Here is a 54067-nt window from a genome sequence, read left to right as displayed (position 1 = left end):
GTTTTGAAGTTTAGCTTGATGACATTGCCACTGGCCCCCCACGTCTATCTACTAATTGTAAAAGCAAGTTCTCTAGATTAATGGTATAATGAATATAACATTTTTTTAAGATCCGGAGGTTGGAACGATTGTCTCCATTAAACAGACAGCAGCTAGATCAAATACGTGACGGACGCAAGGAGCAGATAAAGCAAGCGGCGCTTAAAATGTTTGCCCGCAGAGGGTATACAGGAACGAAAACGAGCATGATTGCGAAGGAAGCTGGCATTAGCGAAGGACTAATTTACCGTTATTTCAATTCTAAAGAGGAACTTTTTACAACGCTCATCCAAGAATTGATGGAAGAAGCAAGGAGGGAACTCGAGTATGTTCGATACTTACCGGGAACTCCCTTTGAACAAATTAGAAACTTAACGAAAAACATGCTTGATAAGAACAATATGTATGCCTTTATGTTAATGGAACGTACTCGCAAGGCTGATGATGTTCCAGAAAAGGTCAAACAGATCTTTGAACAAGTTTCAACAAATGTTTTGATCGATCCGATAGTTCCTATCTTCGTTAAAGGGCAGGAATCAGGTGAATTTTCTCCAGGTGAACCCAGAAGGATGTTGTCATGGTATTTTACCATCATCAACAGTCTTCTTATTCAAGATGAGGTTGATGAAGAGTATGGGTTACCAGATGTAGATGTGTTAATACGTATTTTAACAAAGTAATTTCCGAAGAAGATTTTGATATACAATTTCATACCTTCGTTCTTCCATAATCGGGCGCGTTTATTTAGGAACCCGACTTTTCGTATAGGGGGAATTTAGACTGGGTGATTCGAGTACAGAACTAATGGAGGGGTTTCAGTGATCTATTTAATTACTGGACCGATGGCAAGTGGTAAATCTACTGTTGCTGAATTGCAAAAAAATTCAACAAGTCAGTACACTTACGTGGGGATATCTTTCGTAAAATGATCGTTTCTGGCCAAAAAGAAATGAACGAAAATCCTAGTGTAGAAGCCGAAAATCAGCTAGATTTGCGCTATCAACTAACAGCAGAGGTTGCAAAAGGTAACAGTAAAGCCGGTTTTACTGTTATTGTGCAAGATAATTACTATGGTGAAAAACTTCCGTATTTTCTTGAATTAATGGCTCCTGAGAAAGTGGAACCTATTGTTTTAACTCCTAATGCTGATGTTATCCGAGAAAGAGAGTGTTATCCGAGAAAGAGAGCTTAATAGAGACAAGGCCGGATATATCGGCTTTGACGTTGATAGTTTACGAAAAGAGTTTTTAAAAACTACTCCGCATATCGGATTATGGATTGATAATAGTGTAGAATAGCCGCATGAAACAGTTGATCACATTATGAATGAGTTAGGAATTGAATCAAACTAAAAATTCGCATAGGTAAATAATGTCTTATGGCATGAAAAAGAACGAATCGTTGCCGTCCCCCATTAGAAGCTACTCAGTTATTCCGTTAAAGGGCGCAATTCTTGTACAAGGAATTGTGTCTTTTAGTATTATAAAACTTGATTTGCACTTCGATGAGTATACTACGAAATCGTATTAGCTCATTCTGACCATCTTGGGACTAGCGCTACGTTAGACTCTATAATTTTAATTAAAAAGAAAAATATGGTAAAATAGTTTTATAATGTATAAGGAGGCATAATTTTTTGACTAATTCAATTAAAAATGTGGAAAAGGATTTTTTAGATTATGTAAAAAAAATGGGGTCTTATAATGAGGCTTTAGCATTAATCTACTGGGATTTAAGAACAGGGGCGCCTAAAAAAGGATTAGATCAACGAACAGAAGTGATAGGCGTATTATCATCTGAACTGTTTAATATGTCAACATCACCAGAAATAGCAGCATACATATCCCAATTAACGGTTGAGAAAATACAGCATGAATTGTCAGAAATAACAATAAAAACGATTCAAGAAATAAAAAAAGAATATGAACGCAATAAAAAAATTCCTCCTGAAGAATTTAAAGAATATGTGATGCTTCAGTCAAAAGCAGAAAGCGTATGGGAAGAAGCGAAAGAAAAGTCAGATTTTTCATTATTCCAGCCATATTTAGAAAAATTAGTTGCTATGACCAAAAAATTCATTGGATATTGGGGATACGAGGGGAATAAATATAATACGCTGCTGGATACGTATGAACCAGGCATGACGGTGGAAATATTAGATAAGGTATTTTCAGAGCTGCGAAATAAAATTGTCCCGTTAGTACAAAAAATTTCTCAATCCCATCATAAACCAGATACTTCCTTTTTATTTGAAAAGTTTGCAAAAGAGAAACAGCGTGGTTTCAGTTTAGAAATTTTGAAACAAATTGGTTATGACTTTGATGCTGGAAGATTAGATGAAACAGTACATCCTTTTGCTACAGGAATAAATCCAGGAGATGTCCGAATCACCACAAAATATGTGGAATCAGACTTTCGAGTAGCTGTGTTTGGAACAATCCATGAGGTAGGTCACGCTTTATATGAACAAAATATTTCGAAAGAACTAGTTGGAACGCCGTTATGCACTGGAACATCCATGGGTATTCACGAGTCACAATCTTTGTTTTATGAAAACTTTGTAGGCAGGAATTTTTCCTTTTGGAAACAAAATATGGAACTTTTAAAGTCATATAGTAGTGGTCAGTTTGAACAAATTTCAACTGAGGATTTTTATCGAGCAATAAATGAATCCAAGCCTTCTTTAATCAGAATTGAAGCCGATGAATTGACCTATCCTTTACATATCATTATTCGCTATGAATTAGAAAAAGCACTTTTTAACGATGAAATAGAAGTAAAAGATTTACCTTCATTATGGAATGAAAAATATCAGTCATATTTAGGAGTAACTCCTTCCAATGATGGAGAGGGCGTATTGCAGGATGTTCATTGGGCAGGTGGAAGCTTTGGTTATTTCCCTTCCTATGCTTTAGGATATATGTATGCTGCTCAACTTAAAAATACGTTATTAAAAGATATTCCTGAGTTTGATGAGTTATTGGAAAAGGGAGAATTAACTCTAATTAAGGAGTGGCTGAATGAAAAGATACACCAATACGGCAAAGCAAAAAAGCCGCTTGAAATTTTAAACGATGTAACTGGTGAAGGATTAAATCCCAATTATTTAGTGGAGTATTTATCGAATAAATACAGTGATGTTTATAAGCTTTCATAACAGAGAATAGTAAATCAGATGTACGATTAAGAATATGGCTGATGGAGCACAGCAAGCAAAAGTAGTAAAAAGCAATGCACAAGCGATTTCGTCTATGAAACGCTTGTGCATTTTTATTAACAACTATGATATTCTAGCAGAAATCGATCCGTTTTATCCAAAGTATGATGAAAGGAAAAACCGAGATCTTTAGCAGGAAGTATGTATAAGACAAGGGATCTTCAAGGACAAAAAGAGATAGAAACTGAAGAAAATCTTAGATAGTGGTTTGCAGGAAGCAAACGAACTCAACTTAGCATGATGTAGGACTTTTCCATAATATCTCCTGTTCTTGGCCCATAAGTTTCCATTTAACCGTTAAAACTGCTCTCCTTATTTACCATAGTTTATAACCGCTGCTGCCAGGCGGTGCGTGTTGAATCATGGAATACAAAGGAATGGCATAAGCAATGATTATGACAAATATAGCAATAGAAATCCAAAGCTTCCAGTTTTCCAGTAGAAGAAGAGGTTTATGCTGCTCCGCAACATCTGGTTTTGCGACAGGAAATTCTTCTATTCCTTTTGGAGCAAAGAAAGCTAAAGAGATGACTAAATATAAGGCAATTAATAAACTAATAAACAAAATACTTCCGCCAATAGCTTGTCCTATCTGATAGAACATCCAATCAGAAGCCTGTTTTGCACCGCCATAATCGGTATATGCAGTTCTTCTTGGTGCACCTAATAGCCCCGCAATATGCATGCTGCCTGACATCATTGTCATTCCGCCAGCCCATGTAGCTCCTTGTATGATGGCAATTTTATTTAATTTTTTTGTTAATGTTCGCCCTGTCAAGTGTGGTATAAGAAAATAGGATATGCCAAAAAACGTTAATGTTACTGTTGTAGAAATGGTTAAATGAAAATGTCCAGTAATCCATAAAGTGTTATGAACAACAGCATTCATCTGGCTGGAGGCATTTATAATGCCGCCTGCTCCTCCAGGAATAAAAGCAATCATACCAATAAATGGGACCAAAAATCTAGCATCCTTCCAAGGTAATTTTTTTAACCAAGAAAATAAGCCAGTATTTTGATAACTTCTACCGAATGCTTCGAATGTGGCAAACATCGAAAAAGCAGTCATAAAAGAAGGAATGATCACAACAAATGTTAAAATAACTTGGAAAAACTTCCATCCCTGTCCAATTCCCGGTTCCATCAACTGATGATGAAATCCGACAGGAATGGAAAAAATTAAAAATAATAAAAAAGAAAATCGTGCTAATGAATCAGAATATAGTTTCCATCCTATAATCTTAGGGATGATAACATACCATGACATATAGGCAGTTAATAACCAAAAATAAACAAGCGGATGGCCAAAATACCAAAATAATGTTCTGCTTATGACAACATTAACAGTTGAATGCCACCCTAAAGACCATGGAATTAATTGAAAAACAATGGTACCAGCAACTCCAAGGGAAGCAATAATCCATATAAGAGTATTGACAACAGCCATAAATGTTAAAAGAGGGCTTAAGCGCCCTTTATTTGCTTTTTTCCAGGCAGCATAGCGGCAAATAATGGCGATTCCTTCCAACCAGCTTCCGAATATAATAAATGCAAGGCCTGCATAAAAAATCCAATGTGCCTGAAGCGGTGCATAAAACGTATATAAAACGGTTGCTTTATTTAGTAAAATCATGAATACAGCCATTATAGTGCCTAAAACCATGATTATGTAGCCAAGCCATGCGATCCTCCTCATGGAAGAAGAAAAGCAGCCTGCAGTTCTTGATACTGCGGCCAGCATAAATCCAAAAATAAAAAAGGTAGTAAAAACAAGTGCTAAAAGAACACCATGAACAGTTAACACTTGATAATAGCTTATATTAAATGGGAGAATCAATTTTCCCGTTTTAATAAATACTTGTAAAAGACCTGCAAATCCTCCAAGGCCCAACGCTAAATAGGCAATAAATAAATGTGATTTAATGAGTAAACCGTCTTCCGAACATATTATTTTTTTATTTTGCATATTCTACCACCTGAATCGTACCCGACATAAAATGATGTCCATTCCCGCAATATTCATTGCATAAAACAAGAAATTCTCCTGCCTTCTTAAATACTGTTACATATCCTGATACAAGACCAGGTTCGAGCATTAAGTTAATAGTGGTACCCACTACTTCAAACCCATGAATAACATCCTTAGAAGTGGCGATAATTTTTATTTTTGCACCTTCGGGAACTTTAATGGTTGAAGGAGTAAATTGGAAGGAGGAAGCAACCAGAACAAGTTCATATTCCCAATCCCTGCCTGATACCTTATATAATCCCGGTTTATTAAATGGTTTGGTTCGGTCCACCTTTTTAGGGTTAATCACTGTAGTTGCCGTAGAAGTATGCATATGATTAGAGTGCATGCTTTGAAAAGCAAGTACAAGTAAAAAAAGAACCAATGTTAAACTACCAATAAAAAGAATGATTTTTTCTAACTTATGTAGCTTCAAATTCTGTTCCTCCTAGATTTATCCCACTCTTAACGGGCAGTAAAACCCCCATTGATGGAAGGTTCACTTTATGAGCGAAGTAAAAAAATAGAATAAATGCAGACCCACATCCCAATAAGGATGATGATTAAAAAAATAAGCAAAATAAATGTGCCGAGAAGGGATGAAGCTGGGTAAACAGTTTTTTTGTTGTTTTTAAACACAACTTTAAGCACCTCAATATCTAGAATATAGTTGAACATAAAATATATCTTCAAAAAAACTTAATCCTATGGAATCTTACTACCTTACTTGTAGCAAAATATAAGCCTTGTTTCTAGGATAATCGCGATTATTCACATATTTGTCATTATTAAAAGTGTTATAGATTATGATAGCACGTTTTTCCGTTTAACTAATATTCTATTATAAGTTGACTAAAAAGTGGATGTGAATAAAATGGAGAAATTTTATTGTGAACATTGTCGTATTATTTATAAGGAGCCAACTATTTGTCCTGTTTGTGAGGGAAAAGTTGAAAAGAAAATAAAAATTGAAGTGCAAAGCCAGGATTCAAAAAAAAAGTTATGAATTTTGATTAGTATGAAATATGCAGTCTCTCCAATATTAGGACTCCACTTTATCATGGAGAGGCTGACATAAGGAAACTTTGTCTACCAATGTTTTTTTAGCTTTCCAACATTAATATAATGGTTAATTCACCAACAGTATGAAGGGATATAGGTAACCGGAGTGCTTTAGTAAAACCATACATCTTCGTTTCTCCGACAAGAACGGTTGGTGGAGTTATGTCCATTTCTATCCCGTTTTTGGATACAAATGTAGAAAGGTTACCGGCAATCATATTTCCAAGCTCACCAGAAAAAGATTCTAACATATCGCCTTCAAGTGCCATCCCAAACATAGCTTCTCCAAGTTTGCCAAAAACCTGTTCATTTCCATCTATAATAATTCTGCCGCGAAAATCCCCTGTTAGTCCTATTAATACACCGAGAGACTGCTGTGTAAAAGGTGCAGGAATAAGAACTGGTTTATCAATGGAAATGTCAAAAGGGAGAACACCTTTAACAGATTCAATAGTCCCATTTAATATTTCTGTTGCACTTTTTGTTAATGTCACCAAACATTCCCCCAAATAATCAATTAACATCATCTTATCATACTTTTAGACCGGTTGGATAAGCAAAATTAAAAAATAATAAAAATGATATAGTACCTTATTCCTTTGTTTTGCAAGCTTGAATAGTTTTAAATACCTAATGGGAATAAAATTATATTTTTGCTGAAAGTTAATGGGGCTTTAAAAAACGGCATTTAAAATCCCTCTTTTTAGATCCTTTATGCTTATTGGTAATTATTAATAGTGAATTATTTATGTGAAAACTTTATACTAATATTGCACAGCAACTCCTTCAAAACATTTAGGGATGTCCTTTACTACAGGACAATCCTTTTTTTAAATGTGGAATAGAAAAAATTTTCGAAAAATTTACGTAACGTATTGAAAATGATTATCGTTAATGATAAACTGTAATTGAATTTGAAAATTATTCTCATTAACAGAGGAAAGAAGGTGTAACGAATGGTAGCTATTTCAATCGGAGCAACGGTAGTAGGTTATTTATTTGTTATGAAGCATGTTTTAAATAATGTTAGCAAAACAGCAGATCAAAAATAATCATAATGTACATAAATATAAAATTTATTTGATAAAATCCGATATACATATTGGATTTTTTTTATTGCACATAAAGTGGATTCTTTATAATTTTATCACGTTTAATAGATTTTACTTTAATGGACGAAGAAAAATAGGTAAAATATAGGTATCTTGAATAAAAGGAGTTTCTTATGCTGCCGTCAACCTCTTCAGTAAAAACCCTGAACCGTTTAGCAAAGTTTCATTACTTTTTTTTGGGAAAAAAGGATTTTATCAATGCCGAAAAAATGAAAGCGTTATTAAAGAAGACATATTACGAAGAATTTACACTTACTTTCTGTGGACACTATTCAGCAGGTAAATCAAGTTTAATTAATCATTTATTAAAAACAGATACATTGCCATCCAGCCCTATACCAACTACTGCAAATATCATTCGCCTGCGAAAGGGCGAAAAGCTTGCAAGAATTCATACTCCATTCGGTAATACGATATTGTATGAGAATGTTGATAATATAAAAGAATTGCAGAACTTATGCAAAAACAATAAAGATGTAAAAGAAATGGAAATAAGTCTTCCAACCATAAAACTCCCATATTCTGTGATAGTAATAGATACACCTGGAATAGACAGCACTGATCAAGCTCATTTTTTATCAGCTGATTCCAGCATTCATTTATCTGATATTATTTTTTATGTGGTTGATTATAATCATGTTCAATCCGAAGTCAATGTTGCTTTCTTAAAAAAATTGAAGGAAAATGGAAAAGATTTTATCCTTATCATTAATCAAATGGATAAGCATAAGGAAGAAGAACTGTCGCTGCTTGCATTTAAACAAAGTGTTAAAGCTAGTTTTTCTTCTTTTGGAATTAAACCAGCTCATCTATTTTTTATCAGTGTAAAAGAAAAAGACCTGCCTTTTAATGAATTGCAAGAATTGCAGACTTATATAGAAGCAACCATAAAGAAGAAAGATCATCTTCTTCCAGTGACTACTGAGCAATCTTTTTCTAAAATTCAAAAGGATCATCTCCAGTTTATGAATGAAAAAAGAAAAGAGCAATTAGCAAAAGTAAATGAAATCTTAAAAAACGGTGGAAACAAAGAGTGGAAGGTTTTAGAACAAGAAAAGCAAATTTTCCAATCCGAAGTAGACTCCATTTGGAATGTTTTTTTTCAACAAACAGATAGTTGGGAAAATAGTATTGCTTCCTTAATAAAAAATGCCTATTTAATGCCTTATCAAAACAGAGAGCTTGCAAAAGACTACGTAGCTTCTGAACAAAAAGATTTTAAAATCGGTTTTTTTTCCACTAAACAGAAAGTTGAAAAGGAAAAAGAAAAGCGGTTGGATGACTTTAGTAAACAACTGATGAAGTATACGCAGCTGCAAATTATTTCACCGCTTATTCAGTTTTTTGAAAAAAACAAAGCAAAAAATGAAGGCGTTAATATGATGGTGATGGAAAAGATTGAAAACTATCCAATGCCAATAAATAGGAACAACTTGCATCAATTTGTAAATAAGCATGCCATTTTGTCTGAAAATTATGTTCTTCACTTTTGTGGAGAAGTCGAAAATTATATAAAATCAAAAGTGAAAATAGAAGCTTTCAGGTGGATGGAGATAATGAAACAGGAGCATCAACACCAAACAGAACAAAAATTGTCAGAAACAAAAAAAGCACTTCGAAAAAGTACTTTATTAGTGGAGGCAAAGCAAAAGCAGCAGCAAATCATGTCTGATTGGCAGGAATGGAAAAAGCAGCTCGCCGATATATCAATCGATAAAGACGATCATTCAATAGACTTTTTATCGTTGATAGAAGAAAAAGCTGCACAAGAACGAGTAATTCCACCACTATGTATTGATAAGACAATGGAGACAGATCAAGTGGAAATAGTAGGAATATCAGCTGATGAGAAACACTTTATTTCAGAGAACGACATAGAGAAAATATTAGTGGATTTAAATAACTTAAGCGATTTAATCAAAGAACTTTCAGGGTTTAAGCAGATTGCATCAAAAATGCTTAAAAAGATAAACAGCATTCGAACAAAGGAGTATAAAATTTGTTTATTTGGAGCTTTTAGTGCAGGAAAATCTTCTTTTGCAAATGCATTAATAAATTATCCTTTACTTCCTGTTTCTCCTAATCCGACGACTTCTACAGTAAATCGAATTGTACCAATTGATATAAACAATCCGCATGGTACAGTGAAAGTATATTGGAAAACGGAAGAGGAAATAAGGATGGAGTTAAAGGAGCATTTACAACTCTATCAAGCAGAAGCAGATTCATTATCATCCAGCATTTCGATTATCCAAAACATCATTCAGATGCAAAAGGAGGATTTTTCTTCCAACCATCATTATTTACAGGCTTTCCTGAGTGGATATGAAGAAAATGCTTCTTTTCTTGGGACAACAACAGTTTCTAATACAAGGATGTTGGCTAATTATGTGGCAGCTGAAAAAAACGCTTGTTTTATTAAGAGCATTGATGTGTTTTTTGATTGTGATTTAACGAGGAAAGGTATTACGCTGATTGATACGCCTGGAGGAGATTCAATTAACAGCAGACATACTGCAGTAAGCTTCGATTATATAAAAGAAGCGGATTGCATCCTTTATCTTTCGTATTATCATCACTCTTTTTCAAAAGCAGATGAGGAATTCTTATCACAATTAGGAAGATTGAAAGAAGCGATGGAAACGGATAAAATGTTTTTCATCGTAAACGCAATGGATTTAGCAGAGTCCGATGCAGAACTGATAGAAGTAATGCAATATTTGGAGCAGCAGCTTCAGAAATATGGAATTCGTTATCCGCGAATATCGCCTGTTTCGAGTTTATATTACAAAAACAATGATTATAGAACGTATCTGGATCAATTGAAGGGAAAACTAGCTGCTTTTATTCAAAAAGAATGGATGAATATTACGCTTGTGTCCTTACAGAATGATGGAATAGAAGCAATCTCATTATTAAAAAAATGGCTGCATGCTTCTAAAAATAACAAACAAGAAAAAGAAAAAGAAATGAAGCGTTTGCTGGCTGAAAAACAAGTTGTTTTGTCTAATTTCCAAAAGGAAGAATCCGTCTATTTGCAAAAAAAGATGAACAAAGAAATAGAAGAACAGCTGTTTTATCTGCAGCAGCGTGTATTTTTCCGAATTAATGATTTGGTGAAGGAAGCCTTTCATCCTAGCATTCTGGCAGGGAAAAATATTAAAAAGGAACGATTCATAGCACTGCAGGTTTTTTTACAGCAAATAAGCTTCGAATTTGAGCAGGAGCTGCGGGCAGCAAGTCTTCGTTTGGAAATATTCTATAACAAATTCAGGCACACTGTATATACGGAGATAAAACAGAAAATAGCTTCTGATAATGGAGATATTATTTTATCCTGGGATGAAGGCAGGAGGATTAAGGTATCCTTTCACGCTCCATTTCGTACGTTGGATCAAACGGTTTTTAAATCAGCGCTCCACTTTTATAAAAATCCGAGAAGTTTTTTTGAACAGAATGATCGGAAATTTTTAACGGAAGAACTCATAAAAACCTTAAAGCATTACAGCAAGGAATTTATTCAAAAAGAAACAACAAGACTGCAAAGCTATTTTATTGAAAACTGGAAAATGCATTATAAAGAGGATAATGACCAGTTTATTTTGCAGGCTGAAGAATATTACGAAGGCAAGCAAGCTTTGCTGGTGGATTCAGAAAATATTCATTTAATAGAAACAATTTTAGCAAAAGTAGATCAAGCAGGTTTTTTACAAGGAAATGGGTAAAAGACAGCGAATATATTAGGGAAGGAAAGAAAGGGTGATTATATTGAACTTTGTGGTAGACCCAGAATGGCTGTTGAATAACTATAAGAAAAAAGATGTTAGAGTGCTGGACTGTCGTTTTAATTTAGCAGATCCTGAGGAAGGGAGTAGGCTTTTTGAGAAAAATCATATTCCGCAAAGCATCTATTTTGATTTAGAAGAGGATATGTCTTCTCCAGTTAAAAAGCATGGAGGTAGACATCCATTGCCAGATATTCAAGAATTAAAAACCAAATTTGAAGAAGCAGGAATAGATGGAAATACAAAGGTTGTAGCATATGATAACGGAGAAGGTGCATATGCTGCCAGAATGTGGTGGCTGTTAACATATTTAGGGCATAAGCAGGTATATGTTCTAAACGGAGGCTATAAAGGATGGCTAGAGAAAAAATATCCCACAACTGCAGAAAAAGCAGTTTTTAATCGGTCGATTTTCCCTGTTCATGTAGATAAAGCAATTATGGCTGACTATAAAGAAATCTATGAGATTGTTCAGTCTGATGAAACGCAAACCGTGTTAATTGATTCAAGAGAATATAAACGCTATATTGGTGAAATCGAACCGATAGATAAAAAGTGCGGACATATTCCAGGTGCAATAAATAAAGTATGGACAGAGGGGACGGATAATGGCTATTATCTATCAGAAGGAGAACAGAAAAAGCGATTCAGCGATTTAGATTCACAATGTTCCTATATTGTTTATTGCGGATCAGGGGTAACTGCAGCTCCTAATTTTTTGGCTTTAAAGATGGCGGGTTTTGAAAAAGTAAAGCTGTATCCTGGAAGTTTTAGTGATTGGATTTCTTATGAAGATAATAAAGTGGAAACAAAGAAATAGAGATTAGCAGGTAAAGTGATATTTTGGAAACAAAAGCCTGCCAATTTAAAACGTTCATCAATCTGTTATAATAGACCTTTAGAAAAAAGGAGAGATGAATAAATTGAATCAAAAAAACACCCCTTCCCTTATGCTGGTTGATGGAATGGCCTTGTTATTCCGAGCATTTTTTGCGACAGCAGTTACCGGGCAATTTATGATAAACAGCAAAGGAACACCTACTAATGCAATCTACGGTTTTGTGAAGCATTTTTTTACTGCGATGGAACAATTTAAGCCGACGCATGTAGCGGTTTGCTGGGATATGGGAAGCACTACCTTTAGAACAGAATTGTATCCTCATTATAAAGCGAATCGATCAGAAGCGCCTGTAGAACTGCTTCCTCAATTTGATTTAGTAAAAGAAGTGGTTGAAAGTTTTCAAATTCCCAATATTGGCATAGTTGGGTTTGAAGCAGACGATTGTATAGGAACCATTGCAAAAAAGATGAAAGGAAAAGCAAAAGTAACCATTTTGACAGGAGATCAGGATATTTTACAGCTGTTGGATGATCATATATCTGTTGCCTTATTAAAAAAGGGCTATGGCAATTATCTCGTTCATACACCTGAATCTTTCTTTGAAGAAAAAGGAATAAACCCAGGTCAAATGATTGATTTAAAAGCATTAATGGGAGATCCTAGCGATAATTATCCAGGGGTCAAAGGCATTGGAGAAAAAACAGCATTAAAACTCTTACAAGAACATTTGGATATCAATGGCATCCTAGCCAATATTTCTAAACTAACCAAAAGCCAGCGCTTAAAAATTGAAACAGAATTAGAAATGCTCCATTTAAGCAGAGTTTTAGCGGAAATAAAATGCGATGTTCCAGTGGAATGTTTATTGGAAGACAGTTTATGGAATATTAATCCAGAGTTGGCCATTAATAAATTTATTGAGCTAGAATTCAAACATTTTCATCATTATGTTCAAAAAAAAGAAGAAAGTACTTTATTTTAAAGTGAACCTAACCATCAGTGGGGTTTTCTTTATCCCCCACTGATGGAAAGCTTGCGGTCCACAGGAAGTGGCGACCTTAGTCTGTGTACCTCCTCGGACCTTTACGGGCAGTTTCCCCCACCTAGCTTCTTCGATTCCTCAGCATCTTGAGGTGGGAGAGCTTACTGCACGTTAAGAGTGGGATAAAAGGGCAATTCTTTCTGGGAAGTCAAAGCCTGCAGAAACAAAAAACTTCTCTTCTGCTTGGCTTTGCAGGAAAGGAAGGCTCTTTTTATCATTTCCCGACAGAAGACTTCCACCTCAAGGAATGTAAAGGGAAAAGCCTAATGAGTAGGTAGGAGATTAATATCTGCTGGCGTTAGCCAAAACTTTTCTAATCGGCCAGTTTGTACGGCGATAAACAAGACGCTTGCGCTTTTCTATTTTGTATTTTTTTTCTTTGCTGCGTTTTCTAATTTGCTTTTTGGATTGGCTGTTTTGTCATCATCTTGGCCAAATCCTTGTGGATTTACTCCTCCTGCAGCGATGCCTTTATTCGTATGATTTTTTAAACTCATGATTTTCTTCCTCTCTTTTTTAATAGAAATTTGGAAATAAAAACTTACAGATAGTATTAGCATTTTCGCATAAATTAACCGCTGTTTATGGAAAATATCGTTGAGGTGAGAAAATGAATAAGGGTGTAATTGTTGCGTTGACAAGTATTGCAGCAGCTCAAGGAATGAAAATCCCTCTTTATTTTATGAAAACAGGGAAATGGAAACCTGGGTTGTTTTTTCAAACTGGTGGAATGCCAAGTTCTCATTCAGCAGGCGTATCGTCCTTGACGACATTTATTGCATTTAAAAAGGGAATTCCAACGATTGATTTTGCCTTATCACTCGTTTATGGATTAATAGTCATGTATGATGCACAAGGAATAAGAAGACAAACAGGAGAATTAACCTTGAAAGTGAATGATCTAGGGGAATTAGTCGATAAAATTAGCAATGAGGAGAAGGTTCCTTTTGAAGAGAAACAGCCAAAAAAATTAAAAGAAATGCTGGGGCATCAGCCATTGGAAGTAGTCGGCGGCGCCATTCTTGGGATAATGATTGGTTATATTGGCCATTTAAGCTCAAAAAAGGATAGAAAATGGATGAAAAATAAAGTAACATTATGGTAAGAAGGAAGAAGAGAGGATTTGGCGTTATTTGAAAACATTAGAAGAGTATTTGCTGTTTTTACAAAGCAAAGGCTTTTTGTTCGGGGAAGATTCTGTAGGTTTTATTTATTTTGGAAAAGCTTTAACGAATGCAACAGATGAAATAAGCATGGCAGCAATAGAATGCACATTGAAAATTCAAAAACGTTTTGATGGAAGTTTTTATGTGTCTTTACTTGAAATGTTTGTCCATAATAAAATTAGGACGAAAAAGCAAGCAATTCACTATATAAAACACAACAAGCTATTCCCATTGTAGAACATCTGCTTATGTTCTACAATGGGAGTTTTTTGTTGATGAGAGAAAAATGGCAAGTTGAAAGAAGACACCCTGCGCTTTTTTATGATGCAGACTTTATTTTAGGCTATGTTAAACGATAATGTTGATTGTGGAAGGAAATTTGCGAGACTTCTGCGGAAAAACGGGCTGGAAAGACCCCGCAAGACGGATACGAGCGAGGAGTTTTGCCAGTTCGTCCGCGGAAAGTGAGTAAATTTCCTGACCATTTATAAATCAACAATGAAATTTAACAGAGCCTTATTACCTGTTAATATTATTTGCAAGGCAAAACTGATTACACATATAAGCACGTAAAAATCCCCTTTTTGAAAAGACAATGTATCAACAACGGTTAATAGATACAAACCTACTGCAGCGAACAAGACACCTATTATACTTTTGATGGATAATTTATTTTTGAAAAAAATAAAAAGGAATAACGGGACTAGAACAACACTTAAGCCTGTAATAAACCCTGCCTTTGAACTAGTTGTGTAAAGTAAACCGATCGTCTGGCTTGCATATCCTAAAATCAGTAAAAAACCAAGAATAAATCCTGCTTTTAAACAAGAAAAATTTAATGATTTTATTTCGCTAGATTGAAAAACAACAAGCCATAGAAATAAGAATAGGGCAGTGATAAAAAAACGGATCGCATTAAATGCATGTGGTTCTAAAAAGAATACAGCATTCTGTACGATAACAAATGTAGACCCCAAAATAAAAGCAACGGATAATAACAGCAAATCAGAGCGTTTTAATGTAAAGTTCATTTACTTAACAGCCTCTATCTGCAGTGTTTTGTCTAATTGCTATACGGGCAAGTTCATCTGCTGTTTTATTATTGCTGCTCGGGATCCATTTCATAAAAAATAAATCTAGTTTTTTTGTTAATAATAAAGCTTGTTCAAGTAATGGAGCATACTGTTTATTTTTTACAAATTGTTTTTCTACTGCTTGATTAACTAGTTGGGAATCTGTACGAAAGCTCACAGTTTGATAATTTTTTTCTACGCAAATTTCTAATGCTTTAATAAGGGCATGGTATTCCGCTTCGTGATTGCTCATATTTCCAAGAGGGATAGAGTATTTTTCCGCACTGCCATGGCCTTTTATAAAGATGCCTGCACCGCTGGGACCGGGGTTGCCTGCACTTGCACCATCAATGTATACTTCAATCATAATATTAAACCTCCCATTTAAAAACTATTGAATATGCAGATAATAAGTTTCAGGATGAATGTTCTAATTCGAATAGAATTGCATGAACACTTATACAAAGCTTATAGGAAGCATACGTTATAAACAGACTATACACTTCATAATATAAATACATCTTGTTTTCCACCATAGGAATGAAGTTGTTGTTTATACTTGACTTATTATAACGTGAATAAGGAAGGTTTGTACGAAAAAAAATTTCATATATTGGAAAATAGATATTAAATAAAAGGGGCATAAAAAATGAAGTATAAACTCGAATGGAAATATGTATTAAATAAAGAAAATGAAACGTATTTTACTTCTGATTGGATGACAGCTAATATTGCGATTATAATAGGTGAAGATATTGAAAAAAGCAAAAAGGGAAAAGACCTTTTATTTTATGATGAAAAAGGAACAGCATGGAATTTGAAAGAATTAAAAAAATTATCGGAAATCATAGAAGAAGAACCACATGATTTTTTAATTTATTTTGATGGCGGCTATAATAAAGAAGAAGAACTTGCAGGCATTGGGGTTGTGTTATTTTTTCATCAAGGAAAAAAGAAATTTAGGATTCGAGCCAATGAATTATTTCATGAGATGAAAACAAATAATGAAGCAGAATACGCTGCATTTTATCATTCTTTAAATTTACTGGAAGAATTAAATGCACATGGTGTTACATGTGAATTTAGAGGCGACTCACAAGTAGTCTTGCAGCAGCTTGCTGGAGAATGGCCATGTTATGAAGAAGAATTAAATAAATGGCTGGATCGTATAGAAGAGAAAATCAAAGCATTAAATTTACACAGTATTTACACTTCCATTGGAAGAAATGATAATAAAGAAGCGGATAAATTAGCAACACAGGCGTTGCAGGGAAAAAGAATATACAGTAAAATGCAAATTATTTGACGGTATAAAAAATGGATTCCATAACAGGTGGGCAACTGCCTTTTATTTGCTTTTCATGAAAGTAGAATAAAAAAGAGCGGAGATGAAAAATTGGAAAGAAAAAGATGGATTCATGAAGTTGAAGAATTAATGAATGATTATTGCAAAGACTGTTTTTTGCATCAACATCATAAAATGGACAAAGGAAAAAGGTATGCCCACCGCTTTTGTATATCACAATGTACGGTTGGACAGAGAATAAAAAAATATGGGGATAAAATATTAGGGGATGAAGAAGAAAATAAATAGAGCTGACGCTAAGGTCAGCTCTAGGAACATATTATTATAAAATAATATTTTCAGATTATAGTTTTACAACGTTAGCAGCTTGAGGTCCACGGTTTCCTTCAACGATTTCAAAAGAAACTTCTTGTCCTTCTTCTAATGATTTGAATCCATCTCCTTGAATAGCAGTGAAATGTACAAATACATCGTCTCCGCCTTCAACTTCGATAAATCCAAACCCTTTTTCGTTATTAAACCATTTTACTTTACCGTTTTGCATATTAAATTTCCTCCTAAGCCTTTCAAGACACGCTCATGTGCCTATAAAATAAATATTCTCATAGAACAAAATAATCATAGAAAATAATTTTTCAGAATTTTGTTAAATGATGTCTATAATATACACGATTGACCCTTTACAGTCAAGGTTTCTGGGCAGTATTTCCGAAAAGTTTCACCTGTTTTTTACAATTATATCCGTGTAAATATTTTTGTGGTAAGCGTATACATTTTATTTGCTGTTTCCATAAATAAGAAAAGATTTTTATTTGTACTCTATTTAGTATTTTGCAATCATGAAAGATATAGTGTCCTCATAATTATGTAGTAGTAAATGCAAAAAATAATGATGTAAAAAACGAAATGCTATATACAAAGAATAATAGACATAATATAGATAAAGTGTTAAATGTACATACATCAGGCTCAGTGGAAACGTTTGTATTTCGAGAGGTGAAGCCAAAAGGAGGATCTGTAAGCAATAGATTTGTCAGAAAGAAGTTTATTGTCGCAGTTAGTTATTTCTCCTCTTTTACATGGTACTGAGCATTTGAATATGGAGAACAATTAGAAAAGCGAGCGTGTGCAGACTGTTATGAAGGAATAGAATTTTTAAATGCGAATAAGAAGGTGGATAAATGTATCGATTTTCTATAGAAAATGAAAATTGGATCTTAAGATTTTCACCAAATATTGTACTGGAAGATGAAAGAAAACAGGCCATAGTAAAAACTATTTTGCAAATGGGAAAAGAACTGCCCACTTTTTCACACGGCAAATCATTCGTGATAATGAATAAATCGATTGGATTGATTGTTTTTAATGTTGAGAAGATTCCATCCTTCATCTTAACTGTTTCCAATATTATTGAACGGGACAGCTGGTTTGAGCTGACGGAGAATAAGATAAAAAAATATTTTTCTTAAACAAATTAATAGGTTAAATATGGAAAAACAGTGTAGGATTATGTATAAAATGGACGGTTTTCGTTATAATTTCTAGTTGTGAATTTTCCTGAAATTGGATGTGAGAAAAAATTAAAAAGATTGTAAGAAAGCATTGAAATGTCTTTTGAAATGTGGTTTTATTAACATGATTGAAAAACTATATTTATGAATAAAAGGTAATGCTAGATACTTTTTGTGAAAAGAAAAAGGAAACCAAAATTAAATAAAAAAGGAAGTTTTAAAAAAATGATTGAAACGATTGTAAAAAGCAGTCAAAGTCCGTATTATGAAATTTCTAAAGAAGACCAATTAATATTAAGTCCTTTTGAAGGAACTGTACGTAAGATTTTGGTTCAAGAGAATGCTTATTTTTATGAGTGGGAAACAATATTAACGATTGAATCTAAAGGTGGAGAGATAAAAGAAATCGGAGTACCATTCAGTGGGTCTGTTGTTTCGCTTTTGGTTAAACCTGGTGATAAAATTTCAATAAATACGAAGCTTGCTTCTTTACAGGATGACTTGTTAGTAACAGGTTGTGATTAATAATGGATTCAGCGATAAAAAGGTTGAAAAAATATAAAATTGGATATCGAACAGCAAAAACTGCCGTCGCAGTGAGTGTTGGGATTTCCGTTGCACAATTGTGTAAATTAGATTTTTTCGTATCATCTGCTATTATTACTATATTATGTGTGCAAAACTCAAAGAAAAAGTCACTTAATAGTGCATTTGCACGATTTGTTGCATGTATGCTGTCAATACCTTTTTCTTTTGTATTCTTTGAAGGCATCGCTTATCAGCCATTTGTTATTGGATTATTGCTGCTTTTATTTATTCCTACAACTGTTTTGTTAAAAGTAAATGAAGGAGTAGTCACAAGCACAGTAATCATTTTGCATATATATTCTCGAAATAATATGAATTGGCATATTATTCAAAACGAACTTGGATTAATTGTAATAGGCATAGGCGCTGCATTACTTGTAAATAGCTATATGCCTAGTTTAGATAAACAAATGAAAATATATCAAAAAAAGATTGAAAAACATTTCCAGGAGCTGCTAATGGAAATGGTAGAGTTTATGAGAAATAGTGAATGTGATTTTAATTATCAAAATAAGTTAAAAAGTACGATTAAAGAAGTGCAAATAGCAAAAAGTTTAGCATTTAGAGATGTTCAAAACCATTTTACGCGTAAAGAAAATTATTATTATAAATATTTCACTATACGTGAAAAACAGCTGGATATATTAGAAAGACTTTTTAAAAGAGTAACATCTGTTCAAACCTTATCGGAACAAAGGCAGGTAGTCGCAAATTTTTTGGAAGAGCTAAGCCTTTGCATTCATCCAGGAAATACGGCACAGCTTTTTTTAAGCAAACTGCAAAATATCGAAGAATTAATAAAAAAGGAATCACTGCCAAATAATTGGGAAGTTTTTGAAGAACAAGCACAAATATATTATGTTATTAAAGAAATAGAGCAATATTTAGAAATAAAAAAATCATTAAAAGTGGCCTATTACTAATTAAAAAGAGTGAAACTTAACGAGAAGCTCCAATTTCCTTTATTAAGGTTATTAGGAGCTTGCTTTGTTTTTCGTTCACTTATTGTTTGATAAACATTATTTATGGAGTTGCTTGGTCGTTTTTTATGATAATAAGTTTATCTTTATTTATCTCTTCATTTCTTCATTTCTACATTTTTTCTCTGTTTGTCGACTTCTTAAAGAATATATGCGAATAAAAACAGCTGTGTAGTGGATTATCCAATGCATTTTTACTTTATGGTAGAAGATAAAGCAATCATTTCTCAATGGATTGTCTGCTATCCGCACATTAATAATCTGTAAAGGTGATCGATTTCATGAAATTAATATTAGCAGAAAAGCCATCCGTTTCTAAAAACATTGCGGATGCGTTACATATAAAAAGTCGCCACGATGGCTATTATGAAGGAAACGGCTATATTGTAACATGGGCATACGGACATTTGCTGCAGTTGAATGATGCCAAAGATTATGATGAAAAAATGTCAACATGGAAAATGGAAAACTTTCCTTTTATCCCTCCAGTTTTTCGATATAAAGTAAAAAGCGATCCGAAAAATCGGGAAAAACCAGATAAAGGAGCACAGAAACAATTAAAGATTATACAAAAGCTGATGAAAAGAAATGATGTAGAGAGTATTATCTCCGCATGTGATTTTGATCGCGAAGGGCAAATAATAGGGGACAGCATTATCTATAACTTGAAAACAAATAAAGAGGTTTATCGTCTGCTATTGAATGAATGGACGCCGAATGAGGTAATTAATGGATTAAAAGTGCTGAAAGCAAATATGGACCTAAAGCCATTGCAGGATGCAGGAGTAAGCCGGCAGTGGGCGGATTGGCTTATCGGCATCAATTTAACATCGGCTGCAACGTTAAAGTATCAAAAAGGAAAAGGCAAAGCGTTAAATATAGGGCGAGTTCTTTTGCCGACTTTAAAAATTATTTATGATCGGGATCAAGAAATAGCAAACTTTGTTCCGGAAAATTATTATAAACTGCAAGGAACATTTTTAACGGAAGACAATAAAACGTATACGGGTGCATATATAGAAGGAAAAAAGGACAAATTTGAAAAACAGGAATATTTGCAAGAAATCCAAGCTGAGCTTATACATTGCAAGGGGATAATTGCTGACAAACAAGTTCAAAAGAAAAAAGAGTATCCACCCTATTTATTTAACCTTTCCAATTTACAAGGGTATATAACGAGTAAATATAAAGGCTGGACTGCTGATAAAGTGTTAAAGGCTGCCCAAAGTTTATATGAAAAAAAATATATCACCTACCCAAGGACAGCCAGTCAAGCGTTGGAAGAAAGCTTAATTGCAAAAACAGCTAAAGTTGTTTCTTTACTTGCTGCTGATTTGCCGTATAAGGAAGAAGTAAACTTTTTTCCATCTAAAAGAGTATTTGACAATAAAAAGGTAGAAAGCCATAGTGCCATAATTCCCACATATATACTCCCAAAAAAACTGAGCAACGATGAAAAACAAGTTTATGAAGCGATAAAAAATAGACTTATTATGCAGTTTATGCCGATTTCAGAATATGAAGAAACAAAAATTACAACGAAAATGATAGAAAATGCAAGGAAAGGTGTTTTTATTACAAAAGGAAAGGTTCAGCTTATAGAAGGCTGGAAAAAGGTTGAAAATATACAATCAAAAGATATGATTTTGCCTTTTGTTCGTTTACATGATGAAGTAGAAGTGAAAAAAATGGAAACAACTTCTCATACGACACAGCCTCCAAAAGAACACACCGAAAAAACCTTGTTAAGGGTAATGGAAACTTGCGGAAAAAACATGGGCGATGAAGGAGAAAAAGAAGAAGATGTTGAAGCAATTTTAAGCGGATTTAGCATCGGAACTCCCGCAACACGTGCAGAAACAATCAAAAAATTAAAGGATATCGGCTATATTACTGCCCAAAATAAAAATTTAGTATGTACCGATTTAGGCAGGAAATTAGTGGAGATATTCCCTATTAAAGATTTATTTAATTTGCAGTTTACTGGCCGTTTAGAAAAAGCATTATATGATATAGAAAAAGGAAAATTTAACAAACAAGATTTTTTGCAGATTATTTATCAATTTACCACAGACTCTGTTCATACGATTAAAAAAGATGAAGATGTGATTATTCAGGAAGTATCTTATAGCAAAAACAAAACAGAAATACTTGGGAAATGTCCTATTTGCGGGCATCCGATAATCGAAGGAATGAAAGGATTTGGCTGCAGCAATTGGAAAAACGGCTGTAAGTTTGTTATATGGAAAAATGATAAATTTTTAGCAACGATGAAAAAAAAGCCGACAAAAACAATGGTAAAAGCTCTGCTGAAAAATGGCGAAGCAACAGTAAAAGGGTTAACGAGCAAAAAAGGCAATAAATTCGATGCTGTATTAAAGTATAAAAAAAATAAGGATAATGACTATTTCAGCTGGGAAATGGATTTTCTTAAATAATGGATATACAGAAAAAGTGAAAAATCGCATAAATGCAGCAATAATTTTTGTCGTTTTCATAAACTAGCCTGCAACTGCTTGTTTCAGTAATTTTTATATAGTAAAATGCATAAAGGATAGAATCTTTTCTAATCAGTTAGTTCTAAAATAAAATTTTGGTTATAAGAAATATAAATAGAATGTATTCAGCGTGCAGACAAGGTAGTATTTGCAAAAACTACAGGCTGATCGAGACATGAAGGATGCAAGTCGATCAACGAAGACTTCGTGCGTTTGTCGACAGCCTGTGTATTACATATCCCTTTCGCCTCTTTATTTCTAATAATGGGGAAAAATAACATAATTCGTGAATCACATGCTATATGGTTTATATAGCATGTGCTAAATACAATCAATTTTTGAAATAATATATTTCTGCATAAACACAAAAATGTGAGCGTATAGCAAGCAGCAAAGTAAAACTTCCGAAGCGGAAGTTTTACTTTATCCTCCACCTATAGTTTATAAGAATTAAAGAAAGGGTGGGGGAGAGAATTTGTAATGGGACAATTAATGGGGCACAAACAAAATATGCCTTTTGTTATGGAAATGTTTGATTGATTCAAATGTGAACCCTATTAAAAATTTAATGTGTAATGGAATGTGATAGGAGGGCCATTATTAAAAATGCCAACACCTAGTATGGAAGACTATATTGAACAAATATATAATTTAATTGAAGAAAAAGGATATGCACGGGTTTCAGATATCGCAGAAGCATTATCTGTTCACCCTTCATCTGTTACAAAAATGGTTCAGAAGCTTGATAAAGATGGCTATCTTGTATATGAAAAATATCGTGGATTAATTTTAACTGCAAAAGGAAAAAAAATCGGAAAAAGATTAGTATATCGTCATGAATTATTGGAACAATTATTGCGAATAATTGGTGTGAAAGAGGAAAATATTTATCAGGATGTAGAAGGCATCGAACATCACTTAAGTTGGGATGCCATTGATCGTGTAGGAGATTTAGTCCAATATTTTGAAGAAGATGAGAAGCGTATCGAAGAATTAACTTTTATTCAACAAAAAAATGAGGAAATGGAATAAAAACAAAGAGACTGCCTATCAATATGGGATGATTACATAGTGATAGTATAGTCTCTTTATTTTTTCATCAACGATTTCCCTATGTTAATAGATCATTGGAAAATCATCAAATGTATTGTCAAAGCTAACTGAAGGTCCGTTTTCTTCCTGGTTTTCTGTAATCGAAACACCGTCAATTATGCCGTTTTCAGCTTCCATTAATGCTTTTCTATACGAAATAACTCTTCCACTGGATGTTTTAAAACTAATAATTTGTCCATTACGATTTCTTTCTACTGCAATTAGCTGCTCCATAAAGATTCCTCCCTTTTCATCTTTTTAATCCCATTCTTAACGGGCAGTAAAACCCCCACTGGTGTAAGGTTGACTTTATGTTTTTGACAAGGTGATTACATGCTTGCTGTGGAATTATGCCAATTAGTATTTACCATTATTCTTCCTTTATTCAAAACAAACTAAACCATCCTGGCAGTCTTCATCTGCAAATAAATTGAAACTTTTCTCTTTTTTATTCGTAAAATATTTATACAAGCAATAAAATTAAGCTGTAGGATTTCATTTCTTTTTTAACATATGTGGAATAGGAAAAAAATTGCATACATACTTATAGGACATTGGATATGGTTAAGAACGAAAGGAGAGTTAGTATATGGGGAGATATTCGCTGCAGGATTTTGTGGAGCAAACAGAGCAAAAAGATAAGGGGGAAGGTTTATTTGAATTAGAAACACCAAGGATGCTGGAAATTAATTTAACAGACCAGATTTGGGCAAAAGCAGGCAGTATGGTATCCTATCGAGGAAATATTAAATTTACCCGAGAAGGTGTTTTGGAACATGGACTCGGAAAAATGTTTAAAAAAGCATTGAGCGGTGAAGGTGCTTCTTTAATGAAAGCAAATGGATCAGGAAAATTATATGTTGCCGATCAAGGGAAGAAAATATCCATTCTACACTTGCAAAATGAATCACTATATGTGAATGGAAATGATTTATTAGCGTTTGAGCCTAGTATTACCTGGGATATTAAATTAATGAAAAGAATTGCAGGCATGATGGCGGGAGGATTATTTAATATTCACTTATCTGGACGTGGAATGGTGGCAATTACCTCTCATTATGAGCCGTTAACGTTAAAGGTAACGCCGCAAAACCCTGTTTTTACAGATCCCAATGCAACCGTTGCTTGGTCAGGAAATTTGCAGCCGGAATTTGTAACAGATATTTCTTTGAAGACCTTTTTTGGAAGAGGCAGCGGCGAATCCATTCAAATGAAGTTTACTGGAGATGGTTTTGTCGTTGTTCAGCCATTTGAAGAAGTGTATTATAGCGAAAATAAAAGTTGATCATACTTTGTATAATAAGAAAAGCGCAAGCGCCCTTGCTCATCGACAGAAAAAGCAGGACTGAATCGAGTGAGATAAAGGAAACACGAAGAGCGCAAGCGTCGATGTTGACTTATCGTAGACGAGGTGAGGGAAGCGTTGAAGTCGATAGGGCACTGGCCGATTAAATACGCAACGTCCTGTTGCAACATCGGCACTAGTACATCCTGTACGTCGGAGCTAGACACCCGTCAGACTTCTGAAAACTTATATTTTCTTATCTTTGTACAAAGAGCTGTATGAAAGGACATCATGTCTCTTATACAGCTTTTTTGTCTCATTATTTTAGGCTCTTTTCGTATAGATTGTTGTTATATAGCCCACAGCATAAAATACCCTTCACTTTCCGCGGGGCGAGCCTTGAGCCGCATCGTCGTTTCACCCTGCTTTCTTCTCGCCTGTCTTGCTAAGCCGTGCGGAGAGTCTACATGTATTAAGGCTGCTCAGTACTTCTCAAATGAGTTTCAACTTATTAAAAAGCTACAAACTTTTAGAAAATCCATTATATAAAAAGTTTAAATAATGGATTTATCCCACACTTAACGGGCAGTAAGACCCCCACCTCGGGGATGCTGAGAAATCGAGGTGTGGGATAACTGCCCGTAAAGATCCGATAAGTGCAACTAACCATCAGTGGGGGATAAGGAAAAACCCCCACTGATGGAAGTTTACTTTATTTATTTCTTGGAATGCGATAGCCATTTTCAATTTTTTCAAATCCGATTCGTGGATAGTATTCCATCGCAGCAGGAGAAGCCAATAGAATGAGCGCTACTTCCCCATTTATTTGATTTTGTACCTCTCTCACTAATTCTTTGCCAATTCCTTTCTTTTGATAGTGTAAATCAACTGCTAGATCGGATAAATAGCAGCAATAACTGAAATCAGTAATGGCTCTTGCTATTCCAACAAGTTTGTCATGATGCCATGCTGTAATAAGGATATCAGCATGATGAAGCATACTTTTTAACCGCTGTAAATCGTCAGACGGTCTTTTCAGCCCTGATTTTTTAAATAGATAGGATAGTTCTTCCGGTTTGATTGCAGCGTCTACTTTCAATTGGATTTGTTCTTTCTCCTTCGTTTCAAAGAAAATCATTGGAAATATTCTCCTTTCTTATTCATTGTTTTGATTATATGAAAATACTGATATGATTAAAAGAGTCAGATTGGATATAATTAACCATGCCAGTTGGAAGAGAGGGGAAGAAAATGCTCGAACTAACACCAGTATTAGATCAAACTTCTAAAGAACCGCTTTACTTGCAGCTCTACACTTATTTTAAAAAGGAGATACAAAGCGGAAGAATCGAACCAGGACTAAAGCTCCCTTCGAAAAGGAACCTATCTTTTCACCTTGGAATTAGTCAAAATACAGTAGAAACAGCCTACCAGCAGCTGCTTGCAGAAGGATATACGGAGAGCATAGAACGAAAGGGGGTATACGTGAAGGAACTATCAAAAGAGATGTTTCTTAACTTGACGCCTAAACTTAAAACTAGAAAGGAATTAAAAAGGGAGGAAAGTGGATTATATGAAGTTGACTTTAGTCATGGACAAATAGCTTTAGAACACTTTCCCTTATCCACTTGGAGAAAGTTGACAATGCAAAGTCTTTATGAAGATCAAAGCTCCCTCTTTTTAAATGGAGACCGGCAAGGAGAATTAGCGCTTAGAGAAGAAATTTCCAATTACTTATTTCAATCAAGAGGGGTAGGATGTTCATCAAGCCAAATTATTGTTGGTGCTGGAACCCAATATTTAATTGGTTTAATAACGATGTTAATTGGAAAAGATTTAATTTTCTCCATGGAAGAGCCAGGGTTTCATCGAACAAGAGAGGTTTTCAAAGATCAAGGAGTTAGTTTAATGGGAATTCCTCTTGATCAAGACGGAATGAATATCCATTATTTACAGGAAAGTAATGCAAATGTTGCATATGTTACTCCTTCTCACCAATTTCCAAATGGAATGGTTATGCCTATTAAGAGAAGAATGGAATTATTAAAATGGGCGAGTGAAAATGGAAGGTATATTATCGAAGACGATTATGATAGTGAATTTAGGTATAAAGGGAAGCCGATACCAGCACTGCAAGGATTAGATCAAAACGGAAAGGTTATTTATTTGGGAACATTTTCTAAATCATTAATGCCTTCGATTCGAATTAGCTATATGGTATTGCCAAATAACTTGCTGAAAAAGTATCATGATCATTTTTTAATCTACAAACAGACGGTTTCTCGTTTGCACCAGCATACTTTATGGCTGTTTATGATGAACGGCCATTGGGAACGTCACCTGAATAGAATGAGAACTGTCTATCGTAAAAAACAGAATACATTAATTCGATGCATTGAGAAATACCTTGGCATACAAGCTGGTGTAATTGGAGATGACTCCGGATTACACCTACTATTAAGTGTGCAAAATAATATGTCAGAAAAAGAGTTAATCGAAAAAGCGAAAGAATATAAAGTGAAAGTTTATCCAACTTCCATCTATTATTCTAATCATAATACGGATCAAAAGCCTGCCATCTTACTAGGATTTGGCGGTTTGAGGGAAGAGGAAATAGAAAAAGGTATTCACCAATTAAAAAAAGCCTGGGAACTATAATGGCTGCGTATGATTATTTGACAAAGCAGGCATACAGTAAGAACTAAGCTGGCATTTTTAGAGAGGATTTAATTTATTCAAAGAAAAAGCATGGGCTATTTTTTACCAGGAATAAAAAAACAACCAGTACAGGAGAGAGGACTGGTTGTTTTTTACTTTATTACACTTTCCGGATTTGTATGTTTTGCGTATAAATGCAGCTGCGCTTTTACTATACTGCAATAATAAGGATTTACCTATTTTTCAGCGCAAGGTTCTTTCATTTCCACTCAAAAGGCGTTTGTTGGTAAACATAATAGTTTAACCAATTGGAAAATAGTAAATAGGCATGGGAACGCCAACTGTTTAATGGTTTTGAGTTTGGATCATTATTAGGAAAATAATCCAGTGGAAGGTGAATATCCAGTCCCTTTGCTCGATCTCGAGAATACTCTTGTGCAAGTGTACAGGAGTCATATTCTAAATGGCCGGTTATCATAATCTGCCTTCCGTTGTCTGCACTGATGATAAATGCTCCTGCTTCTTCAGATGCAGCGAGTAATGTTAAATCAGGATGCTTCATGATCTCTTCTGTATCTACATTCGTATGCCGTGAATGAGGAGCTAAAAAATTGTCATCAAATCCTCTTAGCAATTTATCTGAAGCATCTAATAAGTAGTGAGAGTATATGCCGTAGCATTTATTCTCCAATTCATATTTATTAATTTTAAAGTGATGATACAGTGCTGCTTGTGCACCCCAACATATATGAAGGGTGGATGTAACGTTGCGTTTGGACCATTCCATAATGTCTGTTAGTTCTTTCCAATACTGCACATCTTCAAAGTTTAATAATTCTACTGGAGCACCAGTAATAATCATTCCGTCATACTTATTATTCTTTATTTTTTCAAAGCTTGTGTAAAATTGTTCTAGATGGTAAGGGCTTGTATTTTTTGATTCATAGGAAGCTGTTCGTAAAAAAGAAATATTTACTTGTAATGGTGTATTTCCTAATAAACGCAAAATCTGAACTTCGGTTTTTTGTTTTTCTGGCATTAAATTCAGTATCAGTATGTTTAGCGGACGAATATCTTGTGTATTCGCACGATTTTCATCCATAATAAAAATATTTTCTTCTTCTAATACCTCACGTGCAGGCAAAAGATAAGGAATCTTAATTGGCATAAATTTTTCTCCTTTTTTATTATTCTGGCTTTCTTCAGCTGTATTTTATTTTTTGCTCTATTTAAAGATAATATTGTTTTTGGGAAGGGAATTTGCGAGACTCCTGTAGAAAAACGGACTAGCAAGACCCCGCAAGATGGTACGAACGAGGAGGCTTGCCGGTTCGTCCACGGAAAGCGAGTAGATTCCCTGACCAATCAAAAATCAACAATGAAATTTGATAGTGCCTATTTTTTAATAGATAAGAAAGTATAAGTTTTCTGAAGTCAGACAAGTGTCTAGCTCCGACGTACAGGATGTACTAGTGCCGATGTTGCAACAGGACGTTGCGTATTTAATCGGCCAGCACCCTATCGACTTCAACGCTTCCCTCACCTCGTCTACGATAAGTCAACTTCGACGCTTGCGCTCTTCGTGTTTCCTTTATCTCACCTTTAGGTACACAAATTAAGAACGCCACATCATGTGGCAACATTTGTGTGATCCACATCCTGTGGAACTCACCTTCTTCCGTCGATGAGCAAGGGCGCTTGCGCTTTTCTTAATAGTGTGAGGAAATGCATTATTCCATCCTAAAAGTAAAAGCTATTTTTAATGGTATAAAGATTTTATATTTATTTCCTAATTAGAAAACAAAAATGTAACATAGCTTATTATAAATTTAGTTAACTATCATAGCAACGGTTAAATCTTTAGAAAGTTGAAAAAATAGGAAATAGTGATATTTTATCAGTTAATAGAATAGATTTCTTTTTTGAAAAATACGAACATTTTGTTACATTATTTCTTTTTTTTTCGTTATTTTGTACAATGAAATCATTAGAGAGCCAGGAGGATTAAATATGCAGCAGAAAATGACCTATAAATCAGATATTGAGATCGCGCAGCAGGCAGAAATGAAGCCTATTTTACATATTGCAAAAAAAATAAATTTATCGGAAGAAGATATAGAGCTTTATGGCAAATATAAAGCGAAAATAACGTCCGAAAAGCTGAATCAGTTAAAAAGTCATAAAACAGGGAAAATAATTCTTGTAACGGCAATTAATCCAACACCAGCTGGAGAAGGGAAATCTACTGTCACAGTAGGTTTGGGAGATGCTCTGCAAAAATTAAATAAAAATGTCATTATTGCCATGCGTGAACCTTCTTTAGGCCCTACCATGGGGATAAAAGGAGGAGCGGCAGGAGGCGGTTACGCACAAGTATTGCCGATGGAGGATATTAATCTTCATTTTACAGGTGATCTGCACGCAATTACAACAGCTAATAATGCTTTAGCAGCATTAATTGACAATCATATTCATCAAGGCAATGAATTAAATATTGATCAAAGAAGAATTGTATGGAAACGTGCCGTTGATTTAAATGATCGAGCATTAAGAAAAGTAATTATTGGCTTGGGTGGACCCTTGCAGGGGATTCCCCGAGAAGAAGGATTTGATATTACCGTTGCATCGGAAATAATGGCTGTTTTATGTTTGGCAACAGATGCAGAAAATTTAAAGAGCCGCCTTGCACGCATGATTATTGCGTATGATTTTAATAAAAATCCAATAACGGTTGGCGACCTTAAAGTAGAGGGTGCTTTGACACTTTTGTTAAAAGATGCAATAAAACCTAATTTAGTACAGACTATTGAGCACACACCAGCGATTATTCATGGAGGACCTTTTGCTAATATTGCACATGGCTGCAACAGTGTTATTGCCACAGCGGCTGCTTCTAAATTAGCAGACTATGTAGTAACGGAAGCTGGATTTGGTGCAGATTTGGGAGCAGAAAAATATTTAAATATAAAAGCAAGAAATAAAGAGGTGCAGCCAGAAATCGTCGTTATTGTTGCTACATTGCGTGCATTAAAAATGCATGGCGGAGTTGCAAAGAATGAGCTTGCTGCAGAAAATGTGGAAGCCATCAAAAAAGGGTTTGCTAATTTGAAAAAGCATATTGACAGCATTAAACAATTTAATTTGCCTTTTGTTGTGGCAATCAATCGTTTCTATACAGATACAGATGATGAAATTAATTGTTTAGAAAAGTTATGTAATCAAGAAAATATCCCTGTTGCTTTAACTGAGGTTTGGGAAAAAGGGGGAGACGGCGGCGTCGAGCTCGCAGAAAAAGTATTGGATTTAATGGATGAAAAAAAGCAGAGTTTTCATCATTTATATGATTTGGAAGCAACGATTGAATCAAAAATCACCACGATTGCCCAATCCATTTATGGTGCAAGCAAGGTGGAATTTACTTCAAAGGCTAAAAAACAAATGTTGGATTTTGAGCGTTATGGATGGGGGAATCTGCCGATTTGCATGGCGAAAACACAATATTCCTTATCAGATAATCCATCGCTTTTAGGAAGACCCGAAGGATTTTCCATCGTAGTGCGTGAATTTAAACCATCTATCGGAGCAGGTTTTATCGTGGCATTGACAGGTGATGTTATGACAATGCCTGGATTGCCGAAGCAGCCTGCTGCGTTGAATATGGACGTTGATGGAGAAGGTAAAGCAATCGGCTTATTTTAAAAATAATGGTGCAGGTGTTATGGAACACTTGCACTTTTTTAGAAGGTAAGAAATGATGAAATTTTAAAAGCTAAACAGGTATCAGGGCAGATGTATCGATGTAGATTGAATATACAGTATATACGCCAATGACAAAGACGCTTGCGATTTCAATAGAAAGGATTGTGTATGTTTGATCCAACAGCTTTTGATAATATGAAAATAGTGATGGAGGGTGCCCTCTATGATAAAGATATGGACGGAATTTTTGAAATACTGGACCGGAATGATCTATTTAACAGCAGCAAGCTTTCCAGAGAATACTCTATTTCTTTCTCTTTAAAAAATCAGCAGAATGTGATAATGACTTTTTCTTTGAATGCCGGTCTATTGAATCTTGCAGCTGAATTGCTTCCAGAAATGAAGAAAGAAAAAGAAATTGGCTGCTATATTTCCCTTCATCTTTTAGTAAGACATAATAAGGAGGACAACATATTCCAATCCTTAGAAAAGATGCTGAAGCATATTTGGGGGGAAGATCGTAAAATAGGACAAGAAATAAGAATGAATCCATTTTCAACTGATAATACAATCGATAATCACCTTACATTGTTATTTAATCGTTTAATAACAGAAGAACACATAGATGATTTAGTAAGAATGATTGACTTTATGGAAAAAACATTGTTGATATTAAATGAAAATACAAAGCTGCTTCCAATTAGATAACATCATAAGGGAGAAAAGGAGATGATAGGTTGAGTGTTTATGAGTTTGAAGCAGCTGCAATTAATGGAGAAACACAATCATTACAAGAATTTGCTGGAAAAGTATTGGTGATTGTCAATACAGCCAGCAAATGTGGATTTACACCGCAATATAAAGAACTGCAAAGCTTGTATGAACAATACCAAGATAAAGGATTTACTGTACTTGGCTTTCCATGCAACCAGTTTATGAATCAAGAACCTGACAATGAAAAAGAAATTCAAACCTTTTGTGAATTGCATTATGGTGTTTCTTTTCCTATGTTTGCAAAAATAAAGGTGAACGGCAAAGATTTACATCCTCTTTTTCGCTATTTAACAAAGGAAGCACCCGGATCCTTAGGAATGAAAGCTATAAAATGGAATTTTACGAAGTTTTTAATTGAGCGATCTGGCAAGGTCGTAGGACGATATGCTCCAAGCTTTGCTCCGATGGAAATGAGAAAAGCTATTGAAGAATTGCTGTAAATAAAAAATGGTTTGGGGGCTCATGTATTGGCTAAAAAAATAGGCATTGATGCAGGAGGTTCCCTTATAAAACTGGCTTATTATGAAAATGGTCAATTTCATAATAAAAAATATTCAGTATCTGAAATAGATTCTGTATTAAATTGGTTAAAGATGATGCAGGTTGAAAAAGTTGGACTAACAGGTGGAAGAGCGGAATGGATAAAAGATAAGTTTTTTCCATCTGCCACGATCACTCATGAATTTAATGCAGTACGTTTAGGTACAAATTGGCTTTTGAAGGATATGGGGGTTCATGTAACGGAAAACTATCTTCTCGTTCAAATTGGTACAGGAACATCTTGGTATTTCGTGAATGGAGAAAAAAGCGAAAGAATATTAGGTAGTGGCATCGGCGGGGGTACATGGTTGGGGCTGGGCGCCTTGTTGACGAAAGAGAAAGAATTTGCTGGTTTAGTAGACCTGGCTGTTAAAGGAAACAGACAAAATGTAGATCTTCTAGTAAGAGATATTTATACAATAGAGAACCCCCTGCTGAATGGCGATTTAACAGCAAGTAATTTTGCAAAAATAGACGGAGTTAATGATGAAAAAGATCTGGCGGCCTCTTTATTGCAAATGATTGGTGAAACTATTTTTTTGTTGACGAAACAAGCTGCAAACTTGAATAAGCCTGCATATATTGTTTATGCAGGAACTACTATATCCGAAAATAAACCGCTGCAAAACATCCTTTCTTCTTTTGGAGAACAATTAGGTGTTGAACAGTTATTTTTAGAAAAAGGTGAATACAGCGGGGCTATTTCTGCCTTATTATCTTTAGATTAACAATACTAAAAGATGGACAGCGAAATTGCAGGCAATTTGTTGTCCATCTTTATTACATTTATTTATATAAAGCAAATACTTTTTCTATTTTATCTATAGGAAAATAAACGAAAAAATGCCTGCTTTTTTGAATTAGATTCATCTAGTACCACTTTGCGGGGCATGGAGGAAACTGATTCCTTTTCATAGCTGCCAGTATTTAATGCTGCAATATGTTCTTTTTGTTGCTGGATAAATTGTTGCTGCTCAATAATATGTTCTTGCTGCTTTTTTAGCTGCTGCACTAATACTTGATTAAAGTTTACCTGCAGTTCCAGTTGTTCTTTAATGGTATTCAAGTCTTGCAGTATTCTTTCCGTGGCATCCTGATGAGAAATAATAGAGGGCTGCTTAGAGGAAGAAAGCTCATCTTCAATTTGACTCAATGATAGATTTTGTTCTCGTCTTAATTTTTGAACTACTAAAAGCATTTCTAGGCCTTCTTTGTCAAAATAACGATACCCGTGGTTTCCTACAATGGTAGGAATATGAGACTTTAATTCTCTCAGCCAGTTTCTCACTACCCCTGGGCTTTCTTTAATATATTCTGCAGCTTCTTTGACACTTAGGGGATTTGATTCTTTGGTTTGGATCATATCTTTTTCTTCATTCATTGTAATAGCACCCTTCTTTCTTGTAATTTAAAAACACTCCAAAAACGAGGGGGACAAAGAGCATTTTAAAAAATTGCATAGTAATAGTTTCGGGATTTGCCAAAAAAAATCCTTTTGCGAGCCTTGTCTAGTTTTGTTGATATAGTTCTATTTTTGACTAATTGGCAAAAAATTTTTAGGAAGGAACAAATGCTTCCATTCTAAAGTTTACAAATATAGATTTTCGAAATATTTTTATGGTAGTAAGGAAATGATTCATGAAATCCAAGTTGACTTTTCTATCCTACTCTTAACGGGCGGTAAACACCTTACCTTAAGGTGCTGAGAAATCGAGGAAGCTAGGTGTTGAAACTCGCCCGTAAAGATCCGATAGAGGTACACAAACTAAGGTCGCCACTTCCTTATGTCTTCGTTTGTGTCAACCACATCCTGTGGAACGCAAGCTTTTCATCAGTAGGGGATGAACAACCCCCCCACTGATGGAAGATTCACTTTATTATTAATCAGAAGGTATGAAACCGGTCATAAGGTGATAGTATAGAAAGAGTCTAATTCTTTAAAAAAGGAGTACTAATGAAAGTAATTGATGCACATATTCATTTTTCGAAGATAAAATCATTTCAGCACACAGCAGATCATCTATCAAAAGTAAATTATAGCTATGAAGGATTAAAAGCAGAGATGAAGGAAGCCGATATTGTTTTAGCCATTGGAATGGGTGTAACCGAAACAGACAATATGGGTTTTCCAGATAATGCTGCTGCAACTCCAATGGGGCTGGATTTACATGCAGCACTTCCTGAGCATGTAGTCTATTGTCCTGGAATCAATCCATATCATATGGGGAAAGATGCTGTTATACGTTTGGAACAAGAAATTCAAAAAGAGAATGTTGTCGGCATCAAAATCTATTTAGGCTATTATCCTTTTTATGCGTATGATGAAGTATATGATCCAGTCTATAAACTGGCTGCAAAGTACCATATTCCTGTTGTTTTCCATACAGGAGATACGTATTCAGAAAGAGGACTGCTAAAATACGCACATCCCTTGACAATTGATGAAGTGTCTGTAAAACATCGCAATATTAACTTTATGATGGCCCATTTTGGTGATCCATGGACTTTAACAGGAGCCGAAGTTATTTATAAAAACAGCAATGTTTATGCTGATTTATCCGGATTGATTGTCGGGGCAAAAAAAGAACTGGATCAAGCACAAGAAGGCATCTTTTTAAATCATTTAAAACATGCTCTTGTTTATTCGAATTCTTATCATAAATTATTATTTGGTACAGATTGGCCACTTGCACCATTGAAGGAATACAAAAATTTCGTGATGAATCTCATCCCAGAACAATATCATGAAGACGTGTTTTATCGAACGGCATTAAAAGTATTTCCAAGGATTAAAAAATTTTTATAAAGTGAACCTTTCCATCAGTGGGGGGTTCTACATCCTCTACTGATGGAAAGCTTGCGTTCCACAGGATGTGGAACGCACAAACGAAGACATAAGGAAGTGGCGACCTTAGATTGTGTACCTCTATTGGACCTTAACGGGCAGTAAGAGTGGGGTAAAATGGTGAAAAGGATGATGATTTTTTAACTATAGCTTCATGCCAGTGACTGTTTGCTATCCTTTTTATATAGAGAATCCGCTAGTCTTTCCTTTTAATAACCACGATTAATCAGCTTAAACCTGGTTAATCTTTTTTGTTTTGAAAAGAAGGGGAGAAAGATGGAGGAACAAAAGCAGCGTGCATCATTATACTAACCTGATAAAGAACGGTTCTATGTTCGCTATTCTCACTTTCATGGTACAATATGGACGTCAGGAAAAAAGATAGGAGCAAGGATTCATGACTATAATTACAGAAACGGAATTATTTGTTAAACAAAAACTGGAAAAGGATGCTTCAGGCCATGATTGGCATCATGTCGATCGGGTTAGAAAAGCATCATTATATATATTTGATAGAGAAAACATGGGAAACCCATTTATTATTGAAATGGCAGCTTTGCTTCATGATGTTGCTGATATAAAGCTAAATAGTTCAAAAGAAGAAGGTCAAAAATCTCTTTGCAGCTACTTAGAATCCCTTCCTATAAAAAAAGCAGAGAGGGAGCATATTCTTGCAGTTATAGAATCGGTTTCTTTTAATGGTGGACATGGAATTCCTCCAGCATCCATTGAAGCAAAAATTGTTCAGGACAGCGACCGTTTAGATGCAATTGGTGCAATTGGAATAGCCAGAACCTTTGCTTACGGAGGAAAAAAGGGACAGCTTATCTATGATCCTTCCATTTCCGTCAGACAAGTACTAACAGAAGCGGAATATCGAAATGGGAAATCAAGCTCTGTTCATCATTTTTACGAAAAACTATTAAAACTGAAAAGTCTTTTACATACAGCAGCAGCAAAACAAATAGCAGAGGAAAGACATCGAATAATGGAAAATTTCTTAACAGAATTTTACAAAGAATGGAATGGAAACTATGAAAAGTATTTCGATTGAAAATTTAACAAAAACATATGGGGAAAAAGAGCTTTTTCAAAGCATCTCTTTTGCCATCAGCGAAAAAGAGCGTGTTGGGCTAATAGGAATAAACGGTACAGGAAAATCTTCGTTGCTTAAAATAGTAGCTGGAATTGATCTTCCGGATGAAGGGGAAATTATTGCACCGAAAGAGTATCGAATTGCTTATTCTGCTCAAAGTCCAGAAGTAAATCCAGAACTTTCAGTATTGGAGCAAGTATATGAAAGTGATGCACCCGTTTTAGCGGTTATTAAAGAGTATGAAGAACTGCTTTTTCAATTAAACACAGAACCGGAAAATGCTTCCCTTCATGAAACATTATTTGCTGTGCAAAAAAAAATGGACGCGATGAACGGCTGGGATATTCATACAAATACCAAAACAATTTTAACAAAGCTTGGCATTGAAAATTTTGATAAAAAAGTGGGAGAGCTTTCTGGGGGACAAAAAAAGCGGATAGCACTGGCCCAAGTCTTAATTCAAAATCCAGATTTGCTTATTTTAGACGAACCAACAAACCATTTGGACTTTGAAGCAGTGAAATGGCTCGAAGATTATTTAGGCAGATTTAATGGTGCCCTTCTTTTAGTAACGCATGATCGATATTTTCTCGATGCAGTAACAAATCGCATGTTTGAATTGGATGGTGGGAGCCTGTATAGCTATAAAGGCAATTATTCTGAATTCCTGCAGGCAAAAGCGATTAGAGAAGAAAATGAAGCGGCCACAATAGATAAGCAAAAAAACTTATTTCGCAGAGAGCTGGAGTGGATAAGACGCGGAGCAAAAGCCCGTTCAACGAAGCAAAAAGCAAGAATTCAGCGGTTTGATCAATTGGATGAAAAGCTGTCATCTGTGAAATCAGCGGAAAAATTGGATATATCCTTAAAAGGAAGCCGCTTAGGAAAACAAGTGTTTGAATTAGTGGATGCAAGCAAAAAATTCAACGATATAACCATTCTTAAGTCTTTTCATCTTTTAGTGAAACCTGGAGATAGAATAGGCATAATTGGAAAAAATGGTGCTGGAAAATCAACCCTTTTAAATATTTTAGCTGGAAAAACTTCTCTAGATTCTGGTGAATATATCATGGGACAAACGGTAAAGGTTGCCTATTATACACAGGAAAATTATGAGATGGATTTATCGAAAAGAATGATTGAATATTTAAAAGAAACAGCTGAGGTTATTCACACATCTGATGGCAAAACAATATCTGCTGCACAAATGCTCGAAAGATTTCTTTTTCCGATGCATACGCATGGAACCATTATCGGCAAGTTGTCAGGCGGAGAACGAAGAAGATTATATTTATTGAAAATATTGATGGGCGAACCAAATGTTTTATTATTGGATGAGCCGACAAATGATTTAGATACGCAGACATTAATGGTGCTGGAGGATTATTTAGAAGATTTTGCAGGAGTTGTTATTACAGTATCCCATGACCGATACTTTCTAGATAAAGTAGCAGAGCAATTGTTGATTGTTATAGGAAATGGAATAATTGATTCATTTTATGGAAACTATTCTGAGTTTTTAGACGCAGAAAAAAGAAAAGAACAAACAGAAATAGAGAAAGCTAAAAAAGAGAAGCATAATGTAGCACCATCTGCTCCTAAACGAAAAAAAGCCAAACTAAGCTTTAATGAGCAGCGTGAGTGGGCTGCCATTGATGGGGATATTGAAAAAGTAGAATCAAGAATTGCTGAAATCGAAAAAGAGATGGAAACTACTGGGAGTGATTTTGAGAAAGCGAATAATCTTTTAAAAGAGGCGGAAGAGCTGAACGAAAGATTGGAATATTTAATTGAGCGCTGGAGTTATTTATCCGAAATTGCGGAAAAATAAGGGATGCAAAGCTGTTTATTTCAAAGGATTGTTTCTACTATGGTAAGATGAAATAGACAAAAATAAGTAATGGAAAAGTTGTTAACTCAAAGTTCGCAGTTATAAATTCCTTTTCACGCCTTGAGACAACTTGGTTTGGCGCAATAGAAAAGGGATGTTGCTTTTTCTATCAAACTTTATCTCACTCTTAACGGGCACCATTCGAATAGCCAATTAGAAAATCGAGTATTAGTTGACAGCATACTACATAAAAGGGGGATTATCGTGAGAATTATTTCCATTGAACCAACACCAAGTCCGAATACAATGAAAATTATTTTGGATGAAGAACTGCCGATGGGCAAAAGCAATAATTATAAACAAGAAAATAAAGAAAGTGCACCTGAAATAATTCAAACAATCCTTTCCATTGAAGGTATTAAAGGAGTATATCATGTTGCTGATTTTTTAGCAGTCGAAAGAAATGCCCGTTTCGATTGGAAGGAATTGCTAGCAAAAGTGCGAAATGCTTTCGGTGAAGAAGGAGATGAAGGATCAGCTGAAAATAAGCTGAACGAACATTTTGGTGAAATTAAAGTGCTTGTGCAAATGTATAAAGGAATTCCTATGCAGATAAAGCTGTCGGACGGGCAGGAAGAAAAACGATTTGGTCTGCCTGAACAATTTATGCTTGCTGTAACAGAAGTAAGGATGCCCAATGATAATGTGGTAACAAGCAGGAAATGGAAGGAATTTGGTGTTCGTTATGGAGATTTTGAAGAGATAGGAAAGGTAGTGGTGGAAGAGCTGCTTGCCGCCTATCCTGATAGTAGAATAGAAGGATTAGTAAAGCTGGCAAAAAATCCAGAAATGGCTGATTCGAAAGCAGTACGTCAGAAAATAAAACTAACAATAGAAGATTTAGACGATCTGGATTGGAGAGTCCGCTACCAAAAATTAGAGCAGAGTGAAGATCCAACAGTTGAAGATATTCCTGTTTTAACAAAAGCATTGGAAGACGAAAAGCCTTCTATCCGTCGACTGGCAACCGTTTATTTAGGAATGATTGAAGATAAAAAAGTATTGCCATCTCTTTATAAAGCATTACAAGATAAAACAATTACGGTAAGAAGAACAGCTGGAGACTGCTTATCAGATTTAGGGTTTCCTGAAGCAATGGAAGAGATGATGAAAGCATTAAGTGACAGCAGCAAACTAGTAAGATGGCGGGCAGCCATGTACCTTTATGAAGTTGGGGACCAACGTGCACTTGAATCGTTGAAAGCACACGAAGATGATCCAGAATTTGAAGTGAGTTTGCAAGTTAAATTGGCAGTGGAAAGAATAGAGCTAGGAGAAGAAGCAAAAGGATCTGTCTGGAAACAAATGACAGAATCAAGAAAATAAAAAATCTTGAATAAAAATAAATGGATAATAGCTACCATAAGAACATAATATTGCATAAAGATTTTAGTTTATAGTATGCTTAATCTATCCATATTTTTTAGAGGAGGAATTAGTTATGTCAATGGCATATGAAGAATATATGAAACAAATGGTAAAACCAATGAGAGCAGAGTTAGTGCAAGCTGGATTTGCGGAGTTGACAACAGTGGAAGAAGTCGAAAAATTTGTAGAAACAAGCAATGGAACATCACTTGTTGTCGTGAATTCTGTCTGTGGATGTGCGGCAGGGCTTGCAAGACCAGCTGCAACACAATCTGTATTAGTTTCAGAAAAAAAACCAGATCATCTTGTGACTGTTTTTGCAGGACAAGATAAAGAAGCTACAGCAAAAATGCGTGAATTTTTTGGTGATATCGAACCATCATCTCCATCAATGGCTTTAATAAAAGATAAAAAAGTAGTGCATTTTATTCATCGCTATGATATTGAAGGAAATTCAATGGAAGCCATTATGGAAAATTTATTATCTGCATTTGAACAATATTGTTAAGGAAATAGATAAAGTTTATTTCGAGCTGATGAAAAAAACTTTGACCTTTTGAGGAGTGAAGCCTTAGAAGGAGAGATAAGCTAGTGTTTGTGCTATAGCTTTCCGGGTATGGCAAGCAAAAAAAGGATGTATAGAAAATTTCAGGCATTATGAGGACATCTCAAATGCAGATGTCCTTTTACGCTTTATAGAAAATACAGGAGAATCTTATGATTGTAACAACTGCTGGAAGAACAGATCAGGTTATGATTGAACAAGCAAAAGAAATCGCCTTGGAATTGCAGCTTCCTTTTATTCCCCGAAGAAAAAAATCAGTGAATTTACTGAAGAAAGAGTATCAGCAGGATGTAATAGTTATTGGAAAAAACCGCTATGAATTATTTTTATTAGCAGCACAATCGCCTTTTTTCTTTCATCCAAATTCTGCTGTTTTTCGTATTAAAAGACTTCAAAATAATGAACAAGATCCTTTCATAGAAGCTGCAAATGTAAAAAAAGGCTCTTCGTTGTTAGACTGTACATTTGGATTAGGCTCTGACAGTATAGTTGCAAGCTTTGTAGCAGGAGCAGAAGGAAAAGTAGAGGCATGCGAAGCTAGCAGAATGCTTGCTTTTTTAGGACAAAAAGGGCTAAAACAATGGAAAACAGATCATGTGGCAACAGAAGAAGCAATGCAAAGAATACAAGTAAATCACCGTTTCGCTTTAACGGAATTGAAAGATAGGAAAGACAACAGTGTGGACTGTATTTATTTTGATCCCATGTTTGAAGAGGAAATTCTCTCTTCTGACGGGTTAAATCCATTGCGAAAGCTTGCAATATACGATGAATTTACATTAGAAATAATAGAGGAAGCACTAAGGGTTGCAAAAGATAGAGTATTGTTAAAAGACCATTTTAGAAGCAAACGGTTTGAACAATTTGGTTTTAATGCAATAAAAAGAAAATCCTCAAAGTTTCATTTTGGTGTGTTGTTGAAAAAAGAAAACCTACAATAAAATAGAAAGTGGATTTTCCTGAAACAAAACGAGTAAAGATCATTCGAAGTGTCGACCCCATCGGCAAACAATAACTTGAATTTGGAAGTCAGATACATATTTTTTCAAATAAGATTAGTTGTTTAGGCGAAAAACTCAGCCCAGCACCATTCGTTTAATGCATACAATATAAAATAAATCTGTAATCATTTAGAAACTGGGGCATATTAGAGGGTTGCTCAAAATTACATAAGTCTATTTGTAGCTGACCAGTATAAGTTTGTTTTATATTAAGTTTACGTCTTATAAAGGTATTTGTTAGAATTGATATGACAGTAATGGCAAAATAGCATTTTCGTGTATAATAATAGGATAAACAAGATGGTTGTAAGTGAGGTGTATTTATGCCTAATTGGATTCGAAAAAGTCTTGTTGTCTTTGTCTCTATTTTAACTTTTGGACTTGTTTCACCTTCGCCTTCTTCTATTTATCAAAATAATAATGATAAGAAACCGGCAGATGAAAGAGAAATACCGGTTGTATCTGAAGATTCAGAGATTCAAAGTTCTATCGTAGACAGGCAAAACGAAAGAGATAAATTTTTATCCAAAATGATGCAAGAAGCAGAGACACAAAGCTATAAAAAATTTGGAAATAAAATTAAACCAGTTATTGAAGACGAATTTCGGACTGCAATTCTGCCTAATATGGAAAAAGCAATTAAAGAAGTAACAAGTATTTTTCCAGAAGAGGACTTAAGCCAATTGACAGTAACAGAGCTTCCTAGTCCCGGAAATGGAGAGAAAATATTTCACATTAGAAATACTGATAAAGACGTAATTAGATTCCATGTAAGAAGGGATCGCCCCCCACAAGAAGGGTATTGGTTTAATTTTCATTATCATACGTATCATGATGAATTTACTGCTCACCATTATTTAGGAGAAATATATTGGGATAAAAATACTCCTCCTAAATGGATGAGTTAGTGCATCGCATATTTTTTTAAAAAATAGTGTATATGCTGAAACTTTTATTTCATTTGAACGTAGATAAGATATACTAAAGATTTCTGGAGGTATGGACAATGGCGATTAGTTTATCAAAAGGTCAAAAAGTAGATTTAACAAAAGGCAACCCAGGGTTAACAAAAGTAGTAGTAGGAGTAGGCTGGGATATAAATAAATATGATGGAGGCAATGATTTTGATTTAGATTCTTCCGTCTTTTTATTAGGTGAAAATGGAAAAGTAACATCTGAACAAGATTTTGTTTTTTATAATAATACGACAGGGGCAGATGGGGCTGTTGTTCATTCAGGAGACAACCGTACTGGTGCTGGAGATGGAGATGACGAGCAAGTTGTTATTGATCTTCAAGCAGTGCCTGCAGCTATACAACGTATTACATTTACGATTACAATCCATGATGGTGAAGCTAGAAACCAAAATTTTGGACAAGTTTCTAATTCATATGTCCGTATTTTAAATGAACAAAATAACGAAGAACTTATCCGCTACGATTTAGGCGAAGATTTTTCCATCGAAACAGCGCTGGTAGTTGGCGAATTATATCGTCATAATAATGAATGGAAATTCAGTGCAATCGGAAGCGGTTATCAAGGCGGTCTAGGCGCGCTTGCAACAGATTTCGGCTTGCAAGTTGGCTGATAAATAATAGGAAGTGCTTTCTTAATGAGGTTTAATTAGTTGGTTGTATAGGCCATTATGACTCGGAAAAGCCACCTTATTATTTTGTAGATAAAAGATCTGCAAAAATGGTATACATTTATATAAGATGAGGTGATGACCTTATCTTTCCTATGAAAGATGAATGGAAAAATCATTTTATGTTATCGTGGATGTATTCTTGGCATATGTCCGAGTCTTTCATTTTATAAGGAAAGCAACATACAGGAGGAACAGAATAGAATGGGGATTTTTGAAAGCATAATCCATACCTATGCTCAGTTTTTTAACTGGGAAATGTGGGGAGAGGTTTTAACAAACCCAGTAAGCTGGGGATTGATAGGTACATTAGTTATTTTAGAAGGTTTATTATCAGCAGATAATGCACTCGTTCTTGCAGTAATGGTAAAACATTTGCCACCGGAAAAAAGAAAAAAAGCATTATTCTATGGATTATTAGGTGCTTATATTTTCCGTTTTATTGCCATTGGCATTGGTGTATTTTTAATAAAGTTATGGTGGGTAAAAGTTATAGGTGCGGCCTACTTAGCGTATCTTGCCATCAAGTACTTTATCGATAAACGAAAAGAAAGCAGTCCAGAAGAAGAAGCAGAAGAAGAACATGGCATCAATAAAGGTGGACTATTGCTGCGACTGTTTGGAACGTTCTGGGGCACAGTAATTTCCGTTGAGTTAATGGATATTGCATTTTCTGTAGATAGTGTACTTGCAGCGTTTGGTGTCAGCAATGAAGTATGGGTATTGCTAATAGGCGGTATGTTAGGTGTATTAATGATGCGTGGAGTTGCAGGCGTGTTTTTAAAATTAATCGACCGTATACCAGAATTAGAATCAACTGCTTACATTTTAATTTTAATTATTTCTACTAAGATGTTCTTAGGCGTATTTGATATTCATATTGACCACATTGTTTTCTTTGGCATTTTATTAGTTGCATTTGCTGCAACATTTGTTGTTCATGCGATGAATAAAAAGAAAGAACAGCAGAAAAGTGAATTATAATCTTTAAACAAAAGAAAGGGTTCTGACTTATGTCCGTTCCCTTTCTTTCTCTATTCACATCATTTTTTCCAGTCGCATGAACCATTTTAGACACGTAAAAAAATAAATATAATGCAAAGTGAAAGGAATTATATTACAATAGAAATACTTCTCACAATGTCTCAAAAAGAAATCTTTCATTTTAGAGTGTAGACAAAGTGTTATTAGCACATACTGCACGTTGATCAAAAACGTTTATATTTCGAGGCGTGAAGCTCATGACTTTGGAGCGGCGTGCAATAGGATGTTGGTCAGAACGATGTTTTCACAAGCTTGCAGGACGGAAGTTAATCGACGAAGACATAAGGACGAGGCGGAAGTTAGTCGATTTCCCTTAAATACATACTTAGTGGTACATCCTCTGTTAGCTAGTAATGAGCATCCGAGTAAGGTGAACAATGAAGTAATCGAGAGTTTGTCGACAGCCTGCAATGAAATCTTTCATTGCAATTCTGCAAAATTCCTTAAAAAGAATTGAACCTAATAAACAGACGAAGAAGCTGCCTGTTTACTTAAGAAAGTAATATTTTTAATGTTCTAAATATCAGAATATTTATTTAATAACAGCGGATTAAGGAAAGAATGGGGCTAAGAAAATGAAATTATTCTCTGATTTGACGGAAAAACAAATAGAACGTTTATTTTATAAAGCACCAGAAGAATTATCAAGAACATCTGAAAAAGATGTGTTGTCCTATGCTTTGGCATCAACTTTATATATGCCTGCAACAAGGCCAAATATTTACTATGATCTTTTGATCAAAAAACATGCTGCTTTAACTTCAATGGTTATCTGTTTAGAAGATTCCATAGGTGATCATGAAGTGGAATTAGCAGAGAAAAAGCTAGTAGAAGAGTTGGCAAAAATAAAAGATGGACTAGAGAAAGGGGCTGTCATTAAAAAGGAGCTTCCTTTAATTTTTATTCGAATTCGTTCCGTTGATCAGTTTTTAAGAATCATGGAAGCGTTAGAGCAGTATATGGATTTATTAACTGGCATTGTTATTCCAAAATTTGATGCTAGTATTGGAAGCATTATTTTAAAAGAACTAGAGTCTTATAATAATAGAGGCCATGTTTTATATGCCATGCCAATTCTTGAAACAAAAAAAATAATTGAAAAAGAAACAAGAATGACAGAGCTTTTGTCCATAAAAGAAGTATTGGATCAATATAAACATCTCGTCTTAAATGTCCGAATAGGAGCAACAGATTTTTGTGGTTTATATGGAATTCGCCGAAATACGGATACAACTGTTTATGATGTAGCGATCATCCGCGATTGTATCAGCGATATTGTAAATGTATTTCTTCGAGCTGAGAGTCCATATGTTGTATCGGGTCCTGTATGGGAATATTTCTCAGCAAAAGAAAGAATGCTGATTCCTCAATTAAGAGAAACGCCATTTCGCAAACGTTATGGGAAAGCTGGCATGAAAATGAGAACACAATTGATTGATAAACATATGGATGGGTTGATTCGAGAAGTGCTGATGGATATTACGAATGGCTTAACCGGGAAAACGATTATTCATCCGACGCATATAAAACCTGTACAAGCATTAAATGTTGTATCATTGGAAGAATTTTATGACGCTTGTAATATTGTTAATAGCAATAATGGAGAAATTGGTGTAATGAAAAGCAGTTTTTCCAATAAAATGAATGAGATAAAACCCCATTTTTATTGGGCACAAAAAATATTATTAAAATCAAAAGTGTACGGGGTGTTTCATGAAGAGTTTACATACATTGACATACTTAAACAAGAAAATTTCGTTGCCAATCATCGATGATTTAAAAATGGTAATTGAAGTAGATGCTAATCCATTTCAACTGCCGGTTGAAGATTTTTTTATGATGGCAGCTAGAATCAATAAAAAACGTTCTTTTTTATTTGTTAGCAAACTGCTTGGGAAACATCTTCCTATTAATCCTAAGGCTGGTTTGCTAACTGGCTTTTTGCTTGCAGCACGCTATGAAGAAATAATAACGGAAAAAAGAGCGAAGAAAAGAGACGAATTATTAAATTATTATTCTAATTCCTTACATTCTTTTGAAAATTCTCCTTTTATTTCCAAGGAAACAGCTTCGCCAGTTATAATCGGTTTTGCTGAAACAGCAACAGCTCTAGGGCATACCTTTTATCAAGCATTTCAGGAAGCTTCTTTTTTTCATACAACTAGAGAAAATGTTAGGGAATTAACCTCCCTTATTTCTTTTGAAGAAGAACACTCCCATGCAACCTCCCATCGTTGTTATGTAGATGAATCTGTATTACATAATACTCGGGAAGTTATTTTAGTGGATGATGAATTAACAACAGGAAACACTGCCATAAATATTATCCGAGCTATTCAAAAGAAGTTTCCACGCAAAATTTATACAGTCGTTTCCATCCTTGACTGGAGATCTAGGGAACAGGAGCTAGCGATGAGATCCCTTGAAAAAGAGCTGGGCATTGTGGTTCATTCTGTCAGTTTGCTTAAAGGCACATTTAAGCTTCATGAAGGAAGTGGATTTTTTCCAACTCCATCAGCAATAGCTGCTGTTGAGAATGGGAACAATCATGCCGCTCCTACTGATTATTATAATCTTGAAGAATACACTGTTGACCGATTAATTCCTGTTACATCAAGTACGCTTTCAGGCGAAATCAACCCATGCAATTATTTAAAGGATACGGGACGGTTTGGGATGGAAAGGACCCAGACAAATGATAAGTGGATGAAAAAAGCTGGGGACTTTTTATCTTCCAAAAGAACAGGTGGTAAAACGCTTGTTCTAGGTACTGGGGAATTTATGTATATCCCGATGAAAATAGCAAGCTATATGGGTGAAAATGTATATTATCAATCTACAACTAGAAGTCCGATATACGCCAATGATGAAGTGCATTATGGTGCAAAGACATCTTATACTTTTCCGAATCCTGAAGATCATGATATTGTGAACTATTTATATAATATTTCCATCCATTCTTATGAAGAGATTTTTATCTTTTTTGAAAGAAAAGTAGACAAGGATAAATTACAGCCTTTGCTAAAAGGATTAAATGAAACGTTTGTAAAAAAAATAAATATCGTTTATTGCAATGGAGGCTGAGACAATGGAAGTGAAAAGCAGCACAGAATTTGGTTCATACAGCAAAGAAGATGTCGTTTTTTTATTGAAGGATTTAAGCAATATTCAGCTGGAGGGATCTACTGAAGATAGAGAAAAGCGAATTCAAAGCGGGCAGCATTACAGTGAAACATTGCCTATCGAATACAATCCACCAGCGAATTATCTGCAGCTGTTCTCGGAAACGCTAAAGGAATATAAAGAAAAGGTGGCAGAATGCACGGCGATTGTGTCGGAGCAAATTTATCATAAGACAGGCAGTCGTACAGTTCTTGTCTCATTGGCAAGAGCAGGCACGCCTATTGGTATTTTAATAAAAAGGTATATTCAAAGAAAGTATGGATCAATTTTACCGCATTATAGCATATCCATCATCCGAGATAAAGGAATTGACGAAGCGGCACTTCTATTTATATTGCAAAAACATAAAGATTGTTCCATTCAATTTATTGACGGATGGACAGGAAAAGGCGCCATTTCGATTGAATTGACAAAAGCATGTAAACAATTTAACGAAAAATACGGGATTAAACTGGATGACACACTGGCAGTTTTGGCTGATCCAGGCTATTGTACTAATTTATATGGAACAAGAGAGGATTTTTTAATCCCAAGTGCTTGTTTAAATTCAACGGTTTCTGGTCTTGTCAGCAGGACCGTATTAAATAAAGAATATATTGGTAAAGAAGATTTCCATGGAGCAAAATTTTATAAGGAGCTTCTGCCGCATGATGTTTCCAATTTATATTTAGAGGAAATAACAGCAGAGTTTCCTCTGTTAAATCAAATAGCAATAACAGCTGCGGTAAAAAAGAACTGGGAAGACCAAGAAATTTCCTTTAAAGGGATGGAAGAGGTAAAAAACATCCAAGAGGTATTTGAAATTGATTCCAGCCATTATGTAAAACCAGGCGTAGGAGAAACAACAAGGGTGCTGTTGAGAAGGGTTCCTTGGAAAATATTAATGAAAGATCCAAAAAGTCCGTATGTAAGACATATCGTTATGCTTGCAGAAGAAAGAGGAGTTGAAATCATTCCGTATGAGCATATGAGCTATACTTGTTGTGGTTTAATTAAAAAAGTGGGGCAAAGCATATGATGTTTGCTTCTGATTTAGACAGAACGTTAATCTATTCAAAAAGAGCGCTTGAATCGATGCAAACGCCACTAAACAATACAATGATAGCTGTTGAAAAAAGAAATGGGGAAACTGTCTCCTTTATGACAGAGTGCTCCTTTCAACGATTAAAAGAACTTGCAGATAATCTGCTTTTTGTCCCAGTTACAACAAGAACCTTTGAACAATATAAAAGAGTATTTATTCTGGAAAAGGAATTGCGAGTAACCTACAGTGTTTCCAGTAATGGTGCGAATATATATTACAAAGGGAAAAGGATGGAAGACTGGAACAAACATGTTGCGAAACGCTTGGATATGGAATGTTTAAAAAAGGAAGAATTGCTGCAAAAAGTAGAAATGTTTTCTTTTAAAGGTACGTTAAAAATAGCTGATAACCTCTTTTTTTATTATATACTGGAAACGGAGATTAGCAGCGAAACAAAGGAAATGGTTGCAAGTCTTGCAGCATCTTTTGGTTGGAAAGTATCCTTGCAAGGAAGAAAACTTTATTTCATGCCTCTGCCTATTTGTAAAGGGGAGGCGATATCATTTATTCAAAAGAGAGAAGGAATAAAAAATGTTGCTGGGGCAGGTGATTCTCTATTAGATTTTCCATTTCTTGAAGTTTGTACAACTTCTTTTATTCCTTCACATGGGGAATTGACAACGGCCGCAGGATTGGAATTTGCAAGCCATTATCATGTTACAGAAAAATTCGGGGCGTATGCCGGCGAAGAAATCGTGGAGAAAGTTCATCAGCTGTTTAGTCAGAGGGTTTACTAAAACATTTTTCTAAAAGAAAGTACAAGGATAACGAGAAAGCATAGAAGCAAATAAAAAGCAAAAATGCCCATAAATAAGAATGAAAATATACTCCTGCGAAAGAACTAAGGATAAAGTTAATAAGAAACAAATCAATAAAAAGATATAGGCTTGAGCTTAATATGGATTGAACGAGCTTTAGCTCTTCTTCCAATTCACGATAAGAAGGCTTTCGAAATAATAGTCTCATAAATAGCACCTACTTGATTAAAGTACTGTATAATATGCTAGGGGAAAGTTATATGTGAAACAATGATATATAAATGAATGACCGGCTGTCGACAAACGCTCGATTTCTTCGTTGTTCGCCTTACTCGGATGCTCATTAATGGCTAACAGAGGATGAACAAAGTACGTATTTAAGGGAAATCGACTAAACTTCGCCACGTCCTTATTCTTCGTCGATTGACTACCGTCCTGCAAGTCTGTGACAACGTCGCTTTGACCAACATCCTGTTGCCCTCCGCTCCTATGTAATGAGCGTCACGCCTCGAAATACAAACGTTTTCGATCAGCTTGCAGTTTGTGTAAAAACCACTTTGTCTACATTCTGGAATAAATAAATGAAAAAACCCAAGTGGAGAGTTTTTAGGCTTATATATACATTTGATCATAACAATATGTAAATATAAGCCTTTTTATATATTTTTCGAAGAATATATTGAAAGTGAACGATCTTATCATCTTGGATAGGCAAAATTTCATAAAAGACGGCACGTGAGAAACTACTCTATCAAAAGACGAACGAAAAAGCATTCCATTATTATCATTTTAAGTTAACATAGGCGAATAACATTCCATTCTTTTTAAAAAAAATGAAACTTTTTGTAAACAAATATCGTAGGAAAGATAGAAAATATTTAGTATTATGCTTTCGCTATGCTATGATGAAAGTAGCAAAACGTATATGAGTAAAACGTGCCAGTCACATGCTTTAGATTTCTTTTTTGTTCTAATATGCTAAAAAAGAGTCTCCTATTTGCTTATAAAAGGAAGTGGAGAAATGAATGAACATATACATACAATAAATAATCAAATTCTTCCTTTGTCACTTGATAATTGGCATGATCTTTTAAATAAGCCATTGCAGGAACGACCTGTATATAAAGAAGACAATGGAATCCTTCAATTTGGTCAAGTAATTGTCAAACTTCTTGGTCTGCCTGTTGATGAAGATGAATATTATAACCAATTATTTGATTGGATTAATCAAGAAGAGAGCGTCCTTCTGTTATTATCAGATGATCATTTAAATAAAGTGATGGATAATAAACATTTTCAAGCGATTCAAAGAGTGCTTAATATTTTTCAAGATCAAAACTTGTCAATTAATCGGTTTATTGCATTTTTAGATGGTGAAAACCTTTTGCTTAAGTCTCCGGTTTCTTCTATTCATCGGAAAATCCGTGAAGCAATGATTACTGTTTTTCAGCATTTTGCAAAAATAGAAGCAAACGGAATGAAAAATAATGATTTGCGAAGAGTATTGGTTGATCTTATCAAATGGTCATTTAATCATTTAAAGCCGGCGTTACATATTAGTTTGAAAAAAGGACAAATGCCGAAATTTATGTGGTATGGAAACGCAAAAAAAAGCCAAGCTTATTTTCTGTTTTATTTACAAGAAATAGGCTGCGATTTAGTGCTTGTTCATCCCAATGGCACTGATGTGTTGGATCAGTTGTCTTTACAGGAAAAACCTGCATTTACCCATCATTATGGCAAAACAAAAGAAGTTGAAAACTTTCCAACTGAAAGAAGAAGGCGGACTGCAACAGTTGCATACAGGGCATCAAGAGAAATTGAAAGCATCTTAAATCATGAAGGATCTGGCCTCTATAAGCCATGGCAGCTCCGTGACTATATCCCAATATCCTTAACGTTAAAAACCACTTATGATGAATTGTTTTTATTAGAAAAAGAAATAGCAATGATCCGTCCTAATTTTGAAGTGAATAATGGAGAAGTGAAGATTCCGACGATTTTTGCTAAAGTATTTGGTGTAAGCAAAAATAGAAAGGAATATTGGGATCGACTGCATGCGATTACTTCCGTTGAACATGCGTTATTGATAAAAGAATTTCCATTTACAAAAGCAATAGTCAGTGATTTTCGTTATCATTATCGACATGCATTAGGAAGGGATGGGAAATTAGATTCTGAGCGTATGATTAATGCTCCTTTTTGGAATTACAAAAGGCTGCCGATTGGTCTGCAGAAAGGGATTGCCCATGCAATTAGAACAGTTTGTGAGAAGCCTCCATTAAAACCACTTTCGAATGAAACGATGGAAGAAATGTCTATCTTTTTATTTTCTCAGGGACTGCTGCTGCCTGCTGACATTTTAAAACTGCTGCAGAAATTCGACTATTCGCAAGATGTTCCTAGCCTTATTTTATTTAAAACAGAAGTAAATGGTCTCTTTTCAAGAGAGGATGCAGCGGTTCTGATTCTTCTTAATACATTTGGAATTGATATTATGGTTTATAATCCAGCAGGCCACATGGATATGGAAAATTATGTGGAGGAAGGCCTCTTTGACGAACATTTTTTAGAAGACGTTGTCTTTGAAATGGAGTTTAAGGAAAAATCCCTAATAAGAAAAATATTTGATCATGGTATTTTAAAAAATAGAAAGGGAGATTAGCGATGACTAGCATGCAACCGACAAATTCTGCTTTTACTGGAAATCAAGCGACTGATGCATTAACAGAAGATAAGGTTTCAGAAATTAAATTAGCGTTAAGAAAAGAACCGGAAGTACAGCAATTGGCTCATTCCATTGATGAGCGGGATCAAATTCAAATATTAGAATTTGGAAAAGAACCGGCTGTACAAATTTCGCGATTTTCTGATCAAATATTAAACAACATGAGAACAACAAAAGTGGAAGATTCTGGTGAACTTTTAAAGCAGCTTGGCCGCATTATGGATAAGTTTGATAAAAAGGATTTTGAACAAACTTCTAAAGGGTTTTTCGGAAAACTTTTCAAAAAAAGCGAAAAAATGATGGAGAAGCTGTTCGGAAAATATCAATCGATGGGGCAAGAAATCGATAAAGTATATGTAGAAATTTCCAAATATCAAACAGAAATGGTGGATTCCACCACCATGCTCGATGAAATGTATGAACAAAATTATCAATATTATTTAACGCTGGAAAAATATGCAGTAGCAGGACAAGTAAAATCGGACGATTTAAAACAGAATATGCTGCCACAGCTGGAATCAAAAGCATTGGCTGGTGACCAGCTTGCTGGAATGCAGCTGGATACTTTACGTAATGCAATTGAACTTTTAGATCAACGTGTTTATGATTTGGAAATGGCAAAAATGGTGGCACTGCAGACAGCTCCCCAAATCCGGCTATTGCAAAGAGGGAATACAAAATTGATAGGAAAAATTAATTCAGCTTTTGTTACAACGATTCCTATCTTTAAGAATGGGCTGATTCAAGCTGTTGCAGCTAAAAGGCAAAAATTAGTAGCAGACAGCATGAGTGAATTAGACCGCCGAACGAATGAAATGCTTGTTCGTAATGCGCAAAACATTTCCCAGCAAAGTGTAGATATTGCAAGACTTGCAGGAGCACCCAGCATAAAAATTGAAACGATTGAAGAATCGTGGAATATTATTATGAAGGGGATGCAGGAGACAAAGTCTATTGAAGAAGAAAATAAACGTTTACGAGCCGAGGGAACAAAAAAATTAGAACAATTGCAAAATAATTTTAAACAAATGAAATTAAAAGGCTAAAGAACAAAAGCGCAAGCGCCCTTGCTCATCGCCGTACGGACTGGAGGAGACCTGAAGTACGATAGGCGCCGGAGCTAGACAATAATCTAACTTAAGACATATAAATTCTGATAATAAAATATAGGAGTGAGAAAAAATGGCAATTAATTTACAAAAAGGACAAAGAGTTGATTTAACAAAAGGAAATCCAGGTTTATCAAAAATTATGGTTGGACTAGGCTGGGATCCGGTTCAACAAAAAGGAGGAGGCCTATTAGGCTCTTTATTTGGCGGCGGTGGAGCTGCTTCTGTCGATTGTGATGCGTCTGTTATTATGTTGGGGGAAAATGACAAAGTTCTGCAAAATAGCGATGTTATTTATTTTGGAAATTTAAAGAGTAAGGATGGCAGCATTCAACACTCTGGGGATAATTTAACTGGCGCAGGAGATGGAGACGATGAGCAAATTCATGTTGATTTAAGCCGTGTGCCTGCTCCTATTCAAAAACTGGTATTTGTTGTTAACATTTACGATGCAGTGAAAAGAAAGCAGCATTTCGGCTTGATCCAAAATGCTTTTATCCGAATCGTAAACCCAAACTCAGGTTCTAGTTTAATTCATTACAATTTAACAGATGACTACAGCGGTACTACAAGTTTAATTGTTGGTGAATTATATCGTCATGGGCAAGAATGGAAATTTGCTGCAGTTGGCACTGGAACAAGTGCAGGAAGTTTAGGAGAAGTTGTTAAAACATTTTCTTAAACAATAATTCTTGCGTTCACTCAAATGTAAGTATAAAACCATTAAAGGAGGAGAAAAAGTATGAGTATCAACTTATCAAAAGGACAAAGAATTGATCTGACGAAAACAAATCCAGGTTTAAAAAGAGCGATAATCGGATTAGGCTGGGATACAAACCGTTATGATGGAGGAGCTGATTTTGATTTAGATGCATCTGCTTTTTTAGCCAATGAAAATGGGAAAGTAGAAAATGATATTGATTTTGTCTTTTATAATAATTTGAAGCATCCAAGCGGCGGAGTTGAGCATACTGGCGATAATCGCACAGGTGAGGGAGACGGTGATGATGAACAAATTATTATAGATTTTTCGCAAATGCCGGCACATGTGCAAAAAATCGGTATAGCGGTTACCATTCATGATGCAGAGCATCGCAGTCAAAATTTTGGTCAAGTCAGCAATTCATTCGTCCGTGTAGTTAATGAAGAAAACAACACGGAAATCTTGCGTTTCGATTTAGGTGAAGATTTTTCTGTAGAAACTGCTGTAGTGATTTGCGAATTGTATAAACATAATGGAGATTGGAAGTTTAATGCGATTGGCAGTGGTTTTTCCGGCGGTTTAGCAGCATTATGCCGTAATTATGGGTTAGAAGTATAAACAAGCAAAAAATGGATACATAAAGGCAATTTCATGGATGAAACACACAAGTGTTAGAGGGGATTTTTACCTTTTGCTTGTTTCATTCATGGAATTGCTTATTTAAAAGATAAGAAAGTATTAGTTTTCTGAAGTCTGACGGGTGTCTAGCTC

51 protein-coding genes are annotated in these 54067 nt (G+C 34.9%); 40 read left to right on the top strand and 11 right to left on the bottom strand.

The genetic code is table 11. From position 1 onward, the window contains the following. Positions 1–128: 128 nt before the first annotated feature. The 4 genes from ACTYBU_RS21785 (at position 129) to ACTYBU_RS21770 (ending at position 3389) form a co-directional block, all read left to right on the top strand. Positions 129–719: a TetR/AcrR family transcriptional regulator gene (locus ACTYBU_RS21785; RefSeq protein ID WP_445493066.1), complete on the top strand. Its 591-nt coding sequence runs from the start codon at positions 129–131 to the stop codon at positions 717–719. 245 nt (positions 720–964) lie between these two features. Then, positions 965–1231, top strand: a complete 267-nt coding sequence (locus ACTYBU_RS21780) for a hypothetical protein (protein ID WP_445493064.1) — start codon at positions 965–967, stop codon at positions 1229–1231. A gap of 444 nt (positions 1232–1675) precedes the next feature. Then, entirely contained in the window at positions 1676–3196 is a 1521-nt protein-coding gene (locus ACTYBU_RS21775; RefSeq protein WP_445493062.1) for a carboxypeptidase M32, read from the top strand. Positions 3197–3230: 34 nt separating this feature from the next. Then, complete coding sequence (locus tag ACTYBU_RS21770) at positions 3231–3389, top strand: hypothetical protein (RefSeq protein ID WP_445493060.1); 159 nt, start codon at positions 3231–3233, stop codon at positions 3387–3389. 183 nt (positions 3390–3572) lie between these two features. Here the strand turns inward: ACTYBU_RS21770 and ACTYBU_RS21765 are convergent, their stop codons facing one another. The 3 genes from ACTYBU_RS21765 to ACTYBU_RS21755 form a co-directional block, all read right to left on the bottom strand. Next, positions 3573–5222 (bottom strand): b(o/a)3-type cytochrome-c oxidase subunit 1, encoded by a 1650-nt coding sequence (locus tag ACTYBU_RS21765; protein ID WP_445493058.1) that lies wholly within the window; start codon positions 5220–5222, stop codon positions 3573–3575. Continuing rightward, the gene (locus ACTYBU_RS21760) at positions 5212–5700 is read right to left on the bottom strand and encodes a cytochrome c oxidase subunit II (RefSeq protein ID WP_445493057.1); all 489 of its coding nucleotides are present in this window, start codon (positions 5698–5700) and stop codon (positions 5212–5214) included. The genes ACTYBU_RS21765 and ACTYBU_RS21760 overlap by 11 nt, the downstream gene beginning before the upstream one ends. Before the next feature lie 667 nt (positions 5701–6367). Further along, a complete protein-coding gene (locus tag ACTYBU_RS21755) occupies positions 6368–6820 on the bottom strand; it encodes a chemotaxis protein CheX (RefSeq protein WP_445493055.1) in 453 nt (150 codons plus the stop codon). Between the two features lie 827 nt (positions 6821–7647). On the opposite strand from ACTYBU_RS21755, the gene ACTYBU_RS21750 reads away from it, so the two are divergent. From ACTYBU_RS21750 to ACTYBU_RS21740, 3 genes are all read left to right on the top strand, one after another. Continuing rightward, entirely contained in the window at positions 7648–11163 is a 3516-nt protein-coding gene (locus tag ACTYBU_RS21750) for a dynamin family protein (protein WP_445493053.1), read from the top strand. Positions 11164–11197: 34 nt separating this feature from the next. Continuing rightward, positions 11198–12043: a sulfurtransferase gene (locus tag ACTYBU_RS21745; RefSeq protein ID WP_445493051.1), complete on the top strand. Its 846-nt coding sequence runs from the start codon at positions 11198–11200 to the stop codon at positions 12041–12043. A gap of 94 nt (positions 12044–12137) precedes the next feature. Continuing rightward, positions 12138–13046 carry a 5'-3' exonuclease gene (locus ACTYBU_RS21740; protein ID WP_445493049.1) on the top strand — a complete coding sequence of 303 codons (909 nt, stop codon included), beginning with the start codon at positions 12138–12140 and terminating at the stop codon, positions 13044–13046. Positions 13047–13465: 419 nt separating this feature from the next. On the opposite strand, the gene sspL is transcribed toward ACTYBU_RS21740, so the two are convergent. Beyond that, positions 13466–13603 carry a small, acid-soluble spore protein L gene (sspL, locus tag ACTYBU_RS21735; RefSeq protein ID WP_445493047.1) on the bottom strand — a complete coding sequence of 46 codons (138 nt, stop codon included), beginning with the start codon at positions 13601–13603 and terminating at the stop codon, positions 13466–13468. A 113-nt stretch (positions 13604–13716) separates the two neighbouring features. Between sspL and ACTYBU_RS21730 the strand changes: the two genes are divergently transcribed. Both ACTYBU_RS21730 and ACTYBU_RS21725 read left to right on the top strand, forming a co-directional pair. Next, positions 13717–14211, top strand: coding sequence for a divergent PAP2 family protein (locus ACTYBU_RS21730; protein WP_445493046.1), 495 nt, complete (start codon positions 13717–13719; stop codon positions 14209–14211). Positions 14212–14239: 28 nt separating this feature from the next. Beyond that, on the top strand, positions 14240–14509 hold the full coding sequence (locus ACTYBU_RS21725; protein ID WP_445493044.1) for a DUF6123 family protein: 270 nt from the start codon (positions 14240–14242) through the stop codon (positions 14507–14509). Positions 14510–14757: 248 nt separating this feature from the next. On the opposite strand, the gene ACTYBU_RS21720 is transcribed toward ACTYBU_RS21725, so the two are convergent. Then, the gene (locus ACTYBU_RS21720; RefSeq protein ID WP_445493042.1) at positions 14758–15303 is read right to left on the bottom strand and encodes a DMT family transporter; all 546 of its coding nucleotides are present in this window, start codon (positions 15301–15303) and stop codon (positions 14758–14760) included. Positions 15304–15307: 4 nt separating this feature from the next. Then, complete coding sequence (locus tag ACTYBU_RS21715; RefSeq protein WP_445493040.1) at positions 15308–15712, bottom strand: reverse transcriptase-like protein; 405 nt, start codon at positions 15710–15712, stop codon at positions 15308–15310. A 282-nt stretch (positions 15713–15994) separates the two neighbouring features. Here ACTYBU_RS21715 and ACTYBU_RS21710 point away from each other — a divergent pair, with 282 nt between their 5' ends. After that, positions 15995–16651 carry a reverse transcriptase-like protein gene (locus ACTYBU_RS21710; RefSeq protein WP_445493038.1) on the top strand — a complete coding sequence of 219 codons (657 nt, stop codon included), beginning with the start codon at positions 15995–15997 and terminating at the stop codon, positions 16649–16651. Between the two features lie 90 nt (positions 16652–16741). Next, positions 16742–16939 carry a zinc-finger domain-containing protein gene (locus ACTYBU_RS21705; protein WP_445493037.1) on the top strand — a complete coding sequence of 66 codons (198 nt, stop codon included), beginning with the start codon at positions 16742–16744 and terminating at the stop codon, positions 16937–16939. Between the two features lie 55 nt (positions 16940–16994). On the opposite strand, the gene cspD is transcribed toward ACTYBU_RS21705, so the two are convergent. After that, entirely contained in the window at positions 16995–17195 is a 201-nt protein-coding gene (cspD, locus tag ACTYBU_RS21700; RefSeq protein WP_009791749.1) for a cold-shock protein CspD, read from the bottom strand. A gap of 362 nt (positions 17196–17557) precedes the next feature. On the opposite strand from cspD, the gene ACTYBU_RS21695 reads away from it, so the two are divergent. The 6 genes from ACTYBU_RS21695 to mntR all read left to right on the top strand — a co-directional run bounded on the left by ACTYBU_RS21695 (position 17558) and on the right by mntR (position 23260). Continuing rightward, positions 17558–17740, top strand: a complete 183-nt coding sequence (locus tag ACTYBU_RS21695; protein ID WP_445493035.1) for a hypothetical protein — start codon at positions 17558–17560, stop codon at positions 17738–17740. Positions 17741–17832: 92 nt separating this feature from the next. After that, a complete protein-coding gene (locus ACTYBU_RS21690) occupies positions 17833–18120 on the top strand; it encodes a hypothetical protein (protein WP_445493033.1) in 288 nt (95 codons plus the stop codon). 267 nt (positions 18121–18387) lie between these two features. After that, the gene (locus ACTYBU_RS21685) at positions 18388–18687 is read left to right on the top strand and encodes a hypothetical protein (RefSeq protein WP_445493031.1); all 300 of its coding nucleotides are present in this window, start codon (positions 18388–18390) and stop codon (positions 18685–18687) included. Between the two features lie 2 nt (positions 18688–18689). Further along, positions 18690–19673: an aromatic acid exporter family protein gene (locus ACTYBU_RS21680; RefSeq protein ID WP_445493029.1), complete on the top strand. Its 984-nt coding sequence runs from the start codon at positions 18690–18692 to the stop codon at positions 19671–19673. Positions 19674–20011: 338 nt separating this feature from the next. After that, positions 20012–22168 carry a type IA DNA topoisomerase gene (locus ACTYBU_RS21675; RefSeq protein WP_445493027.1) on the top strand — a complete coding sequence of 719 codons (2157 nt, stop codon included), beginning with the start codon at positions 20012–20014 and terminating at the stop codon, positions 22166–22168. Positions 22169–22834: 666 nt separating this feature from the next. Next, the gene (mntR, locus tag ACTYBU_RS21670; protein WP_445493025.1) at positions 22835–23260 is read left to right on the top strand and encodes a transcriptional regulator MntR; all 426 of its coding nucleotides are present in this window, start codon (positions 22835–22837) and stop codon (positions 23258–23260) included. An 84-nt stretch (positions 23261–23344) separates the two neighbouring features. Here the strand turns inward: mntR and ACTYBU_RS21665 are convergent, their stop codons facing one another. Continuing rightward, positions 23345–23554, bottom strand: a complete 210-nt coding sequence (locus ACTYBU_RS21665; RefSeq protein WP_445493023.1) for a DUF3892 domain-containing protein — start codon at positions 23552–23554, stop codon at positions 23345–23347. Positions 23555–23909: 355 nt separating this feature from the next. On the opposite strand from ACTYBU_RS21665, the gene ACTYBU_RS21660 reads away from it, so the two are divergent. Continuing rightward, complete coding sequence (locus ACTYBU_RS21660; protein WP_445493021.1) at positions 23910–24605, top strand: AIM24 family protein; 696 nt, start codon at positions 23910–23912, stop codon at positions 24603–24605. A gap of 712 nt (positions 24606–25317) precedes the next feature. On the opposite strand, the gene ACTYBU_RS21655 is transcribed toward ACTYBU_RS21660, so the two are convergent. Continuing rightward, positions 25318–25743 (bottom strand): GNAT family N-acetyltransferase, encoded by a 426-nt coding sequence (locus tag ACTYBU_RS21655; RefSeq protein ID WP_445493019.1) that lies wholly within the window; start codon positions 25741–25743, stop codon positions 25318–25320. Between the two features lie 113 nt (positions 25744–25856). Here ACTYBU_RS21655 and pdxR point away from each other — a divergent pair, with 113 nt between their 5' ends. Next, on the top strand, positions 25857–27263 hold the full coding sequence (pdxR, locus tag ACTYBU_RS21650; RefSeq protein ID WP_445493017.1) for a MocR-like pyridoxine biosynthesis transcription factor PdxR: 1407 nt from the start codon (positions 25857–25859) through the stop codon (positions 27261–27263). Positions 27264–27522: 259 nt separating this feature from the next. Here pdxR and metA read toward each other — a convergent pair whose 3' ends face one another. After that, positions 27523–28431 (bottom strand): homoserine O-acetyltransferase MetA, encoded by a 909-nt coding sequence (metA, locus tag ACTYBU_RS21645; RefSeq protein ID WP_445493015.1) that lies wholly within the window; start codon positions 28429–28431, stop codon positions 27523–27525. A gap of 842 nt (positions 28432–29273) precedes the next feature. Between metA and ACTYBU_RS21640 the strand changes: the two genes are divergently transcribed. The 4 genes from ACTYBU_RS21640 (at position 29274) to coaW (ending at position 33004) form a co-directional block, all read left to right on the top strand. After that, the gene (locus ACTYBU_RS21640; RefSeq protein ID WP_445493013.1) at positions 29274–30962 is read left to right on the top strand and encodes a formate--tetrahydrofolate ligase; all 1689 of its coding nucleotides are present in this window, start codon (positions 29274–29276) and stop codon (positions 30960–30962) included. A gap of 168 nt (positions 30963–31130) precedes the next feature. Continuing rightward, complete coding sequence (locus tag ACTYBU_RS21635) at positions 31131–31670, top strand: hypothetical protein (RefSeq protein WP_445493011.1); 540 nt, start codon at positions 31131–31133, stop codon at positions 31668–31670. A 29-nt stretch (positions 31671–31699) separates the two neighbouring features. Then, positions 31700–32176, top strand: coding sequence for a glutathione peroxidase (locus tag ACTYBU_RS21630; protein ID WP_445493009.1), 477 nt, complete (start codon positions 31700–31702; stop codon positions 32174–32176). 27 nt (positions 32177–32203) lie between these two features. Beyond that, positions 32204–33004 carry a type II pantothenate kinase gene (gene coaW / locus ACTYBU_RS21625; protein WP_445493007.1) on the top strand — a complete coding sequence of 267 codons (801 nt, stop codon included), beginning with the start codon at positions 32204–32206 and terminating at the stop codon, positions 33002–33004. 89 nt (positions 33005–33093) lie between these two features. Here coaW and ACTYBU_RS21620 read toward each other — a convergent pair whose 3' ends face one another. After that, positions 33094–33657, bottom strand: a complete 564-nt coding sequence (locus ACTYBU_RS21620) for a MerR family transcriptional regulator (protein ID WP_445493006.1) — start codon at positions 33655–33657, stop codon at positions 33094–33096. A 573-nt stretch (positions 33658–34230) separates the two neighbouring features. Here ACTYBU_RS21620 and ACTYBU_RS21615 point away from each other — a divergent pair. The 17 genes from ACTYBU_RS21615 to ACTYBU_RS21535 all read left to right on the top strand — a co-directional run bounded on the left by ACTYBU_RS21615 (position 34231) and on the right by ACTYBU_RS21535 (position 53914). Next, positions 34231–35082, top strand: coding sequence for an amidohydrolase family protein (locus tag ACTYBU_RS21615; protein WP_445493004.1), 852 nt, complete (start codon positions 34231–34233; stop codon positions 35080–35082). Positions 35083–35518: 436 nt separating this feature from the next. Further along, on the top strand, positions 35519–36175 hold the full coding sequence (locus tag ACTYBU_RS21610; protein WP_445493002.1) for an HD domain-containing protein: 657 nt from the start codon (positions 35519–35521) through the stop codon (positions 36173–36175). Continuing rightward, complete coding sequence (locus ACTYBU_RS21605; RefSeq protein ID WP_445493000.1) at positions 36156–38048, top strand: ABC-F family ATP-binding cassette domain-containing protein; 1893 nt, start codon at positions 36156–36158, stop codon at positions 38046–38048. The genes ACTYBU_RS21610 and ACTYBU_RS21605 overlap by 20 nt, the downstream gene beginning before the upstream one ends. Before the next feature lie 264 nt (positions 38049–38312). Further along, entirely contained in the window at positions 38313–39434 is a 1122-nt protein-coding gene (locus ACTYBU_RS21600; protein WP_445492998.1) for a conserved virulence factor C family protein, read from the top strand. Between the two features lie 115 nt (positions 39435–39549). After that, the gene (locus ACTYBU_RS21595) at positions 39550–39984 is read left to right on the top strand and encodes a BrxA/BrxB family bacilliredoxin (RefSeq protein WP_445492996.1); all 435 of its coding nucleotides are present in this window, start codon (positions 39550–39552) and stop codon (positions 39982–39984) included. 209 nt (positions 39985–40193) lie between these two features. Then, positions 40194–40982, top strand: a complete 789-nt coding sequence (locus tag ACTYBU_RS21590) for a class I SAM-dependent methyltransferase (RefSeq protein ID WP_445492994.1) — start codon at positions 40194–40196, stop codon at positions 40980–40982. A gap of 383 nt (positions 40983–41365) precedes the next feature. Continuing rightward, positions 41366–41950, top strand: coding sequence for a YpjP family protein (locus tag ACTYBU_RS21585; protein ID WP_445492992.1), 585 nt, complete (start codon positions 41366–41368; stop codon positions 41948–41950). Positions 41951–42048: 98 nt separating this feature from the next. After that, entirely contained in the window at positions 42049–42630 is a 582-nt protein-coding gene (locus ACTYBU_RS21580; protein WP_445492991.1) for a TerD family protein, read from the top strand. Positions 42631–42891: 261 nt separating this feature from the next. Then, complete coding sequence (locus ACTYBU_RS21575) at positions 42892–43671, top strand: TerC family protein (RefSeq protein ID WP_445492989.1); 780 nt, start codon at positions 42892–42894, stop codon at positions 43669–43671. 635 nt (positions 43672–44306) lie between these two features. Further along, positions 44307–45506, top strand: coding sequence for an HpcH/HpaI aldolase/citrate lyase family protein (locus ACTYBU_RS21570; protein WP_445492987.1), 1200 nt, complete (start codon positions 44307–44309; stop codon positions 45504–45506). Beyond that, complete coding sequence (locus ACTYBU_RS21565; RefSeq protein ID WP_445492985.1) at positions 45490–46815, top strand: phosphoribosyltransferase family protein; 1326 nt, start codon at positions 45490–45492, stop codon at positions 46813–46815. Before ACTYBU_RS21570 ends, ACTYBU_RS21565 begins: the two co-directional genes overlap by 17 nt. Then, a complete protein-coding gene (locus tag ACTYBU_RS21560) occupies positions 46805–47932 on the top strand; it encodes a cysteine protease StiP family protein (RefSeq protein ID WP_445492984.1) in 1128 nt (375 codons plus the stop codon). Before ACTYBU_RS21565 ends, ACTYBU_RS21560 begins: the two co-directional genes overlap by 11 nt. Then, positions 47929–48735: a hypothetical protein gene (locus ACTYBU_RS21555; protein WP_445492982.1), complete on the top strand. Its 807-nt coding sequence runs from the start codon at positions 47929–47931 to the stop codon at positions 48733–48735. The genes ACTYBU_RS21560 and ACTYBU_RS21555 overlap by 4 nt, the downstream gene beginning before the upstream one ends. Positions 48736–49777: 1042 nt before the next feature. Further along, complete coding sequence (locus tag ACTYBU_RS21550; RefSeq protein WP_445492980.1) at positions 49778–51421, top strand: YceG family protein; 1644 nt, start codon at positions 49778–49780, stop codon at positions 51419–51421. Between the two features lie 11 nt (positions 51422–51432). Then, a complete protein-coding gene (locus ACTYBU_RS21545; protein WP_445493068.1) occupies positions 51433–52530 on the top strand; it encodes a toxic anion resistance protein in 1098 nt (365 codons plus the stop codon). A gap of 136 nt (positions 52531–52666) precedes the next feature. Then, positions 52667–53275, top strand: a complete 609-nt coding sequence (locus tag ACTYBU_RS21540; RefSeq protein WP_445492978.1) for a TerD family protein — start codon at positions 52667–52669, stop codon at positions 53273–53275. 60 nt (positions 53276–53335) lie between these two features. Continuing rightward, positions 53336–53914: a TerD family protein gene (locus tag ACTYBU_RS21535; RefSeq protein ID WP_445492976.1), complete on the top strand. Its 579-nt coding sequence runs from the start codon at positions 53336–53338 to the stop codon at positions 53912–53914. The last annotated feature ends 153 nt before the right edge of the window (positions 53915–54067 follow it).

This window comes from Niallia sp. 03133 (assembly GCF_052663225.1).
The sequence above is the reverse complement of the archived record's forward strand: the minus strand, read 5'-3'. Positions and strand labels throughout refer to the sequence as shown.

What these genes read in the sequence shown, in the direction of transcription:
- metA (WP_445493015.1), bottom strand. Translation starts at nt 28,431, where the DNA reads ATGCCAATTAAGATTCCTTATCTTTTGCCTGCACGTGAGGTATTAGAA.
- ACTYBU_RS21575 (WP_445492989.1), top strand. Translation starts at nt 42,892, where the DNA reads ATGGGGATTTTTGAAAGCATAATCCATACCTATGCTCAGTTTTTTAAC.
- ACTYBU_RS21730 (WP_445493046.1), top strand. Translation starts at nt 13,717, where the DNA reads ATGAATAAGGGTGTAATTGTTGCGTTGACAAGTATTGCAGCAGCTCAA.
- ACTYBU_RS21695 (WP_445493035.1), top strand. Translation starts at nt 17,558, where the DNA reads ATGCTATATACAAAGAATAATAGACATAATATAGATAAAGTGTTAAAT.
- ACTYBU_RS21535 (WP_445492976.1), top strand. Translation starts at nt 53,336, where the DNA reads ATGAGTATCAACTTATCAAAAGGACAAAGAATTGATCTGACGAAAACA.
- ACTYBU_RS21655 (WP_445493019.1), bottom strand. Translation starts at nt 25,743, where the DNA reads ATGATTTTCTTTGAAACGAAGGAGAAAGAACAAATCCAATTGAAAGTA.
- ACTYBU_RS21780 (WP_445493064.1), top strand. Translation starts at nt 965, where the DNA reads ATGATCGTTTCTGGCCAAAAAGAAATGAACGAAAATCCTAGTGTAGAA.
- ACTYBU_RS21770 (WP_445493060.1), top strand. Translation starts at nt 3,231, where the DNA reads ATGGCTGATGGAGCACAGCAAGCAAAAGTAGTAAAAAGCAATGCACAA.
- ACTYBU_RS21605 (WP_445493000.1), top strand. Translation starts at nt 36,156, where the DNA reads ATGAAAAGTATTTCGATTGAAAATTTAACAAAAACATATGGGGAAAAA.
- ACTYBU_RS21640 (WP_445493013.1), top strand. Translation starts at nt 29,274, where the DNA reads ATGCAGCAGAAAATGACCTATAAATCAGATATTGAGATCGCGCAGCAG.
- ACTYBU_RS21765 (WP_445493058.1), bottom strand. Translation starts at nt 5,222, where the DNA reads ATGCAAAATAAAAAAATAATATGTTCGGAAGACGGTTTACTCATTAAA.
- ACTYBU_RS21550 (WP_445492980.1), top strand. Translation starts at nt 49,778, where the DNA reads ATGAATGAACATATACATACAATAAATAATCAAATTCTTCCTTTGTCA.
- ACTYBU_RS21545 (WP_445493068.1), top strand. Translation starts at nt 51,433, where the DNA reads ATGCAACCGACAAATTCTGCTTTTACTGGAAATCAAGCGACTGATGCA.
- ACTYBU_RS21715 (WP_445493040.1), bottom strand. Translation starts at nt 15,712, where the DNA reads ATGATTGAAGTATACATTGATGGTGCAAGTGCAGGCAACCCCGGTCCC.
- ACTYBU_RS21680 (WP_445493029.1), top strand. Translation starts at nt 18,690, where the DNA reads ATGGATTCAGCGATAAAAAGGTTGAAAAAATATAAAATTGGATATCGA.
- ACTYBU_RS21620 (WP_445493006.1), bottom strand. Translation starts at nt 33,657, where the DNA reads ATGAATGAAGAAAAAGATATGATCCAAACCAAAGAATCAAATCCCCTA.
- ACTYBU_RS21585 (WP_445492992.1), top strand. Translation starts at nt 41,366, where the DNA reads ATGCCTAATTGGATTCGAAAAAGTCTTGTTGTCTTTGTCTCTATTTTA.
- ACTYBU_RS21740 (WP_445493049.1), top strand. Translation starts at nt 12,138, where the DNA reads ATGAATAAATTGAATCAAAAAAACACCCCTTCCCTTATGCTGGTTGAT.
- ACTYBU_RS21710 (WP_445493038.1), top strand. Translation starts at nt 15,995, where the DNA reads ATGAAGTATAAACTCGAATGGAAATATGTATTAAATAAAGAAAATGAA.
- ACTYBU_RS21610 (WP_445493002.1), top strand. Translation starts at nt 35,519, where the DNA reads ATGACTATAATTACAGAAACGGAATTATTTGTTAAACAAAAACTGGAA.
- ACTYBU_RS21580 (WP_445492991.1), top strand. Translation starts at nt 42,049, where the DNA reads ATGGCGATTAGTTTATCAAAAGGTCAAAAAGTAGATTTAACAAAAGGC.
- ACTYBU_RS21635 (WP_445493011.1), top strand. Translation starts at nt 31,131, where the DNA reads ATGTTTGATCCAACAGCTTTTGATAATATGAAAATAGTGATGGAGGGT.
- ACTYBU_RS21570 (WP_445492987.1), top strand. Translation starts at nt 44,307, where the DNA reads ATGAAATTATTCTCTGATTTGACGGAAAAACAAATAGAACGTTTATTT.
- ACTYBU_RS21720 (WP_445493042.1), bottom strand. Translation starts at nt 15,303, where the DNA reads ATGAACTTTACATTAAAACGCTCTGATTTGCTGTTATTATCCGTTGCT.
- ACTYBU_RS21590 (WP_445492994.1), top strand. Translation starts at nt 40,194, where the DNA reads ATGATTGTAACAACTGCTGGAAGAACAGATCAGGTTATGATTGAACAA.
- ACTYBU_RS21685 (WP_445493031.1), top strand. Translation starts at nt 18,388, where the DNA reads ATGATTGAAACGATTGTAAAAAGCAGTCAAAGTCCGTATTATGAAATT.
- mntR (WP_445493025.1), top strand. Translation starts at nt 22,835, where the DNA reads ATGCCAACACCTAGTATGGAAGACTATATTGAACAAATATATAATTTA.
- ACTYBU_RS21660 (WP_445493021.1), top strand. Translation starts at nt 23,910, where the DNA reads ATGGGGAGATATTCGCTGCAGGATTTTGTGGAGCAAACAGAGCAAAAA.
- cspD (WP_009791749.1), bottom strand. Translation starts at nt 17,195, where the DNA reads ATGCAAAACGGTAAAGTAAAATGGTTTAATAACGAAAAAGGGTTTGGA.
- ACTYBU_RS21560 (WP_445492984.1), top strand. Translation starts at nt 46,805, where the DNA reads ATGGAGGCTGAGACAATGGAAGTGAAAAGCAGCACAGAATTTGGTTCA.
- ACTYBU_RS21675 (WP_445493027.1), top strand. Translation starts at nt 20,012, where the DNA reads ATGAAATTAATATTAGCAGAAAAGCCATCCGTTTCTAAAAACATTGCG.
- ACTYBU_RS21595 (WP_445492996.1), top strand. Translation starts at nt 39,550, where the DNA reads ATGTCAATGGCATATGAAGAATATATGAAACAAATGGTAAAACCAATG.
- ACTYBU_RS21615 (WP_445493004.1), top strand. Translation starts at nt 34,231, where the DNA reads ATGAAAGTAATTGATGCACATATTCATTTTTCGAAGATAAAATCATTT.
- ACTYBU_RS21540 (WP_445492978.1), top strand. Translation starts at nt 52,667, where the DNA reads ATGGCAATTAATTTACAAAAAGGACAAAGAGTTGATTTAACAAAAGGA.
- ACTYBU_RS21750 (WP_445493053.1), top strand. Translation starts at nt 7,648, where the DNA reads ATGAAAGCGTTATTAAAGAAGACATATTACGAAGAATTTACACTTACT.
- ACTYBU_RS21555 (WP_445492982.1), top strand. Translation starts at nt 47,929, where the DNA reads ATGATGTTTGCTTCTGATTTAGACAGAACGTTAATCTATTCAAAAAGA.
- ACTYBU_RS21665 (WP_445493023.1), bottom strand. Translation starts at nt 23,554, where the DNA reads ATGGAGCAGCTAATTGCAGTAGAAAGAAATCGTAATGGACAAATTATT.
- ACTYBU_RS21690 (WP_445493033.1), top strand. Translation starts at nt 17,833, where the DNA reads ATGTATCGATTTTCTATAGAAAATGAAAATTGGATCTTAAGATTTTCA.
- pdxR (WP_445493017.1), top strand. Translation starts at nt 25,857, where the DNA reads ATGCTCGAACTAACACCAGTATTAGATCAAACTTCTAAAGAACCGCTT.
- sspL (WP_445493047.1), bottom strand. Translation starts at nt 13,603, where the DNA reads ATGAGTTTAAAAAATCATACGAATAAAGGCATCGCTGCAGGAGGAGTA.